This is a genomic window from Bifidobacterium callitrichos (genome assembly GCF_008698085.1).
Taxonomy (GTDB): domain Bacteria; phylum Actinomycetota; class Actinomycetes; order Actinomycetales; family Bifidobacteriaceae; genus Bifidobacterium; species Bifidobacterium callitrichos.
In genome coordinates this window covers 1-57,671 of sequence record NZ_RZJP01000001.1, presented here as the reverse complement: position 1 = coordinate 57,671, position 57,671 = coordinate 1, and the positions used below count along the sequence as shown (strand labels likewise).

Annotated in this window: 48 protein-coding genes and 3 pseudogenes (1 of these 51 running past the window's edge); 24 read left to right on the top strand and 27 right to left on the bottom strand. The window is 64.2% G+C overall.

The features are described from left to right. Nucleotides 1–246, bottom strand: the 5' portion of a protein-coding gene (locus EMB92_RS00245) for a carbohydrate ABC transporter permease (protein WP_223847565.1). 642 nt of this gene lie to the left of the window's left edge; the window shows 246 of its 888 coding nt (coding positions 1–246); its start codon is at nucleotides 244–246; its stop codon lies beyond the left edge, outside the window. Between the two features lie 54 nt (nucleotides 247–300). Further along, nucleotides 301–1,698: an extracellular solute-binding protein gene (locus tag EMB92_RS00240; RefSeq protein ID WP_150393390.1), complete on the bottom strand. Its 1,398-nt coding sequence runs from the start codon at nucleotides 1,696–1,698 to the stop codon at nucleotides 301–303. A gap of 304 nt (nucleotides 1,699–2,002) precedes the next feature. Between EMB92_RS00240 and EMB92_RS00235 the strand changes: the two genes are divergently transcribed. Continuing rightward, a complete protein-coding gene (locus EMB92_RS00235; RefSeq protein WP_150393389.1) occupies nucleotides 2,003–3,013 on the top strand; it encodes a LacI family DNA-binding transcriptional regulator in 1,011 nt (336 codons plus the stop codon). 25 nt (nucleotides 3,014–3,038) lie between these two features. Here EMB92_RS00235 and EMB92_RS00230 read toward each other — a convergent pair whose 3' ends face one another. After that, nucleotides 3,039–3,455 (bottom strand): alcohol dehydrogenase, encoded by a 417-nt coding sequence (locus EMB92_RS00230; protein WP_150393884.1) that lies wholly within the window; start codon nucleotides 3,453–3,455, stop codon nucleotides 3,039–3,041. 538 nt (nucleotides 3,456–3,993) lie between these two features. Between EMB92_RS00230 and EMB92_RS00225 the strand changes: the two genes are divergently transcribed. From EMB92_RS00225 to nrdF, 4 genes are all read left to right on the top strand, one after another. Beyond that, nucleotides 3,994–4,239 carry a glutaredoxin family protein gene (locus tag EMB92_RS00225; RefSeq protein ID WP_043164293.1) on the top strand — a complete coding sequence of 82 codons (246 nt, stop codon included), beginning with the start codon at nucleotides 3,994–3,996 and terminating at the stop codon, nucleotides 4,237–4,239. A 137-nt stretch (nucleotides 4,240–4,376) separates the two neighbouring features. Then, complete coding sequence (gene nrdI, locus EMB92_RS00220; protein ID WP_150393883.1) at nucleotides 4,377–4,892, top strand: class Ib ribonucleoside-diphosphate reductase assembly flavoprotein NrdI; 516 nt, start codon at nucleotides 4,377–4,379, stop codon at nucleotides 4,890–4,892. A 71-nt stretch (nucleotides 4,893–4,963) separates the two neighbouring features. Continuing rightward, nucleotides 4,964–7,108 (top strand): class 1b ribonucleoside-diphosphate reductase subunit alpha, encoded by a 2,145-nt coding sequence (nrdE, locus tag EMB92_RS00215; protein ID WP_150393388.1) that lies wholly within the window; start codon nucleotides 4,964–4,966, stop codon nucleotides 7,106–7,108. Between the two features lie 128 nt (nucleotides 7,109–7,236). Further along, a complete protein-coding gene (nrdF, locus tag EMB92_RS00210; RefSeq protein WP_150393387.1) occupies nucleotides 7,237–8,229 on the top strand; it encodes a class 1b ribonucleoside-diphosphate reductase subunit beta in 993 nt (330 codons plus the stop codon). Nucleotides 8,230–8,712: 483 nt separating this feature from the next. Here the strand turns inward: nrdF and typA are convergent, their stop codons facing one another. The 10 genes from typA to xerD all read right to left on the bottom strand — a co-directional run bounded on the left by typA (nucleotide 8,713) and on the right by xerD (nucleotide 20,327). Beyond that, nucleotides 8,713–10,656, bottom strand: a complete 1,944-nt coding sequence (typA, locus tag EMB92_RS00205) for a translational GTPase TypA (RefSeq protein WP_150393386.1) — start codon at nucleotides 10,654–10,656, stop codon at nucleotides 8,713–8,715. Between the two features lie 151 nt (nucleotides 10,657–10,807). After that, complete coding sequence (locus EMB92_RS00200; RefSeq protein ID WP_150393385.1) at nucleotides 10,808–12,070, bottom strand: cysteine desulfurase family protein; 1,263 nt, start codon at nucleotides 12,068–12,070, stop codon at nucleotides 10,808–10,810. A gap of 7 nt (nucleotides 12,071–12,077) precedes the next feature. Beyond that, nucleotides 12,078–12,983 (bottom strand): carboxylating nicotinate-nucleotide diphosphorylase, encoded by a 906-nt coding sequence (nadC, locus tag EMB92_RS00195; RefSeq protein ID WP_150393384.1) that lies wholly within the window; start codon nucleotides 12,981–12,983, stop codon nucleotides 12,078–12,080. A 1-nt stretch (nucleotide 12,984) separates the two neighbouring features. Then, a complete protein-coding gene (nadB, locus tag EMB92_RS00190; RefSeq protein WP_150393383.1) occupies nucleotides 12,985–14,643 on the bottom strand; it encodes an L-aspartate oxidase in 1,659 nt (552 codons plus the stop codon). Between the two features lie 14 nt (nucleotides 14,644–14,657). Next, complete coding sequence (gene nadA, locus EMB92_RS00185) at nucleotides 14,658–15,935, bottom strand: quinolinate synthase NadA (RefSeq protein ID WP_150393382.1); 1,278 nt, start codon at nucleotides 15,933–15,935, stop codon at nucleotides 14,658–14,660. 60 nt (nucleotides 15,936–15,995) lie between these two features. Beyond that, the gene (locus tag EMB92_RS00180) at nucleotides 15,996–16,829 is read right to left on the bottom strand and encodes an NUDIX hydrolase (RefSeq protein WP_190973502.1); all 834 of its coding nucleotides are present in this window, start codon (nucleotides 16,827–16,829) and stop codon (nucleotides 15,996–15,998) included. A gap of 160 nt (nucleotides 16,830–16,989) precedes the next feature. Beyond that, on the bottom strand, nucleotides 16,990–17,661 hold the full coding sequence (gene scpB, locus EMB92_RS00175; protein ID WP_223847483.1) for an SMC-Scp complex subunit ScpB: 672 nt from the start codon (nucleotides 17,659–17,661) through the stop codon (nucleotides 16,990–16,992). Continuing rightward, nucleotides 17,661–18,539: a segregation and condensation protein A gene (locus EMB92_RS00170; RefSeq protein ID WP_317908871.1), complete on the bottom strand. Its 879-nt coding sequence runs from the start codon at nucleotides 18,537–18,539 to the stop codon at nucleotides 17,661–17,663. The genes scpB and EMB92_RS00170 overlap by 1 nt, the downstream gene beginning before the upstream one ends. Then, the gene (locus EMB92_RS00165) at nucleotides 18,536–19,375 is read right to left on the bottom strand and encodes a ParA family protein (RefSeq protein ID WP_043164308.1); all 840 of its coding nucleotides are present in this window, start codon (nucleotides 19,373–19,375) and stop codon (nucleotides 18,536–18,538) included. The genes EMB92_RS00170 and EMB92_RS00165 overlap by 4 nt, the downstream gene beginning before the upstream one ends. A gap of 22 nt (nucleotides 19,376–19,397) precedes the next feature. Further along, nucleotides 19,398–20,327 (bottom strand): site-specific tyrosine recombinase XerD, encoded by a 930-nt coding sequence (xerD, locus tag EMB92_RS00160; protein WP_150393381.1) that lies wholly within the window; start codon nucleotides 20,325–20,327, stop codon nucleotides 19,398–19,400. A 28-nt stretch (nucleotides 20,328–20,355) separates the two neighbouring features. Between xerD and EMB92_RS00155 the strand changes: the two genes are divergently transcribed. From EMB92_RS00155 to EMB92_RS00140, 4 genes are all read left to right on the top strand, one after another. After that, nucleotides 20,356–21,189: an iron-siderophore ABC transporter substrate-binding protein gene (locus tag EMB92_RS00155; RefSeq protein ID WP_150393380.1), complete on the top strand. Its 834-nt coding sequence runs from the start codon at nucleotides 20,356–20,358 to the stop codon at nucleotides 21,187–21,189. A 122-nt stretch (nucleotides 21,190–21,311) separates the two neighbouring features. Continuing rightward, nucleotides 21,312–22,286 (top strand): FecCD family ABC transporter permease, encoded by a 975-nt coding sequence (locus EMB92_RS00150; protein ID WP_190973501.1) that lies wholly within the window; start codon nucleotides 21,312–21,314, stop codon nucleotides 22,284–22,286. Next, the gene (locus tag EMB92_RS00145; RefSeq protein ID WP_150393378.1) at nucleotides 22,283–23,170 is read left to right on the top strand and encodes an ABC transporter ATP-binding protein; all 888 of its coding nucleotides are present in this window, start codon (nucleotides 22,283–22,285) and stop codon (nucleotides 23,168–23,170) included. Before EMB92_RS00150 ends, EMB92_RS00145 begins: the two co-directional genes overlap by 4 nt. A gap of 24 nt (nucleotides 23,171–23,194) precedes the next feature. Next, the gene (locus EMB92_RS00140; RefSeq protein WP_150393377.1) at nucleotides 23,195–24,196 is read left to right on the top strand and encodes a siderophore-interacting protein; all 1,002 of its coding nucleotides are present in this window, start codon (nucleotides 23,195–23,197) and stop codon (nucleotides 24,194–24,196) included. Between the two features lie 160 nt (nucleotides 24,197–24,356). Here the strand turns inward: EMB92_RS00140 and rplT are convergent, their stop codons facing one another. The 4 genes from rplT to EMB92_RS00120 all read right to left on the bottom strand — a co-directional run bounded on the left by rplT (nucleotide 24,357) and on the right by EMB92_RS00120 (nucleotide 27,778). Further along, a complete protein-coding gene (gene rplT / locus EMB92_RS00135; protein WP_043164318.1) occupies nucleotides 24,357–24,740 on the bottom strand; it encodes a 50S ribosomal protein L20 in 384 nt (127 codons plus the stop codon). A 45-nt stretch (nucleotides 24,741–24,785) separates the two neighbouring features. Continuing rightward, nucleotides 24,786–24,980, bottom strand: coding sequence for a 50S ribosomal protein L35 (gene rpmI, locus EMB92_RS00130; protein ID WP_043164320.1), 195 nt, complete (start codon nucleotides 24,978–24,980; stop codon nucleotides 24,786–24,788). Further along, the gene (gene infC / locus EMB92_RS00125) at nucleotides 24,961–25,689 is read right to left on the bottom strand and encodes a translation initiation factor IF-3 (protein ID WP_052118992.1); all 729 of its coding nucleotides are present in this window, start codon (nucleotides 25,687–25,689) and stop codon (nucleotides 24,961–24,963) included. Before infC ends, rpmI begins: the two co-directional genes overlap by 20 nt. Before the next feature lie 328 nt (nucleotides 25,690–26,017). Beyond that, entirely contained in the window at nucleotides 26,018–27,778 is a 1,761-nt protein-coding gene (locus EMB92_RS00120) for a spermidine synthase (RefSeq protein WP_223847482.1), read from the bottom strand. A gap of 142 nt (nucleotides 27,779–27,920) precedes the next feature. Between EMB92_RS00120 and EMB92_RS00115 the strand changes: the two genes are divergently transcribed. The 3 genes from EMB92_RS00115 to ybaK all read left to right on the top strand — a co-directional run bounded on the left by EMB92_RS00115 (nucleotide 27,921) and on the right by ybaK (nucleotide 30,580). Next, nucleotides 27,921–28,667 carry a thiamine diphosphokinase gene (locus EMB92_RS00115; protein ID WP_150393879.1) on the top strand — a complete coding sequence of 249 codons (747 nt, stop codon included), beginning with the start codon at nucleotides 27,921–27,923 and terminating at the stop codon, nucleotides 28,665–28,667. Between the two features lie 204 nt (nucleotides 28,668–28,871). Continuing rightward, nucleotides 28,872–29,930: a type I glyceraldehyde-3-phosphate dehydrogenase gene (gene gap, locus EMB92_RS00110; RefSeq protein WP_150393376.1), complete on the top strand. Its 1,059-nt coding sequence runs from the start codon at nucleotides 28,872–28,874 to the stop codon at nucleotides 29,928–29,930. 140 nt (nucleotides 29,931–30,070) lie between these two features. Continuing rightward, complete coding sequence (gene ybaK, locus EMB92_RS00105; protein WP_150393375.1) at nucleotides 30,071–30,580, top strand: Cys-tRNA(Pro) deacylase; 510 nt, start codon at nucleotides 30,071–30,073, stop codon at nucleotides 30,578–30,580. A gap of 72 nt (nucleotides 30,581–30,652) precedes the next feature. On the opposite strand, the pseudogene EMB92_RS00100 reads toward ybaK, so the two are convergent. Then, a pseudogene (locus tag EMB92_RS00100) lies at nucleotides 30,653–31,687 on the bottom strand (4-hydroxy-3-methylbut-2-enyl diphosphate reductase); the annotation flags it as partial. Between the two features lie 183 nt (nucleotides 31,688–31,870). On the opposite strand from EMB92_RS00100, the gene EMB92_RS00095 reads away from it, so the two are divergent. Next, the gene (locus EMB92_RS00095; RefSeq protein ID WP_190973548.1) at nucleotides 31,871–32,827 is read left to right on the top strand and encodes an aldose 1-epimerase family protein; all 957 of its coding nucleotides are present in this window, start codon (nucleotides 31,871–31,873) and stop codon (nucleotides 32,825–32,827) included. A gap of 57 nt (nucleotides 32,828–32,884) precedes the next feature. Continuing rightward, the gene (locus EMB92_RS00090) at nucleotides 32,885–33,829 is read left to right on the top strand and encodes an aldose 1-epimerase family protein (protein WP_150393372.1); all 945 of its coding nucleotides are present in this window, start codon (nucleotides 32,885–32,887) and stop codon (nucleotides 33,827–33,829) included. Between the two features lie 738 nt (nucleotides 33,830–34,567). Here the strand turns inward: EMB92_RS00090 and EMB92_RS11865 are convergent. Both EMB92_RS11865 and dnaE read right to left on the bottom strand, forming a co-directional pair. Continuing rightward, nucleotides 34,568–34,642: a 50S ribosomal protein bL37 gene (locus EMB92_RS11865; RefSeq protein ID WP_099327425.1), complete on the bottom strand. Its 75-nt coding sequence runs from the start codon at nucleotides 34,640–34,642 to the stop codon at nucleotides 34,568–34,570. A 264-nt stretch (nucleotides 34,643–34,906) separates the two neighbouring features. Then, complete coding sequence (gene dnaE / locus EMB92_RS00085) at nucleotides 34,907–38,455, bottom strand: DNA polymerase III subunit alpha (protein ID WP_150393371.1); 3,549 nt, start codon at nucleotides 38,453–38,455, stop codon at nucleotides 34,907–34,909. Nucleotides 38,456–38,642: 187 nt separating this feature from the next. On the opposite strand from dnaE, the gene EMB92_RS00080 reads away from it, so the two are divergent. Then, nucleotides 38,643–39,263 (top strand): hypothetical protein, encoded by a 621-nt coding sequence (locus tag EMB92_RS00080; protein WP_150393370.1) that lies wholly within the window; start codon nucleotides 38,643–38,645, stop codon nucleotides 39,261–39,263. On the opposite strand, the gene EMB92_RS00075 is transcribed toward EMB92_RS00080, so the two are convergent. After that, nucleotides 39,207–40,253: a helix-turn-helix transcriptional regulator gene (locus tag EMB92_RS00075; RefSeq protein WP_150393369.1), complete on the bottom strand. Its 1,047-nt coding sequence runs from the start codon at nucleotides 40,251–40,253 to the stop codon at nucleotides 39,207–39,209. The two genes, EMB92_RS00080 and EMB92_RS00075, sit on opposite strands and share 57 nt — an antisense overlap. 199 nt (nucleotides 40,254–40,452) lie before the next feature. Here EMB92_RS00075 and EMB92_RS00070 point away from each other — a divergent pair, with 199 nt between their 5' ends. Next, nucleotides 40,453–41,232 (top strand): DnaA ATPase domain-containing protein, encoded by a 780-nt coding sequence (locus EMB92_RS00070; protein WP_150393368.1) that lies wholly within the window; start codon nucleotides 40,453–40,455, stop codon nucleotides 41,230–41,232. A gap of 73 nt (nucleotides 41,233–41,305) precedes the next feature. On the opposite strand, the gene EMB92_RS00065 is transcribed toward EMB92_RS00070, so the two are convergent. Further along, nucleotides 41,306–42,142: a GIY-YIG nuclease family protein gene (locus EMB92_RS00065; protein ID WP_150393367.1), complete on the bottom strand. Its 837-nt coding sequence runs from the start codon at nucleotides 42,140–42,142 to the stop codon at nucleotides 41,306–41,308. A 229-nt stretch (nucleotides 42,143–42,371) separates the two neighbouring features. Here EMB92_RS00065 and EMB92_RS11860 point away from each other — a divergent pair. The 3 genes and pseudogenes from EMB92_RS11860 to EMB92_RS00055 form a co-directional block, all read left to right on the top strand. Beyond that, nucleotides 42,372–42,437 (top strand): annotated as a pseudogene (locus EMB92_RS11860) (zinc-ribbon domain-containing protein); the annotation flags it as partial. Nucleotides 42,438–42,647: 210 nt separating this feature from the next. Further along, nucleotides 42,648–43,223 carry a hypothetical protein gene (locus tag EMB92_RS00060; RefSeq protein WP_223847580.1) on the top strand — a complete coding sequence of 192 codons (576 nt, stop codon included), beginning with the start codon at nucleotides 42,648–42,650 and terminating at the stop codon, nucleotides 43,221–43,223. A gap of 13 nt (nucleotides 43,224–43,236) precedes the next feature. Beyond that, nucleotides 43,237–43,479, top strand: coding sequence for a hypothetical protein (locus EMB92_RS00055; protein WP_150393365.1), 243 nt, complete (start codon nucleotides 43,237–43,239; stop codon nucleotides 43,477–43,479). 235 nt (nucleotides 43,480–43,714) lie between these two features. Here the strand turns inward: EMB92_RS00055 and EMB92_RS00050 are convergent, their stop codons facing one another. Both EMB92_RS00050 and EMB92_RS00045 read right to left on the bottom strand, forming a co-directional pair. Continuing rightward, a complete protein-coding gene (locus EMB92_RS00050; RefSeq protein WP_150393364.1) occupies nucleotides 43,715–44,026 on the bottom strand; it encodes a hypothetical protein in 312 nt (103 codons plus the stop codon). Further along, a complete protein-coding gene (locus EMB92_RS00045; RefSeq protein ID WP_150393878.1) occupies nucleotides 44,023–44,754 on the bottom strand; it encodes a sigma-70 family RNA polymerase sigma factor in 732 nt (243 codons plus the stop codon). Before EMB92_RS00045 ends, EMB92_RS00050 begins: the two co-directional genes overlap by 4 nt. A gap of 246 nt (nucleotides 44,755–45,000) precedes the next feature. On the opposite strand from EMB92_RS00045, the gene EMB92_RS00040 reads away from it, so the two are divergent. From EMB92_RS00040 to EMB92_RS00025, 4 genes are all read left to right on the top strand, one after another. Next, nucleotides 45,001–46,572: a UDP-N-acetylmuramoyl-L-alanyl-D-glutamate--2,6-diaminopimelate ligase gene (locus EMB92_RS00040; RefSeq protein ID WP_150393363.1), complete on the top strand. Its 1,572-nt coding sequence runs from the start codon at nucleotides 45,001–45,003 to the stop codon at nucleotides 46,570–46,572. A gap of 148 nt (nucleotides 46,573–46,720) precedes the next feature. Beyond that, nucleotides 46,721–48,304: a UDP-N-acetylmuramoyl-L-alanyl-D-glutamate--2,6-diaminopimelate ligase gene (locus EMB92_RS00035; protein ID WP_150393362.1), complete on the top strand. Its 1,584-nt coding sequence runs from the start codon at nucleotides 46,721–46,723 to the stop codon at nucleotides 48,302–48,304. A 68-nt stretch (nucleotides 48,305–48,372) separates the two neighbouring features. After that, nucleotides 48,373–49,617: a carboxylate--amine ligase gene (locus EMB92_RS00030; RefSeq protein WP_150393361.1), complete on the top strand. Its 1,245-nt coding sequence runs from the start codon at nucleotides 48,373–48,375 to the stop codon at nucleotides 49,615–49,617. Next, nucleotides 49,614–50,342, top strand: a complete 729-nt coding sequence (locus EMB92_RS00025; RefSeq protein WP_150393360.1) for an aspartate/glutamate racemase family protein — start codon at nucleotides 49,614–49,616, stop codon at nucleotides 50,340–50,342. Before EMB92_RS00030 ends, EMB92_RS00025 begins: the two co-directional genes overlap by 4 nt. 138 nt (nucleotides 50,343–50,480) lie before the next feature. On the opposite strand, the gene smc is transcribed toward EMB92_RS00025, so the two are convergent. Further along, nucleotides 50,481–54,137, bottom strand: coding sequence for a chromosome segregation protein SMC (gene smc, locus EMB92_RS00020; protein WP_150393359.1), 3,657 nt, complete (start codon nucleotides 54,135–54,137; stop codon nucleotides 50,481–50,483). Between the two features lie 7 nt (nucleotides 54,138–54,144). Then, nucleotides 54,145–55,650 (bottom strand): annotated as a pseudogene (locus EMB92_RS00015) (bifunctional folylpolyglutamate synthase/dihydrofolate synthase); the annotation flags it as partial. A 189-nt stretch (nucleotides 55,651–55,839) separates the two neighbouring features. On the opposite strand from EMB92_RS00015, the gene EMB92_RS00010 reads away from it, so the two are divergent. Beyond that, nucleotides 55,840–56,688 (top strand): aldo/keto reductase, encoded by an 849-nt coding sequence (locus EMB92_RS00010; RefSeq protein WP_150393877.1) that lies wholly within the window; start codon nucleotides 55,840–55,842, stop codon nucleotides 56,686–56,688. Nucleotides 56,689–56,881: 193 nt separating this feature from the next. On the opposite strand, the gene tenA is transcribed toward EMB92_RS00010, so the two are convergent. Then, nucleotides 56,882–57,634, bottom strand: a complete 753-nt coding sequence (gene tenA, locus EMB92_RS00005; protein WP_150393876.1) for a thiaminase II — start codon at nucleotides 57,632–57,634, stop codon at nucleotides 56,882–56,884. Nucleotides 57,635–57,671: the final 37 nt, after the last annotated feature.

The following is a 57,671-nucleotide window of genomic DNA, read 5'->3' as shown; positions in this document are numbered from 1 at the left end:
GAAGGAGAACACGGCGGTGTTCCAGATCGACTTCCAGAACAGGGAGTCGGTGAGCACCTGGGTGAAGTTGTCCAGACCGACCCAGTTGTAGGTGTCGGTCAGCGGATTCCATTCATGCAGGCTGCCGGCGAACGCCTTGAAGATCGGGTAGGCCATGAACACCGCGAAGTACGCGATGAGAAGCACCACGGACACGTTGCGCATGGACAGGATGTCGCCAAGCGCAAGGTGCCTGCGTGCCGGCATCGAGGTTGTGCGTCGTGACTTGGATGTGGTCGTTGACATTGCCATGTCTCCTTTTCAGTCCTGCTTGGCTTCGTCGTAGTGCTGGTACATGCGTTCCAGCGAGACGAAGTCGCTGTTCTTCATGTCGGTTTCGATCTGGGCCTGCGCGGCGGCTACCGCCTTGGCGATCGGCTGATGGTTCTGGAAGACGTTCTGGAAGGCGATCTTGGGGCTGCTTTCCAGCGTGGAGGGCGTCGGGCCGGGCCAGATCAGACGGTCGAGTCGGGGTTTGATCGCCGCCATGACCGGATTGGAGAGGATGTCGGGATCGTCCTGCAGTGATTTCTTGCCGGGGAAGGAGTTCTGCAGTTTGACCGCGGTGCGCACGTAGTCGTCGCCGGCGAGCATGAAGCGGATCACGTCCTGGGCGACCGCGCGCTGCTCGGCGCTCTGGTGCTTGTTGATGCCGGGCGTGGATTCGCCGTTGTACCTGTCGTAAGCGAACGGCACGTCCCTGGTGAAGGTCGGCGTCGGGAAGACGCCGTAGTCGATGTCCGGGTACTTGGTGTCGAGCGTGCCCTGCAGCGCGCCCCACGCGTAGATCATCGCGGTCTGGCCGTTGCCGAAGCTCTGTTCGGAGTTGTCTCCGAACTTGACGGAGCCGACCTTGTCCTTCTCGTACAGGTCAAGGAGGAACTGGAGGTTCTCGCGCGTGGCCTCGCTGTCGTAGTTGGCCTTCGTACCGGACTTGTCGAACATGAGCGTGCCGCGCTGGTAGTTGAGCCCCTGCCACAGGCCGTCGTAGCGGCCGTCGCCGTTCATGTTGAATCCGGCCTGCACCATCTTGCCGCCGTCGAATTTCGTGAGCTTCCTGGCGACTTCGGCGAACTCGTCCCATGTGGTGGGGATGTCGGCGTCGGTCAGTCCGGCCTCCTTCCACAGGGTCTTGTTGTAGTAGATGTTGCCGGTGTTGATCACGGAGTCGATGTAGTCGACCTGGCCGTCGACCACGTGGGTCTCGACGTTCGTGTAGTCGGCCTCGAGATCGTCGAGGTCGATGTCGTAGGCCTCCATATGCGGACGGAGCAGCGCATCCTGCGAGTTGTGCACGTTGAACAGGACCGGTGCGTTCCTGTTGCCCTTGAGCGAGAGCGGCGTCTTGACCCAGTAGTCGCTCCATGCGACCTGCGAGATCTTGAACGTGACGTTGGGGTGGATCTTCTCGTATTCATGAAGCATGGTGACGACCGGATCGGTGCTGCCGTCGCCCCAGGTCCAGTATCCGAGTTCGATGGGCTGGCCGTCGTTGACCAGATGGTTGGGATCGTATTTCAAGTGCTGTCCGAGCACCTCAAGCCCCTTGTCGGCCTTGGTGTCGATCACGCCCGACGTGCTGTTCGCACTGCAACCGTTTACACCTGCCAACAGGGCGACAGTGGCAGTCAGTGCAGCCAGCGGTTTTCTGACGTTCATTACTCCCTTACCTCCTCGTAAGCTGCGATGGGCATGGCTTTACGATAGCGAGATCAAACCGGTTCGGCAACTGCATTGCAACAAGATGTAAACCGTTACATTTGTAAACCGTTGCAAAATCATCTATGTGCACGCTAACAAGCTATTTTCCACCGGCGTGTCGTATATGCAATCATTTACATTCATGGTGAGTTCCATGCGATATTGACGTACAATGTCAGGCAGCGGCGGGACGGACACGACGTCCGCCCCATACCCCACGCCCGCAACCGACTGCACCATCGCATACGCCAAGGAGATCGCCATGAAGCCCAACATCGAGGACGTCGCCGAAAGGGCGGGGGTATCGACCGCGACGGTGTCGAGAGCGTTCTCCAAACCCGATCTCGTCTCGGAGAAGACCCGCGCCAAGGTCATGAAGGTGGCCGACGAACTTGGATTCTCCGTGTCACGCACGGCGGGAGTACTGCGCTCGGGCAGATCACGCCGCATCGCGCTGCTCGTCGGAGGGCCGAGGATCGAATGGTTCACGGCCGGACTGATCGAGGGACTCAACGCGGTATTCCGTGACGCCGGCTACGATCTGGTCGTCTACCCCATCGGCTCGGGCCAGGCGAGGCACGCATTCTTCGAGGACCTGCCCGTCTCCGGCAATGCGGACGCGGTCGTCATATCATCCTTCGCCGCCAGCCCCGAGGAGATCCAACGACTGCGCAGCGCCATGCGCATCCCCCTGATCGGCATCAACGTGACCGGCGAGGGGTTCGACGCCTCCACCGGCATCGACGACCGCCTCGGCATCCGCCTCATCGTACGGCATCTGGCGCAACTCGGACATCGCAACCTGCTGTACATGTACGAGGACTTCCACAACACCCTCGGATTCAGCTCGCTCAACCGCATCAGCGGATTCCGCGAGGCCTGCGAGCATCTCCCCGGCGTCACCGGACGCATCGTCTCCACCCGGCCGGGAGACAACATGCTCGACGCCATGGCCTCCGAGCTGCACGCATACGACGACCCGCCCACCGCCGTATGCTTCCACCAGGACTCGATGGCGATACCACTGCTGCTCAATCTGCGCCGCTACGGGCTGAGCGTACCCGACGATCTGTCGATCACGGGATTCGACGACAGCACCTTCTCGGCCGCGGCCGGCCTGACCACCATCAGACAGGACCCATACGCCATGGCCGTGGCAGCCGCGCACAAGACGCTCGATCTCATCGAAGGTCGAACACCTAAGACGCCATACGAGACATTCCCCGTACGGCTCGTCGTACGATCGACAACCGCGGCACCGGCCCGTCACTGACAGCCGGGCGGACGACCGGGAATCCTCAGGAAACCCTTCTCGGCGGGATCACGAACCAGCGGGCGGGAAGGACGAGCAGAAGCACCTGCAGCGCGATCACGCCGTAGAGCCAGATGTAGCCGGCATGCTGACTCATGAACGGCACTTCGGCGCCAAATCCGGCGACGGTGAGCACATCCCCGCCGGGGCCGCCGACGATGGCAAGACCCCATGCCACGGTGGACGAGACGGTCAGGTGCAAACCGATGCCGACAGCCCCCTGACGCGCGCGTGCGGCGTAGGTGGACAGGCCGACGATGAGGAACGCGAGCACGAGACCGTAGGGGATGTTCATCGACGCGCCCATGCGATGCGCGAACGTGCCGACGAACGCCGAACCGGCGCCGGCGGCCACCGTGACCAGCGATCGGCCGAGAGGGCCGAACCGGTGCGACCACGGCATCAGGGATACATCCCGACGAGTCGACGACGGGACCGTCTTCGACTTCGTGCCAAGGGCCTGACCTGCCTTCCGATCAGTATTCGAACCATGTCGGCGTTGCGGTTGCTGCTTCATACCGGATCACTGTACCCGCCGCCCCGACGAACCGGTGTCACGGGATGCCACGTGCGTTCTCTCCCCAGTCGGCTTCGCCGGCAGCCCCCTCGTCGGAGGAAACCAACCGAAGAGGGGGCCAACCGATCTTACGAATGTGACGAAGACGACATTTTTCGTTTTTCCGGCCGCCGTCCACCCGTACGCAACCTGCGACGCGCCTACTGATTGCTTGGCTCTTGCCAAACCCGCAAACACTACATCTAGTGGCGACACGCTCGACATGCCACAACCGATAGCGTTTTCAATCAAATGACATGGATGTAATCTATATCCCCAGCAAGCGCGCATGACGCTTTCACGCGAATAGCGCCAAGCCACAACCACCCCAGCTACGGGATTCCATCGGACCCCGCATCCAACGAGCATCAGACAAGGAACAGCCATGACCGTCACCGTGTTCACCAAGCCCCGCTGCCCGCAGTGCGACGCCACCAAGCGTCAGCTCACCAAGCTCGGCGTGCCCTTCGACACCGTTGACCTGTCCGAGAACCCGTCCACCCTGGAGCAGCTGCAGGCCGCCGGCTTCCGCCAGGCCCCGGTCGTCATCACCCCCGACAACTCGTGGACCGGCTACCGCCCCGATCTGATCAAGGAGCTCGCCAAGTCGCAGGCCACCGTCGCCGCGTGAGCGTGAGGACCGACCGTTCGATGTCCTTCACACCGAAGATCAGCACCAGCGCGGCCGGCACGCGCGGCGAGGCCGACGCATACGGCGTCGGCGGACAGCCGACCGCAGCCCGTGCGCCGAAGAGCGCGCCGATCGCCATGCACGCCGACCCGACGCCCGCAAGCGACGACACCACCCCCAGCGTCCCGGAGACCGCCGCGACGGGCGGCGCCGGCAAGTCCATCGGAGCATTGGTGTACTTCTCCTCCGCATCGGAGAACACATCCCGATTCGTCGCCGGACTGAAGCTGTCCGAACTGGGCGTCAACGTCTACCGCATTCCGCTCAAGCTCGGTCAGCCCGCACTGCAGGTACGCGAACCGTATCTGCTCATGGTGCCCACCTACGGCGGCGGAGACGCTCGCAAGGCCGTGCCGGTGCAGGTGAAGAAGTTCCTCAACAATGCGGCGAACCGCGCATGGATCCGCGGCGTCATCGCCTCGGGCAACACGAACTTCGGCTCCGCGTACGCCGCCGCCGGCGACATCATCGCCGCGAAATGCCGCGTGCCCTACCTGTATCGCTTCGAACTGATGGGCACCCGCGAGGACACGCGCAAGGTGCGCGAGGGTATCGCCCGCTTCTTCCGCGAACGGAACGCCACGGCGCGCTGATCTCCGCGCGCCTCCACGCCTTCACTAACCCACTCGACCAATCGACCACCGACCATAGGACAGCCATCTACATGACCACCACCTACGATCCCTCCACCGATTACCATGCGCTCAACGCGATGCTCAACCTCTACGACGAGCACGGCCTCATCCAGTTCGGCAAGGACAAGGAGGCGGAGCGCGCGTACGTCGCCTCCGAGATCGAACCGAACACGATGAGGTTCGACTCCACCGCCGAGCGCCTCGACTACCTCATCGGACACCAGTACTACGACGGCGACGTGTTCGCCCGCTACTCCCCCGAATTCCTCGACGCGTTCTACCAGCACGCCCAATCGAGCGGATTCGAGTTCGAGACGTTCCTCGGCGCGTTCAAGTTCTTCCGCTCCTACGCGTTGAAGTCGTTCGACGGCAAGACGTACCTCGAGGACTTCCCGCAGCGCTGCGCCGCCGTGGCGCTCGATCTCGCCGCCGGCGACGAGCATGCCGCCGAACGCTACCTCGACGAGATGCTCGCCGGCCGCTTCCAGCCGGCCACGCCGACGTTCCTCAACCTTGGCAAGGCGCAGCGCGGCGAGCCGGTCAGCTGCTTCCTCGTGCGCATCGAGGACAACATGGAGTCGATCTCGCGCGGCATCAACGCGGCCCTGCAGCTGTCCAAGCGCGGCGGCGGCGTGGCCCTGCTGCTGTCGAACCTCAGGGAGCTCGGCGCGCCGATCAAGCACATCGAGAACCAGTCCAGCGGCGTCGTGCCGGTCATGAAGCTTCTGGAGGACTCGTTCTCCTACGCGAACCAGCTCGGCGCGCGTCAGGGCGCCGGCGCCGTGTACCTGAACGCCCATCACCCCGACATCATGCGTTTCCTCGACACCAAGCGCGAGAACGCCGACGAGAAGATCCGCATCAAGTCGCTCGCCCTGGGCGTCGTCGTGCCGGACATCACATTCGAACTGGCCAAGCGCAAGGAGCAGATGGCTCTGTTCAGCCCGTACGACGTCGAACGCGTCTACGGCAAGCCGTTCGCCGACATCTCGGTGAGCGAGCACTATGACGAGATGCTCGCCGACGAGCGCATCAGCAAGACGTACATCGACGCGAGGAAGTTCTTCACGACGCTCGCCGAGCTCCAGTTCGAATCCGGATACCCGTACATCGTGTTCGAGGACACCGTCAACCGCGCCAACCCGATCGACGGCCGCGTGACCATGTCGAACCTGTGCTCGGAGATCCTGCAGGTGCAGGAGCCGAGCACGTACGCGGAGGACCTGTCCTACACGCATGTGGGCCGCGACGTGTCCTGCAACCTCGGTTCGCTCAACATCGCCAAGGCGATGGACGGCGGCCTCGCCGACACGGTCGAGACGGCAATCCACGCGCTGACCGCCGTGGCCGAACACACGAGCATCGACGCGGTGCCCTCCATCCGCCGCGCCAACGAGGAGGGCCACGCGATCGGCCTCGGCCAGATGAACCTGCACGGCTTCCTCGCACGCGAGGGCATCATGTACGGCTCCGACGAAGCGCTCGACTTCACCGACATGTACTTCATGACCGTCGCCTACCACGCCTACAAGGCCTCGCACGAGCTGGCCGTCCGCCATGGCAAGGCGTTCGTCGGCTTCGAACGCTCCGACTACGCCAAGCCCGCCGGTCAAGGCAACTACTTCGACAAGTACACGGATGGCCGCCGTTCGATCGAACCGCGCACCGAACGCGTGCGCGAGCTGTTCGCACGTTTCGGCGTCGCCATCCCGACCGTCGCCGACTGGCAGGCGCTGCGCGACGAGATCCTCGCCGACGGCATCTACAACCAGAACCTGCAGGCCGTGCCGCCGACCGGATCGATCTCGTACATCAACCACTCCACGTCGTCGATCCACCCGATCGCCTCGAAGATCGAGATCCGCAAGGAAGGCAAGATCGGCCGCATGTACTACCCGGCGCCGTACATGACGAACGACAACCTCGAGTACTTCAAGGACGCCTACGAGATCGGATGGCAGGCGATCGTCGACACGTACGCCGAGGCCACGCAGCACGTCGATCAGGGCCTGTCCCTGACGCTGTTCTTCCCCGACACGGCCACCACGCGCGACGTGAACAAGGCGCAGATCTACGCCTGGCGCAAGGCTATCAAGACCCTCTACTACATCCGCATCCGCCAGCAGGCCCTCGAAGGCACCGAAGTGGCCGGCTGCGTGTCGTGCATGCTGTAAGGACAATATGTCACCGATGATCTACCGCATGATCCTGCGTCTGACGGCGCCGGAGGAGTACGCGGACAAATACGGCGAACACGACGACGACAACGCAAACGAGTAAATACAGGAAACGAGGAACGAATATGGCACCGATCTCCGTACCGCGCAAGCCGCTCAAGCTCATCGACCGCGTCAGCGCGATCAACTGGAACCGTCTCGAGGACGACAAGGACCTCGAGGTGTGGGACCGTCTGACCGGCAACTTCTGGCTGCCGGAGAAGGTTCCGGTCTCGAACGACATCCCCAGCTGGCAATCGATGAGCGAGGAGGAGCACACGCTCACGATGCGCGTGTTCACCGGTCTCACGCTGCTCGACACGATCCAGGGCACGGTCGGCGCGGTCTCGCTGATCCCCGACGCGCTCACCCCGCACGAGGAGGCCGTGTACACGAACATCGCGTTCATGGAGTCCGTGCATGCGAAGAGCTACTCGTCGATCTTCTCGACGCTGTGCTCCACCGAGCAGATCGACGCCGCGTTCTCGTGGAGCGAGGAGAACGAGTACCTGCAGAAGAAGGCGCAGATCGTCCTCGACTACTACGAGGGCGACAGCCCCCTGAAGCGCAAGGTCGCCTCCACGCTGCTGGAGTCGTTCCTGTTCTATTCGGGCTTCTACCTGCCGATGTACTTCTCGAGCCATGCGAAGCTGACGAACACGGCCGACGTGATCCGACTCATCATCCGCGACGAGGCCGTGCACGGCTACTACATCGGCTACAAGTACCAGCGTGGTCTCGAACTCGTGAACGAGGCGAAGCGCGAGGAGATGCGCGAGTACACGTACGAGCTGCTCAACGAGCTGTACGACAACGAGGTGGAGTACACCGAGTCGCTGTATGCGGGCGTGGGCCTGGTCGAGGACGTGGAGAAGTTCCTGCGCTACAACGGCAACAAGGCGCTGATGAACCTCGGCTACCCGGCGCTGTTCCCGGCCGAGATCTGCGATGTGAATCCGGCGATCATCGCGTCCCTCTCCCCCAACGCTGACGAGAACCACGACTTCTTCTCCGGCTCCGGCTCCTCCTACGTGATGGGCAAGGCCGAGGAGACCGACGACGAGGACTGGGACTTCTGAATCGGTGACGCGCCCTCCGCATCGGACGTTCGGATGCGGGGGGCGAGTCACAACGTGGTTCCCGGCGTCTTTTCGATACGTTGTGACGATTTCCGCTGTCACAACTCACCCGAATCATCGTGAATCGCACGTTGTGACAAGAACGCCGGCCCAACGGCGTAAGACGACGGAGAGACGATGGGGAGCTGGTCGGCGGAAAGCCTGAAATTCCGCCATTCTGTCGATCCCCTTTGTCATGTGATCGCACGCGCCGCCAACGATCCGTGTCACAACACGCGAAGATCGCCGGGAATCGTACGTTGTGACAGCTTTTCTTGTCACAACGTACCCGAATCGGCGTGGATCTGCACGTTGTGACAGCACGTTGTGACAATCACCGAACAATCACCGAACCACCAGAAGCACCAGAGACACGAAAAGGCTTTCCAAGGATCCGCGATGGATCTTCGGAAAGCCTTTTTGATAGCTCCGCTTGATTGACGGTTACTTGGCCTGCGCGGCGGCCTCCTGGGCGGCGTTCTGGCGGCGCTGCTTGGCGCGCCACTTGTACCAGTCCTCACGGCCGAGGATGATCTTGCGCACGCGGACGGACTCCGGGGTGACCTCGACGCACTCGTCCTCGTTCGCGAAGTCGAGGGACTCCTCGAGGCTCATCTTGATCGGCGGGGTGAGGGTCTCGAGCACGTCGGCGGTGGAGGAGCGCATGTTGGTCATGTGCTTGGCCAGCGTGATGTTGACGTCCAGCTCATCGGGCTTGTTGTTGACGCCGACGACCTGGCCCTCGTAGACCGGGGACTGCGGCTCGACGAAGAAGTTGCCGCGGGCCTGCAGACGCTGCATGGCGTACGGGGTGGCAATGCCCTTGCGGTCGGAGACCATGGAGCCGTTCTGACGGGTCACGATCTGGCCGGCCCACGGCGCGTAGCCGGCGGAGATGGAGGCGGCGATGCCGGTGCCGCGCGTGGCGGACAGCAGCGCGGTGCGGAAGCCGATCAGGCCACGGGACGGCACGGTGAACTGCAGGCGCACCCAGCCGGAGCCGTGGTTGGACATGGAGTCCATGCGGCCCTTGCGGTCGGCCATGAGCTGGGTCACGGTGCCCATGTACTCCTCGGGCACGTCGATGGTGGTGTTCTCCATCGGCTCGTTGACCACGCCGTCGATCTTCTTGGTGACGACCTGCGGACGGCCAACGGTCAGCTCGTAGCCTTCACGGCGCATCTCCTCGGCGAGGACGGCCAGCGCCAGCTCGCCGCGGCCCTGCACCTCCCACGCGTCAGGACGGTCGGTAGGCAGCACCTTGATGGACACGTTGCCGATGAGCTCACGGTCGAGACGGTCCTTGATCATGCGGGCGGTGAGCTTGTGGTCCTTGCCCTCGGTGCCGGCCAGCGGGGAGTCGTTGACGCCGAAGGTCATGGAGATGGCCGGGTCGTCGACGTGGATGAGCGGCAGCGGCTTCGGGTTATCCGGGTCGACGATGGTCTCGCCGATCATGATGTCGTTGACGCCGGCGACGGCGACGATGTCGCCCGGGCCCGCGGATTCGACGGAGATGCGCTCGAGGCCCTGCGTGCGCAGCAGCTCGGTGACGCGGAAGTTCTCGATGGTGCCGTTGACACGGCTCAGACCGTAGTTCTTGCCCTTCTCGAGCGTGCCGTTGTAGATGCGGACGAGGCCGAGTCGGCCGAGGAAGTCGGAGGAGTCGATGTTGGCGACGTGCGCCTGCAGCGGGGCGCCCTCCTCGTACTCCGGGGCGGGGATGTACTTGATGATGTCCTCGAACAGCGGCTCGAGGTTGTCGTTGTCCGGCAGGGCGCCGTCGGCCGGCTGATTGACGGACGCGTATCCGGCCTTGGCGGCGCAGTAGACCACCGGCAGCTCGAGCAGGTGGTCGAGGTCGAGGTCGATGCCCTCCTCGACGACGTCCTGGGCGAGGCCCAGCAGCAGGTCGGTGGACTCGGAGACGACCTCGGAGATGCGGGCGTCCGGACGGTCGACCTTGTTGACGCACAGGATGACCGGCAGCTTGGCCTCGAGGGCCTTGCGCAGCACGAAGCGGGTCTGCGGCAGCGGGCCCTCGGAGGCGTCGACGAGCAGCACGACGCCGTCGACCATCGAGATGCCGCGCTCGACCTCGCCGCCGAAGTCGGCGTGGCCGGGGGTGTCGATGATGTTGAGGGTGATGCCCTCCGGGTGGCCGTACTTGGCGGCCAACGGACCGGTGTACTCAACGGCCGTGTTCTTGGCGAGGATGGTGATGCCCTTCTCGCGCTCGAGATCGTTGGAGTCCATCACTCGGTCCGGCACTTCCTCACGCTCGGAAAAGACGTGGGACTGCTGAAGCATCGCGTTCACCAGCGTGGTCTTGCCGTGGTCGACGTGAGCCACAATCGCCACATTACGGATATCACCGCGAACCGCCATCGAAACCTCTCTTAGTACTGTTTGTTGATTCGTCGCGTAACCTGCCGACGCCATGCGGCGTCGGGTCGCTTGCTTGGTATTGTTCCGGTATTTCACCTGCCAATTACACACAAACCGACATGATGATAACCAACCCGTTCGACCGTCGCCCTCACCGCTTGGTCAGGGCGGCGTAGGACTCCTCGATGGCGAGGCTGATGCGTTCGATGTCGACGCGCGTCAGCGGCTCGCGGAAGGTCATGCGCAACGCGGATTTGGCGATCTGCGGTTCGATGCCCATCGCCAGCAGCGTCGGAGGGATCTCGTGGCGTCCGATCGCGCATGCCGAACCGGACGAGCAGGCGATGCCGCGCGCGTCGAGGTCGACGAGCAGCGCCTCGCCGGTGACGCCGGGGAAGACGAAGGAGACGTGGCCGGGCAGGCGGCGTTCGGGGTCGCCGGTCAGTTCGGCGCGGGGCACGACCCTACGTACCGCGTCGATGAGCATGTCGCGGGATGCGACGAGTTCGCGGTAGTGTGCGGCCATGCGCGTGTTGGACCGGCGCAGGGCGATGGCGAGCGCGACGGCCCCGGCCACGTTCTGCGTACCGGAGCGCAGACCGCGTTCCTGCCCTCCGCCGGAGATGATCGGCTCGATGGGCGTGCGTCCGCGTACGAGGAGCGCCCCGAGTCCCTTAGGCGCGCCGAATTTGTGGCCGGAGACGGCGAGCGAGTCGACATCCCAGTCGCGCATGCGGATGGGGATGAGTCCGGCGGCCTGCACGGCGTCGACGTGGACGGGTACGTGGTGCGCGTGGGCGATCGAGACGATGCGTTCGATCGGTTCGACGGAGCCGACCTCGTTGTTGGCGAGCATCATCGCGACGAGCGTGGTCCGCTCCCCCGCCTCGCCGTCGAGCGCCTGCTCGAGGGCGTCGAGGTCGATGTGGGCCTCGTCGTCGACGGGGATGCGCACGACGTCGAAGCCGAACCAGCGTGCGAGCCAGTCGGCGGATCCGGAGACGGCCGGATGTTCGATCGACGAGATGACGATGCGCGGGCGGCGGACGGCGGGCGCGGTTCCCGCGGCGTCGCCGGATGCTGCGGCGTCGCCGGATACCGCGGATACCGCCCCAGTGGCGAAGCCGCCGAGTCCCATCCGCCGCATTCTCGCCATGGCGATGCCCTTGACGGCGAGGTTGTCTGATTCGGTGCCACCGGAGGTGAAGATCACGTCGTCGGGTTTTGCGCCGAGGTCGGAGGCGAAGGAGGCGCGCGCCGCGTCGAGGGCGCGCGCCGCGGTACGCCCGGGCTGGTGGACGCTGGCCGGGTTCGCGTAGGCGTCGGTCAGGAACGGGGTCATCGCGTCGATGACGTCGCGGCTGACCGGTTCGGTGGCGGCAGCATCGAGGTAGAGCGCTTCGGAGTCGGTCATGATGCTCCTAGTCCAGCCAGTCGAGTCCCAGATCGATGGATCGCACGGAGTGGGTGAGGGCGCCCACGGAGATGACATCGACGCCGGCGGCCGCCACGTCGGCGACCCGCTCGAGGCTCATGTTGCCGCTGGCTTCGACGATGGCGCGTCCGTCGATCAGTTCGACGCCGCGGCGGGTGTCGTCGAGCGTGAAGTTGTCGAGCATGATGGTGTCGGCGCCGCCCGCGATGACGGCGGGGATCTGGTCGAGCCGGTCGACCTCGACCTCGATGTGCGTGGTGTGTCCGACCTGCTGCCTGACGTGGCGGATCGCGCCGGTCAGGTCGATGCCGCGCGCGGCGAGGGCGGCCAGATGGTTGTCCTTCATCATGATGGCGTCGGACAGGCCGTAGCGGTGGTTGTGTCCGCCGCCGCAGCGGACCGCGTATTTCTCGAACGGGCGCAGTCCGGGCGTGGTCTTGCGTGTGTCGACGATGCGAGTGCGCTCGTAGCGGCGGGGTCGTACGACCGGTCCGTTCGCCGGCCGGAACCCGTCGGCGTAGATCGCGTCGACCCGTGCGACGAACGCGGCGGTCATCGTGGCGATGCCGCTCATGCGCTGGGTGAAGTTCAGTGCGACGCGTTCCGCGGTCAGGAGGTCCCTGACCGGACCGGAGACCGCGGCGAGCGTCTGCCCGGCGCGGAAGGGTTCGCCGTCCGCAATGGACGCCGTGACCTCGATCGCGGGGTTCTGTGCACGGAAGGCCGCGGCGAACACGTCGATGCCGCTCATCACGCCGTCCTCGCGGGCGGCGAGGGACGCCGAGCCGGTTTCGTCGGCGGGGATGGTGGTTTCGCAGGTCACGTCGCCGTAGGGTGCGTCCTCGGCGAGCGCCGACTCGACGGCGGTGCGGATGATGTGCTGGGTGAGCATGTCACTCCTTGACGTAGGCGACGGAGTGGGCCCACTCGTCGTGCGGTTCGGGGAAGTCGGTTCGCGCGTGGGCGCCGCGCGATTCGGTGCGGGCGAGCGCCGCCGTGGCGCCGATGCGTCCGACGGTGAGCATGTCGCGGTTCTCGAGCGCGGCGATGTCGCCGGACGCGGCGGCTTCGGCGGCATGCGCGTTCGCGGCGGCGAGACCCCGACCGAGGTCGTCGATCGCGTGGGCGAGTCCTTCGGCGTCGCGCAGGACGCCGACGCCATGCCACATGGTGTTCTGGATGCGGGTGCGGTCCCATACGTCTGCGTCGCCGTCCGCGCCGCCTGCGCCGGCCGTCTCCGGGTCGGCAAGGCGGACGGGGTCGGCGGCGTACGCCTCGCCGGTCGCGGAGTTGAGCAATGGTTCGGGCGACCATACCGTGTCGTCGGTGTCGGCGAGCGCGGCAAGGCCGGCGCGGCGGCCGTAGACGAGTCCTTCGAGCAGCGAGTTGGAGGCGAGTCGGTTGGAGCCCATGACGCCGGTGCGCGCGCATTCGCCGGCCGCGTAGAGGCCGGGGATGGATGCGCGGCCGTTGAGGTCCGTGCGTACGCCGCCCATGTAGTAGTGGGCCGCGGGGGCGACGGGGATCGGCTCGCGGCTCCAGTCGAAGCCGAGGGAGCGCGTGTAGGCGTCGATGGTCGGGAATCGGTGCGCGAGGAACGCGGCGAGGTCGGGGTGTTCGGCGTGCATCGGCGAGACATCGAGCATGACCGGACGTCCGTGCTGGCGCTGCATGACGCGGAAGTTCTCGCGGGCGACGACGTCGCGCGGCGCGAGTTCGGCGCGCGGGTCGACGTCCTGCATGTACCGGTGGCCGTGTTCGTCGAGCAGGATCGCGCCTTCGCCGCGTACGGCCTCGGAGACGAGGAAGTGCTCGCCAATGGCCATGGCGGTGGGATGGAACTGGTAGAACTCGAGGTCGGCGACCTGTGCTCCGGCGCGCCATGCTGCGGCGAGTCCGTCGGCGGTGGCGACGGCCGGGTTGGTGGTGTACGGGTACATGCGTCCGGCGCCTCCAGTGGCGAGGATGACGCGGGAGGCCTCGACGAACCGGCGTTCCCTGCCATGCGCGGCATCGTCATTCGCTTCGCCACCGACGAGCAGGTCGACGCCGGCGATGCGTCCGTCCTTCACGACGAGGTCGGTCAGGAAGGCGTGTTCGATGATGTGGATGAGCGGGTTGGCGCGCACCATGGCGGATACGTCGAGTTCGAGCACCCTGCCGGTGGCGTCTCCCCCGGCGTGGACGACGCGCGCCCTGGAGTGGGCCGCCTCGAGGCCGCGCAGCATGTGTCCCTCGGCGTCGCGGTCGAAGTGGACGCCGGCGGCCGCGAATTCACGCACGCGGTCAGCGCCCTCGCGCGTGAGGATGTCGACGGCCTTCGGGTCGCACAGACCATGTCCGGCGGCAATGGTGTCGGCGGCGTGCAGCTTCGGGTCGTCGTCGGCGAAGATGGCCGCGGCGATGCCTCCCTGCGCGTGGTAGGTGTTCGATTCGACCAGTTCGTCCTTGGCGACCAGCGTCACGTCGTGTCCGGCGCGCGCCACGGCCAGTGCCGCGGACAGGCCGGCCACGCCGGCTCCGATGACGATGATGTTCGTGTCCTCGCTCATTGCCTGTCTGCCTCTCAGTGGACGCGTAGCATGCGTTCCAGCGCGACCTTGGCCTCGCGTGCGGTGTCCTCGTCGACGGTGATGCGGTTGACGACGTTGCCGGCCTCGAGGTTCTCCAGCGCCCACGCGAGGTAGGCGGGGTGGATGCGGTACATCGTCGAGCACGGGCAGACGACCGGGTCGAGGCAGAACACGGTCTTGTCCGGGTACTGGGCGGCGAGGCGGTTGACGAGGTTGATCTCGGTGCCCACGGCCACGGCGGAGCCGGCGGGCGCGTTGGCGATCTCCTTGACGATGTATGCGGTGGATCCGACGCCGTCGGCCGCGTCGACGACCTGCATCGAGCATTCGGGGTGCACGATGACCTTGACGCCCGGGTAGGCCCTGCGGGCGCGTTCGATCTGGTCGACGGTGAAGCGCTGGTGCACGGAGCAGAAGCCCTTCCACAGGATCATCCTCGCGTTCGCGTAGTCGGACGGGTCGGCGGCGCCGCCCATCGCCTTGAACGGGTCCCACAGCGGCATCTGGCTCAGCGGGATGCCCATGGCGCGCGCGGTGTTGCGTCCCAGATGCTGGTCGGGGAAGAACAGGACGCGCCGGCCGCGGGCGAACGCCCATTCGAGCACGGCGTGCGCGTTGGACGACGTGCACACGATGCCGCCGTGGCGCCCGCAGAACGCCTTCAGGGCGGCGGAGGAGTTCATGTAGGTGACGGGGATGATCGGCTGCATGCCGTCGGCGTCCTTGTCGCGTCCGCAGATCTCGCCGAGCTGGTCCCACGCCTCCTCGACCTGGTCGATGTTGGCCATGTCGGCCATCGAGCAGCCGGCGGACAGGTTCGGCAGGGTCACGCTCTGTTCGGGCGTGGAGAGGATGTCGGCGGTTTCGGCCATGAAGTGGACGCCGCAGAAGACGATGTGGTCGGCGTCGGGGCGTTCGGTCGCGTTCTTGGCGAGCTGGAAGGAGTCGCCCACGAAGTCGGCGTGCCTGATGATCTCGTCGCGCTGGTAGAAGTGGCCGAGGATAAGCAGCTTGGATCCAAGGCGCCTCTTGGCGTCGACGATGCGCTGCTGGAGCTCGTCCTCGGAGGCGTTGCGGTATTCGTCGGGCAGCACCTGCTGGCGGGGCGCGTTCGCGGGCAGGCGGTCGAGCATCGAGGCGCCGGGCCCGTAGCTGGGCCTGGTGGTGTCGAAGTGCCACGGGTCGAGGGTCAGGCCCGCGTCGCAGGTGCTCTGTGCGCCGAGTCGGGCGATGATCTCATCGACGGACGGCGCGGTGAATGTTGCGGTCATGGTTGTTCCTTTCTGGATACGTCTTGTGAGGTCTGCGGATATCGGGATCGCCGGGGCCCTTCAGCGGGCCAGTGCCGACAGTGCGTCGGTCAAACCGACCCGAGACGTCGATTCGTGTGGACCGTGCGGCTCGCGTGGACCTTGTGGACCGATGCTCCACTGGGCGGGGTTCCACAGGTCGCGTCGCTCGCCGTCCGTGTCCGAGACGCCGTTCGCCGTCCCCGAGACGTACCGGTAGACGGCGGCCGGACGGTGTCGGCCGACGCGCTGCTTGGCTCCGGTGTCCTCGAGCTGTCCGGAGGCGAGGATCCGGCGTCTGAAGTTCGCCAGATCGATGGACTCGCCGGTGATGGCCTCGTACACGTCGTGCAGCTGGCCGAGCGTGAAGGTCTCGCCGACCAGTCGCACGGCCACGTCGGGGTATTCGATCTTGTTGCGAAGACGCCACAGCGCGTAGTCGATGATGCGACGGTGGTCGAAGGCGAGTTCGGGCAGCTCGTCCTCGGGGAACCATGCGACGTTGTCCCCCTCGACGAGATCGCGCGTCTCGGCCTGTCCGACGAGCGCCCAGTAGACGACGGACACCATCGGCAGTCCTCCGCGCGAGCGGTCGGGGCCGCCGAACGTGTACAGCTGCTCGAGATAGCGCGGATGCATCGAGGTGGTCGATTCGAGCGCCGCGTACGCGCAGTCCTCGAGCGAACGGTCGGCGAAGAGCCCGCCGCCGGGCAGCGCCCAGCAACCCAAGTAGGGTTGGCGCACGCGTCTGACCAGCGGAAGCCACAGACGCCCGCGGCCGGTCTCGCCTCCATCGGGCGCGAGCGCGAGGATGACGACGGAGACGCCCACCTGCGGTGGGGCGAGACGCCGCTCCGAAACGTTGCCGATGCCCATTCGTCCTCTTTCCCGACACGGATGCCTTCGCTCCGATCCGTTGACGGATATGAAGCATAACACCATTTATGGTCATAATGACCATAAATGGAAACGCCTGGAATTCCAAGAAAAAAGGGAATCGGTCTGAGACCGATTCCCTTTTCCGATTCCGGAAGATCTACAGCGCCGTTTCGACGCCCTCCTCGATCACCTCGCCGGCGTCAGGCAGGAACGGCGCGAGGGATGGCAGGTCGTCGAGGGACGACAGACCCATCTTCTCCAAGAACAGGTCGGTGGTGGCCAGCAGCGAGGCGCGCGACTCCTCGTCGATGCCGCGTTCGCATATCAGGCCGCGTACGAGCAGGGAGCGGATCACGCCGTCGCAGTTGACGCCTCGGATCGACGAGACCCGGGCGCGAGTGACGGGCTGACGGTATGCGATGACCGCCAGCGTCTCCATCGCCGCCTGACTCAGTCGCGCGGACTGGCCGTCGGTGACGAACGCGGCGACCACGGGCTCGAACTCGGCGCGGCTGGCGAACCGCCATCCGCGCGCGGTGTGACGCAGTTCGAACCCCCGTTCAGACATCGCATAGGAGGATTGCAGCCGCTCCAGCGCCTCGGCCACGAGCCGCGCGTCGACGCCGAGCACGCCCGCCAGATCGGCGGAGTGCTGCGGCTCGCCGGCGGTCATGAGGATCGCCTCGAGACACGCCTTGAGGCCGCCGGGGAACTGCTCCACACACAGCCCCCCACGAGCCGCCGACGCCAAGCCTGCCGAACCGGCGGCGTCCCTCTCCCTCACGTCCGCATCCGAATCCCGCCTATCCATCGCTTCCGTCACACCCATCAGGCGCCCTCTCCTTCCTCGATCATCCCATCCGCAACCAATACGGCTTTCACCGGAGCACCATCAGCCCACACCCATCGCACGTGCAGCGGCGAATACGGTCCGTCCTGCCGGAACTGGATCGCCCCCTGCTTGAAGAACGCCAGCAGCGCGAGGAAGCGCGCCACCGTCTCGATACGGCCCGAAGCGTCCGCCGTCAGTTCGTCGAAGGTGGAGGATCCGCCCTCCCCCAACGCCACCAGTCTCGTCATGACGAGCCGCGACTGTTCGCGCAGGTCGACCAACGGCACATGCAGCTGATGGACGCTCACCCGATCGACCGGGGCGGCGGCGATGGCCCGCGCGGCTATCCTCGCCAGCTCGTCCGGCCCGACGTTCCAGTCGAGTTCGGGCAGCATGCCCCGGATGCGATCGTCGACGACGCCCGGATGCGGATAACGGCCCGAGGCATGGGCCATCCGCTCGCGCAACGCGTGCGACGCCTCCTTGTAGGCGCGGTACTGCAGCAGTCGGGCGAACAGCAGATCGCGTTCGCGCAGCGCCTCCATGCTGGATTCGTCATGCTCGCCCGACACGTCCGCGGGCAGCAGCGAGGCGCTTTTGGCCTCGATGAGCACCGAGGCCACGTCGATGAACGCACTGGCTTCGTCCATGCCGTCCGACCCACCGCCCGAGCCACCGTCCGAATCGGACGGGCCGCCCCTGACGGCGTCGCCGAAGTCGAGGCCGCGCACGTATCGGATGAACTCACCGGTGATCGCCGACAGCGACACCTCGGTCAGTTCGAGGCGCCGGTTCGCGATCATGCCGAGCAGGACGTCGAACGGGCCGGAGTACACGTCGAGATCGACGCGGAAGCCAGCCTCGTCCGCGCTCAGGCGATCACCCCGTTGGCGACGAGCTCGCGGGCCACCTCGCGGTACTCCTGACTGGTCTTGTGGTTCGGCGCGTACATGGTGATCGGCGCGGCGGCCACGGTGGAGTCGGGCAGTTTGATCGAACGGGAGATGACGGTGTGGAACACCTTGTCCTGGAACGCCTCGTAGATGCGCTGCATGACCTCCTCGCAGTGCAGGGTACGCGTGAACATCGTCACCAGCACGCCGTACACCTTGAGGTTCGGGTTGATGCGGCTCTGCACCTTCTGGATGGACTGCATGAGCAGCGCCACGCCGCGCAGCGCGAAGAACTCGGCGGCCACTGGGATGATGACGCCGTCAGCCGCGGTCAGCGCGTTCACGGTCAGCAGACCCAGCGAGGGCTGGCAGTCGATGATGATGACGTCGTATTCGTCCCTCAAGGGGCGCAGCACGCTGTTGAGGATCTGCTCGCGGCCCACTTCGGTGACCAGCTGCACCTCGGCGGCGGACAGGTCGATGTTCGCCGGGATGATGTCGAGGTTCTCGAACGCGGTGCGGCGCACGACGTCATGCACGTCGACGCGCATGTCGAACAGCGCGGTGTAGATGGTGTTGTCGACGGTGTTGGCGTTGATGCCGAGACCGACGGTGGCGGCGCCCTGCGGATCGAAGTCGACGATCAGGCAGCGGCGGCCGTACTGACTCAACGCGCCGGCGATGTTGATGGAACTGGTGGTCTTGCCGACGCCGCCCTTCTGGTTGCACATGGCGATGACCCTCGCCGGCCCGTGCTGCTGCAGCGGGGAGGGGACGGGGAAAGTCTCATATTCACGTCCAAGCATATCCGTAGGCATACTGTTCACCTTATCATTTCCGTCACTGCGCACGTGGATGGGCCGTCAGGTACGCCTCGATGAGGTTCTCCGGGCTGACATGCGTATAGATCTGAGTGGTCGTCACCGAGGCGTGGCCGAGCAGCTCCTGCACGGTGCGCACGTCCGCGCCGCCCTGGATCAGGTGCGTGGCGAACGAGTGGCGCAGCGTGTGCGGATGCAGCGGCTTGTCGATGCGGGCGCGCTCCCCCGCGTTGCGGACGATCTCCCATACCGATTGTCGCGACAGCCGACGACCCCGTTTGTTGAGGAAGACCGCCCGACGCTCCGGCGCCGGCGCGTTCCTGATTCGCGCCTCGAGCGCGGGCCGCCCCTTGGCGAAATACCGCTCCATCGCCGCGCACGCATAGGTGCCGACCGGCACGATCCGCTGTTTGGAACCCTTGCCGGTGAGCCGCACGATATGCGCGTCCTGCAGGTCGAGGTCGTCGAAGTTCACCCCCACGGCCTCGGAGACGCGGGCTCCGGTCGCGTACATGAACTCGAGCAGCGCCCTGTCGCGCAGCATCACCGGGTCGTCCCCCTCGACCGGGACCGCGTCGAGCAGGCGAGCCACCTCGTCGACGGAGAGCACGTCCGGCAGCGTGCTCGCCCCCTTGGGGGCCTTGACCGGGGCGGCCACGTCGTCGGCGATCAGATTCCCCGCGAGCGCGAACCGGTGGAATTCGTGGACCGCGGCGAGTCGTCTGGCCTTGGACCGGGCCGATTCGCCCAAGTCGTCGAGGAAAGCAACGTAGTCCTCCACATCGTGACGCGTGACGTGCGCGATGTCGTCGATGCCCCGGCTTTCCAGCCAGCCCGCGTATTTCCTCAGATCGGACTCGTACGCCGTCACCGTGGCGTCGGCAAGTCCGCGCTCGACACCGACATGCGCGAGGAACCGTTCGATGAGTGCAGGGAATCCATTGACCATGCATTCCATGGTATGACATACGGAAACTGTGATTCATATCACATATGCCCCCGACCCCGTCCTTCCATATCACATCAAGACCTTCGGCAAGACCGAGGATGGCTATCTGCCGTGGGTCAAGGCCAAGCTCGACGACATGAACGTCGCCACGGCGGACCTGCCCGAGCAGCATGACGAATCCGATTCGATCGACATGGAGGCCATCGCCGCGGCCCGGCCGGATGTGATCCTGGGCATGCAGTCCGGCATCACCGAGGAGCAGTACAAGACGCTCAGCAAGATCGCGCCGACCATCCCCTGGCAGCAGGCCTCCTGGGGCGACCCGTGGCACAGCCTGGTCGAGACCACCGCCAAGGTGCTCGGCAAGCAGCAGGAGGGAGAGAAGCTCATCGCCAAGCTGGAGGACACCATCTCCGAGGCGGCCGCCAAGTACCCGCAGATCAAGGGCAAAAGCGCCTCCGTCATGTACTTCGACTCCTCCAAGCTCTCCAGCTTCAGCGTGTACACCACGCATGACGTGCGCCCCCAGTTCCTGAACGACCTCGGCTTCGAGACCCCCGAATCCATCAAGCAGGTCTCCGAAACCACGGACAGCTTCTACAAGGACATCTCCTCCGAGCAGGCCGACCAGTTCGCCGACATCGACGTGATCGTCACCTACGGCACCCCCGACCTTCTGGCCGCCATGCAGAAGGATCCGCTGCTGTCCAAGATCCCCGCGGTCAAGCGCGGCTCCGTGGTGGTGATCGACACCACGTCCGAGCTGGCCAACGCGCTCGACGCGATGCCGCTGTCCATCGAGGCCACCACCGGCGACTACGCCAAGCTGCTCGGCGAGGCCGCCTCCAAGGTGAACGGCTGAGCCGAAAGGAATCGACGCACCTATGCGGTCGTTTAACGATTCCCATGATGTTCCCCGGTCGAAGGGTCATACGCCCTCGGCCGGGGAACATGCATATCGTCCATATCGTCTCGCGGCGTTCCATGCTCGTCACCCTTACGCTCGGCGTACTCGCCGCGGCGTTGTTCGTGGCCGATCTGGCGTTCGGTCACGAGGTGTATCCCATAGGCGACATCCTGAAGGTGCTTGGCGGCGAGTTCGTGCCGGGTTTGAGCTTCACCATCGGCGAGCTCCGACTGCCCAGGGTGGTCGTCGGCCTGCTGGCCGGGTTCGCGTTCGGCGTCGCCGGCGTGAGCTTCCAGCAGATGCTGCGCAACACGATGGCCAGCCCCGACATCATCGGCATCACCGCGGGAGCGAATCTGACGGCGGTGTTCGCCATCATCGTGCTCGGCTGGTCCGGCCCCTCGCTGTCCGCGGCGGCGGTCATCGGCGGCATTCTGACGGCACTGCTGACGGTGCGTCTGGCGTGGAGGGGCACCTTCTCCACCGGACGGCTGATCCTCATGGGCATCGGCGTCGCCGCAGCGCTCAACGCCGCGACCTCGTGGATTCTGGTGCGCGGCGACCAGTGGAACATCCAGCAGGCGTCCCGCTGGCTGACCGGCTCCCTGGCGTCGTCCGACTGGTCCGACGTCCCAGCGCTGGCCGCCGTGACGGCCCTCGCCGCGGTGCCGTTGATCGCATTGGCCCGTCAGGTGGACGTGATGCGGTTCGGAGACCCGATGGCACGAGGTCTCGGCGTGCGCGTGGAATCCGTGCAGATGACGGTCATCGTGCTGTCGGTGCTGCTGCTGTCCACGGCCACCGCCTCGAGCGGCCCGATCTCGTTCGTCTCGTTCCTCTCCGGACCGCTCGCCATGTGGCTGGCCGGCCCTCACAGGCCCGCGATCGTGCAGTCCGGACTGGTCGGCTCATGCATCGTGCTCGCCGCCGACATCGTGGCCCAGCACATCCCACCGACGCAACTGCCGGTGGGCGTGGTCACCAGCATCATCGCAGGCCCGATCCTCATCCTTCTCATCATCAGACTGTCCAGAAAGCAGGTGCTCGCATGACGGGACACTCCCCCGAGACCCCGATCTCCCACACGCTGGCCGCCCGGCACGTGACGCTCGCCTACGAGCGGCGCGAGATCGTGCACGATCTGGATCTGGACATCCCGCCGGGAACCGTAGGGGCGATCATCGGCGCCAACGGCTGCGGCAAGTCCACGCTGCTCAAGGCGCTCGCCCGCCTGCTCACGCCCACCCACGGCGCAGTGACGCTCGATGGCAAGGCCATCAACACGATGCCCACCCGCAAGGTGTCCACCATCGTGGGGCTTCTTCCCCAATCCCCCATGGCTCCGGAAGGCATCACTATCGCCGATCTGGTCTCCCGTGGACGCCACCCGTATCAGGGAATGCTCGGTTCGTGGTCCGACGAGGATGACAGGGCCGTGGCGCATGCGCTGGAGGTGACCGGTCTGGCGGATCTCGCCGACCGACCGGTGGACGAGGTGTCCGGCGGCCAGCGCCAGCGCGCGTGGATAGCGCTGGCGCTGGCGCAGCAGACGGACATCCTGCTGCTGGACGAGCCGACCACCTATCTCGACATCGCCTACCAGCTCGAGGTGCTGGATCTGCTGAGCGAGCTCAACGCCACCGAGCACACCACCATCGTGATGGTGCTGCACGATCTCAATCAGGCGGCGCGCTACACGGATTGGATCCTGGCCGTCAAGGACGGGCGTCAGGCGTACTTCGGCACGCCGGACGAGGTGATCAGCGAACGCATGGTGGCCGAGGTGTTCGACACCGACGCGCGCATCATCCCCGATCCTGACACCGGACTGCCGCTGATGCTGCCCGGCACGCGGCACAGCCTGGCCCGTCTGCGCGGCGACTCGCATGGGGAACAGGCGCAGACGGCAACGAACCACGACGACCACCGACTCTAACGACCACCGACTCAAGGAGACGATATGACCACCACAAGTGCCAAACACACGGCATACCCGCCGTTCCGTCCGTTCCTCGCCCACGTGGCCGACGTCACGCCATTGTCGGCGCATTTCACCCGGATCACCTTCGAGGGCCCCGATCTTAGGCATGTGCGACGCACCGGATACGATCAGCGCATCAAGCTCGTGCTGCCGCTGGCGGACGATCCCCACTGGGAGCGTTCGCCGCTGCTCGCCGCCGACTGCGTCGAACGCGGCACCTGGTGGGATGTCTGGCGGGCGCTGCCCGCCGATCGGCGCAACGTGATCCGTACCTACACGCTGCGCACGGCGGCGGCCGACGGCAGGGTGTGCATCGAATTCGTCACCCATGAGGGGGCCGGCCCCGCAGGCGCCTTCGCCATGACGGCACGCCCCGGCGACGCCGTGGTGCTGATCGCGCCCGATGATCGCGCCGAGACATACGGCGGCGGCATCGACTTCCACCCCGGCGTGGCGGGCAACGTGCTGCTGGCGGGCGACGAGACGGCGGCGCCCGCCATCCTCGGCATCATCGGCTCGCTGGCCGAAACGCAGTGGGACGGTTCGATCACCGCGCTGCTGGAGGTGCCCGAAAGCGGTGACGTCATCGCCGCGCCCGAATACGAGCGGCTCGACATCGAATGGCTTCCCCGAAACGGATCGGCACGCGGCACGCGTCTCGTCCGCGCGGTCGAGGCGTACGCCGACGCGCATCCCCGCTCGTTCGTCACCCGATGGCGCAGGACCGGCGACTCCCCCGCCCCCGTGTACTCGGAGACCGACGTCGATCGCGAACTGCTGTGGGAGACGACCGGGGACGGACTGCCGCGCATCGGCAACACCTCGCGGCTGGCAACCGGTTCGAACGGCTTCTACGCGTGGGTCGCCGGCGAGGCCGCGGTGGTCAGGGACGTTCGTCGGGTGCTGCTGCGCGATCATGGTCTCGATCGCCGCCGCGCCGCGTTCATGGGCTACTGGCGTGCCGGTAAGATCGAGATCTGACGGGCGAACGACAACGAAAACAGCCTGATACTGCATGATCCCCGTTTTCCATTCGGAAAGCGGGGATCATGCAGTATCAGGCTATATCAGGCTCTCAGGCTTGCGACCCGAAAACCGTCTCAGTCCTATTCGAACCTATCGAATCAGGTCTCGACTCGAATCAGGCCTCGACCGGAGCGTTGATGTCCTCCGGCAGAGCGGCCTTGGCGGCCTCGACGATCGCCTTGAAGGCGTCGGCGTCGGAGACGGCCAGCTCGGCCAGAGCGCGACGATCCAGCTCGATGCCGGCGAGACGCAGACCTTGGATGAAGCGGTTGTAGGTGATGCCCTCAGCGCGGACGGCGGCGTTGATGCGCTGGATCCACAGCTTGCGGAAGTCGCCCTTGCGAGCCTTGCGGTCGCGGAAGTTGTAGTTAAAGGAGTGAAGCAGCTGCTCCTTGGCCTTGCGGTACAGACGGGAGCGCTGGCCGCGGTAGCCGGAAGCCCTCTCGAGAACGACGCGACGCTTCTTGTGGGCGTTCACTGCGCGCTTGACACGTGCCATAATCTATTTCCTCAGCTTTCTAAATGTCTTGTCTCGAAACGTCGCTCACTTGGCGAGCATGCGGTTGAGCTTCTTGGCCTGCGCGGTCGGGATGACGGCGTCGGCCTTCAGCTGGCGACGCTTGCGGGCGGACTTGTGCTCAAGGTTGTGGCGCATGGCGGAACCGACCTGCATCAGCTTGCCCGAACCGGTACGACGGACGCGCTTGGAAGCGGCGGAGTTAGTTTTCATCTTCGGCATTGCTGCCCTCCTTGTTGATGTGCTTCTGGTTGGAGGTCGAGGGGGAAAACGCGGTCTTCGCCTCGGCGACGGCCTGAGCCTGCGCGTCCTGCTTGGCGGCCAGACGTGCTGCCTGACGGGCCTGACGCTCGGCGCGGGATTCCGCACCGCGACGGCGCTGCTCGGACTGCGTGTGCACCTTCTTGCCCTTGGGCGCAAGCGTCATGATGATGTTGCGGCCCTCCTGCTTCGGCTTGGACTCGATGGTGCCGTATTCCTCCACGTCGGCGGCGAGTCGCTGCAGCAGCTCGACGCCACCGATCGGACGGGACTGTTCACGGCCACGCAGCATGATGGTGACCTTGACCTTGTCTCCGCCGTTGAGGAAGCGGACCACATGCCCCTTCTTCACTTCGAAGTCATGGTCGTCGATCTTGAGGCGGAAACGAATCTCCTTGATCTCGGCCGTGTTCTGGTTGCGGCGAGCCTCACGAGCCTTGATCTTCTCGTTGTACTTGAACTTGCCGTAATCGATGAGCTTGGCGACCGGAGGCTTCGCGTTGGGCGCCACCTCGACGAGATCGAGGTTCGCTTCCTTCGCCAGGTTGAGGGCGACCGAGGTCGCGATGACTCCCACCTGTTCGCCGTTCGGGCCGATCAGGCGCACCTGCGAGACGCGAATCTCGTCGTTAATGCGTGGTTCGTCGCTGATGATGACTCCAATCCTCAAATTTCCTCTACGGGACCGGGACTCACTTGGACGTCGTTCATCGCTTCGGTTTCATGGCAGGCCAATGTGCGCCTTATGGCGCTGTGTTGCAACTTCCGCGCGTACGCGCTGTGGTATATCCTCCCGCATGCGAGAATGCATGGGCATATCACTGCCGTTGGAAGGAAGGCCATTGCCTTGAACCCGAAACCGTGAAAGGCTTCCAGGTGGGGTTGCCCCGCTTTCTTGATTTCTCAAGCCGAATGGTTACTATACCACATCCATCGACTAGGGCGTGTCGTCACGTCTCGCGTACGGAGCTGCGCCGCTTCGCACGGATCGCCGCGGCTCACTGCACCGCGCGCAGCAGTCCTCCGATCCCCTCCTTCTCGAGGATCTCGCGGTATGGCCCGGCCTGTTCGGCGATGAGCTGGTCGATGGCGCGCATGCCGAGCAGCTCGACCGGCGCATGGTCGTCGGTAAGGATCAGCGATTCGTCGTCCGTGCCGCTCTGCGGATCCCTGACCGGCGTCATTCTGCCGCCCACCTCGTCCATGTATGCGGCGAGCTCGCCGTCGCCGGTCCGCTCCCGGGTGACGGCGAGCAGCGAATCGGCCGTCGTGTCGCGTCTCATGGTGGAGGTGAACGGTTCGGAGACGGTGGCGATGCGTCCGGTGGTGCGCCACGCGTCGTCGCACCCGTCGTAGCGGGCCGTCTCGTCGGTGGTGGGCGCCTTGGCGAACAGCTCGCGGTTGGTGGTGCCGGGCACGTCGGCGGTGTATGTGGTGCCGATGCGGCACGCCCCGTTGAACACGTTGGCGATGGTGGTCTGCAGCGCCTCGTTGATGGATCCTTCGCCGTCGGAGATCATGTTCATGTTGACGACCATGACTCCCCCGGGATTCAGGTGCCGGCGCACCATCGAGAAGAACTCGTCGGAGCTCATCTGGAACGGGATGGTGATGTCCTGATACGCGTCGACCATGATCACGTCGTAGGTGTCGTGGGATGCGGCCAGCCATGCGCGCCCGTCGTAGGTGGAGACCGGCACGTCGTCCGGCTCGTCGAAGTACCTCACCGCCAGATCGGTGATCTTCTGGTCGATCTCGACGCCGGTGACGCTCATCTTCGGATAGTAGCGCTTGAGCTGCCTCGCGTAGGTGCCGGTGCCCATGCCGAGGATCAGGGCGCTCCTCGCATGATCGGCGAGCGCCGGGGCCGCGAGCGCGGTGTCGTAGTACATGCCGGTCAGCCCCTGGTCCTTCATCGTGACGGACTGGACGCCGAAGAGCACGTTGGTCGACAGGATCGTACGGTCGGAGAGGTTCTTGACCTGCAGGTAGTTGTAGATGGACTCGCCCTCATAGGCGAGGGTGGTGTGGTTCTCCCAGAAGGCGAATCCGGTCATCGGCGAGAGCACGGAGCTGATGGCGAAGACCACGGCCGAGACGGCGCAGGCGACGACCTTCGCCTTCATCGAGATGAAGTAGATGAGCGGGATCGCCAGCAGCGCGCCGGAGAAGAGCAGGAACGTGACGAACGTGCCGGCTGCGGGGATCGTGACGAACGTGGGCAGGAACGTGCCGAGGATCGAGCCGATCGTGTTGCATGCGGACAGGCGTCCGACGACGGAGGCGTTGTCGTCGAGCGAGTCGGTGGCGAACTTGTTGAGGCCGGCGGTGACGGTGCCGAGCAGGAAGAGCGGCGGCACGAAGACGATCATGCAGGAGACGAACGCGGCGATGACGAGGAAGTTCGTCGAGACGGTGACGATGAGCAGGCCGGAGATCAGGAGGATCACGAACTTGCCGACGAGCGGGATCAGCGAGATCCATACGGCGGCCGCCATGATCCTCAGGTAGAGCTTGTCCGGGTCGGGGTCGCGGTCGGCCCATCTGCCGCCGAACACGGCGCCCAGGGCGAGGGCGATCATGATCGTGCCGATGATGATGGTCCATACGATCTGCGAACTGGAGAAGTAGGGGGCCAGGAGTCTGGAGGCGCCGAGCTCGGCGGCCATCACCGCCATGCCGGAGAAGAACTCGGTGACGTACAGGAAGGTCTTGGACTTGAGGATCGGCCGGTCGCTCGCCGCTGTTTTCACTGCCATGGCAGTCAACGGTATTACAGTGCTGGTACACGGCCGATTGGCACACGGCGTAGACTTGTCGCTCATGGATGACACGACCTTGGACGACGCGGCCGACACGGACACCACGAACGACTCGGACGAGAGGACGGACACCACGCGTATGGAGTCGCTTCCCCCGTGCGTGGTGTTCGCCGCCGGCGAATATTATGCGGTCGACGCCAATCGTGCGAATGCGGTCGAGGTGCCCCACGGGGCGTTCGTCGTCGCAGCGGACGGCGGACTGGACCACGCCCGCGCGCTCGGCGTCGCGCCGGATGTGGTAGTGGGCGATTTCGATTCGCTTCAAGGCGATCGGCCGGCCTGCGGCGAGCACACGATCGCGCTGCCGCCGCAGAAGGACGATCCGGATCTACTCAGCGCCCTGAAGATCGGCTGGACGCACGGATGCCGTACGTTCCATATCTACGGCGCACTGGGCGGGCGCATCGACCATACGCTGTCGGCGATCAGGCTGACGGCGCTTGTCGCGCGCCACGGCGGCATCGCCTTCCTGCACGGCGATGAGACGATCGTCACGGCGATCCGCGACGGGCGCCTCGACTGGCCGGCGTTCGACGCGACGCCGGGACGCATGGTGTCGGTGTTCTCGCACACGGACGTCTCGCGCGGCGTGGACGAGCCGGGCCTGAAGTACCGGCTGATGGACGGCGTGCTCGATGGGGATTCGGTGCTGGGACTGAGCAACGAGTTCCTGCCCTTCACGCCGGCGGCGGTCTCGGTGCGCGAGGGCACGCTGATCGTCACCTATCCGGCCGAGGCGCCGAGCCCGAGGGTGACGCTGCGTCACGCGCCCTCGGGCGATCTGGGCGCTCTGGACACCTCGGTCTCCTCCCTGCTGGCCGGCTAGCTGACCGGATAGGGTTCCGCGTGGCGGAATGCGGTTCTTCAACGTCCAGAATGTGAACGCTCACAAAAAATCCCGTATTTTCGCTGGAAACACCCGGTGAAACGTTGCCTGAAGTACAGGTGAGGCATTACAGTAAGGAATCGTTGGTAAACAATGGTTCCGTGTGCGTCCACGCGCCCGGGGCCTTCCCCAAGGGAGAATTACATGACAGTTAAGATTGGTATCAACGGCTTCGGTCGCATTGGTCGTCTCGCCTTCCGTCGCATCTTCGAGCTCCAGGCTCGCGGCGGCCAGGCTGGTGACATCGAAGTTGCCGCCATCAACGATCTGACCACCCCGGCCACCCTGGCCTACCTGCTGAAGTACGATTCCACCCATGGCACCTTCCGTCATGACGACGGCACCCCGGTCGACGTCAAGTCCACCGAGGACTCCATCGTCGTGGACGGCAAGGAGTACAAGGTCTACGCCGAGAAGGACGCCAACAACATTCCGTGGGTCAAGAATGACGGCGTCGAGTTCGTGCTCGAGTGCACCGGCTTCTACACCTCCGCCGAGAAGTCCCAGGCCCACCTGAACGCCGGCGCCAAGAAGGTCCTGATCTCCGCCCCGGCCAAGGACGATGTCACCCCGACCGTCGTGTTCGGCGTGAACCACGACATCCTCAAGGCCTCCGACAACATCGTGTCCGCCGGCTCCTGCACCACCAACTCCATGGCCGCCATGGTCAAGCTGCTGGACGAGAAGTTCGGCATCCGCGCCGGCTTCATGACCACCATCCACGCCTACACCGGCACCCAGATGCTGCTGGACGGCCCGCGTGGCACCAAGTCCGGCCGCAACCTGCGCGCCGCGGGCATCAACACGATCGCCCACTCCACCGGCGCCGCCAAGGCCATCGGCAAGGTCGTTCCGTCCGTCAACGGCAAGCTGCAGGGCCACGCCCAGCGCGTGCAGGTCCCGGACGGCTCCGTCACCGAGCTGACCACGGTCCTGAAGAAGGAAGTCACCGCCGACGAGATCAACGCCGCGTTCAAGGAAGCCTTCTCCGACACCGATTACTACGGCTACAACGACGAGGGCATCGTATCCTCCGACATCCTGGGCGACACCCACGGTGGCGTCTTCGATCCGACCCAGACCGACGTGAACAACATCGACGGCCTGACCCTCGCCCGCACGGTCTCCTTCTACGACAACGAGTACGGCTTCACCTCCAACATGATCCGTACCCTGCTGTACTTCGCCGAGATCTCCGAGTGAGTCGTCGCAGCATACGCTGCCATGACGTGACCGACTGATCGGTCGAAACCCCCGCCCCGTGCGGGGGTTTTCTCGTATACGGACGACTATACGGACGAACGGGCGCTGTCTGTCATTTGCGAAGGGTATTACTTGAGGGCATGACCAAGAAAAAGAAGCATGAGAAGGGCGCCGGATCCACTCCCGCGACCATCGAACTGGAACGCGCGGGCGTGGAGTTCACCCCGTACGAATACGAGCATTCCAATGATCACATGGACGACGGCTACGGCGTGGAGGCGGCCACGAAGCTCGGATTCGACGAGCATCAGGTCTTCAAGACCCTGATGGCGGACACCGGCGACGAACGCGTGGTCGGCGTCGTACCGGTATCCGGACATATGGATCTGAAGGCCCTGGCCGCGGCGGTCGGCGCGAAGAAGGCGGCGATGGCCGACCCGAAGGTCGCGATGCGCGAATCCGGCTACGTGGTCGGCGGCATCTCCCCGCTCGGACAGCGCACGCGGCACAGGACCGTCCTCGACGAAAGCGCTCTGAAGTACGACGTGATCCTCGTCTCCGGAGGCAAGCGCGGATTCTCCGTCGGCGTCAACCCGAACGATCTGATCAAGGTCCTCGACGCCGTCGCCGCCCCCATCGGCACCTGGTGATCCGCATTTCACACGCCCGCACCCGTCTCTCCCCCAGTCAGCTTCGCTGACAGCCCCCTCGTCAGAGGGGGCCTACGAAGGAAGTCGCCGGCGCAGCTCGGCGGGTAGCACGAAGTGCATGTCCTCACGCGTGGTCTCCACCGAGGTCGTCTCGGTGTAGCCCTTCGACTTGAGCGCCGTGATGACTCCGGCGACGTACTCCTCCGGCACCGATGCACCCGAGGATATGCCGACCGCCTCAACCCCTTCGAACCATGCGTCGTCAAGGTCTCCGGCGTCGTCGACGCGATGCGCGCGCCCCCGCTCCCCGAGTCCCTCCTGCGCGACCTCGACGAGACGCACCGAGTTCGAGGAGTTCGCCGATCCTACGATCACCACGCAGTCGGATTGCTCGGCGACGACCTTGACCGCCGCCTGACGGTTGGAGGTCGCATAGCAGATGTCCGAATTGGGCGGCATCTCGATCCACGGGAAGCGTGCCTTGAGCGCCGCGATCGTGTCGGCGGTCTCGTCGACGCTCAGCGTGGTCTGCGTGAGCAGCACGAGTTTCGTGTCCGGCGTGAAGTCGAGCGAGGCGACGTCGCCCTCGTGCTCGATCAGATGCACATGCTCGGGGCTCTCCCCCACCACGCCGACCGCCTCGTCGTGGCCTTTGTGTCCGATGTAGACGATCTCGTAGCCGCCGCGGGCGAACCGCGTCACCTCGCGATGGACCTTACCGACCAGCGGGCAGGTGGCGTCCACGACGTTGAGCCCGCGCGCCTTGGCCTCCGCCTTGACCTCGGGGGACACGCCGTGGGCGGAGAACACGACCGGCACGCCGGCTTCGGCCGCCGCATCCGGGATCTCGTCCAGCTCCTCGACGAACACCGCGCCCATCGAGGACAGGTCCTCGACCACATGCTTGTTGTGCACGATCTGACGACGCACGTACACGGGAGGCAGACCGCCACGGGCACCGGCATCGCCGGAGCCGCCCGCATCGACGCTCGACGGACGCGCCTTGAGGATCGTGCGCACGGTGAGGATCGCACGGTCCACGCCGGCGCAGAATCCCCTCGGATCGGCCAGTACGATGCGTTTGCCCATAATCGTGTTCCTCCTCGTGTCGTCAGTTGATCACGTCCGCTGATCATCCGCTGACAAGCCTAGCAACCGCCGAAGGGCACCCGGGTCGAAACGCGTGGCGAAACCGTGTGAGAAACATCTCCGCGGCCGGTCGTCCGTTCGAACAGCACGGCACGCATTAGGATGGTGAACGGTAACATCACCTCTCTCACTATGGAGTGAATCATGAGCACGACACCGCGCACCGGCAACCAGTATTCCATCCATCACGGCGACTATTCCGCCGTGATCTGCGAGCTCGGCTCGAAGCTGCGCCGCTTCGACTGGCAGGGCGAGGAGATCTTCTGCCCGTTCGGTCCGGACGATCTGACCCCCACCTGCAACGGCTACATCCTCGCCCCGTGGCCGAACCGCATCAAGGACGGCGAATACGACTTCAACGGCAAGCACTACTGCGCGCCGGTCAACGAATGCCACCCCGCTCCGCGCCACAACGCAAACCACGGCTACGCCTACCACTACATGTGGAAGCTCGAATCGCTCACCGACAACGCCGTCACCCAGTCGCTTCGCTTCCCGAACCTCGACGGCTACCCGTTCGACGTGACCGTCACGGCCACGTACGAGCTGGGCGAGCACGGCATGACCGTGACCGTCTCCGCGTTCAACGGCGGCGACGAGCCGGCCCCGTGGGCCCTGGGACTGCACCCGTGGCTGGCGAACGGCAAGCAGGGTGCGACCAGCGAGGAGCGCGACGCCGATTCCGCCGCCTGCCGACTGAAGATCGACGCCAACCAGCACGTGGTCGTCGACGACGGACTGATCCCGACGGGCGTCGAGCCGGTCGCAGGCGTCACCGATCTGCGTGAGGGACCGACGCTGGAGGGGCGTTCCTTCGACGATGCGTGGCTCGACGTCAACCGTGCCGCCGACGGCACCACGACCACCGTGTTCACCCGCCCCGACGGCATCGAGGTCAGGCTCATCGGCGACGAGACCATCAACGCATGGCAGTGCTACACCGCCACCGGCGCTCCGTTCGTCGAGCACCCGTACGGCGTGGCCGTCGAGCCGATGACCGCACCGGCCAACGCGTTCCGCTCCGGCGAGCACCTGACCGTGATCGAACCGGGCGAGACCGTCACCACCGTGGTGCGCTACGAGGTCAGCCGTCACTGAGGTATCATTGTGAGCGGTAACAATCCGTCTCACCATTCACGAAGGAGTGCTCATACCATGGTTCTCAAGCCACGTACCGGCAACCAGTATTCGATTCGCAAGGGCGAGTGGAGCGCCGTCGTCACCGAGCTCGGCGCCAGCCTGCGCGAGCTCAAGTGGCAGGGTGAGGACATCATTGTCCCGTTTGATCCGAACAAGGTCATCCCCTGCTGCAACGGCTGGGTGCTCGCCCCCTACCCGAACCGCGTGACCGACGGCCAGTACACGTTCGACGGCGAGGACTACCAGATGCCGATCGACGAGTTCGACCGCTCCGCCTCGCTGCACGGCTACGCCTACCGCTACATGTGGGAGCTCGAGGACCTCGGCGAGTCGCACGTCACGCTTTTCTGGCGCTCCCCCGATCTGGCCGGCTACCCGTTCGACATCACCGTCACCGCCACCTACACGCTGGAGGAGGATGGCCTGCACGAGACGTTCACCGTGCACAACAACGACTCCGTGAAGGCACCGTGGGCGTTCGGCATCCACCCGTGGCTGGCGAACGGCAAGCGCTCCGTCGGCGCGGACATCACCCCGGATAACGAGCCGTGCCGTCTGACGATCCCGTGCGACACGCACGTCACCGTCGACGAGCACCTGCTGCCCACCGGCGAGGAGCCGGTGTCCGGCATCTACGACCTGCGCGACAACCCGACGCTCGAGGGCCGTGGCTTCGACGATGCGTGGACCGACATCGTGGACCGTGCGGCCGACGGCAGCACGTCGGCGGTGTTCACCCGCCCCGACGGCATCAGGGTCACGCTGACCGGTGACAAGACCATCAACTCGTGGCAGGTGTGCACCGGCAACGAGATCGGCGCCAAGGTCCGCCAGCCCGGCGTCGCCGTCGAACCGATGACCGCCTACGCCGATGCGTTCCGCACCGGCAAGGATCTGGTCGTCCTCGAGCCCGGCGACGACTACACGACGCAGGTCACGTTCCGCGCCGATCGCGTCTGACGGGTCCGACGGATCTCGACGGGTCCGACGCGCGGGAACACGCGATCGCACATGCGGTCCCGCCTGACGGTTGGTCGGTGCTCCACACCAGGGGTACCGACCAACCGTTTTTCCGTTATGCCGAGACGAATGACCCCAATGAATCGGGACAAAGGGCGATACTCATGGGAGGGTCTCCTACGAGGAGCTGGGAAGCGAGCCGAACGACGGCTCTCCATCGCGGCCACTGCGCGGCCACTGCCACTCAACGTCGTTTTCTCGGATTATCGCGTTGAACGGCACACATCGCTGCCGTTCAACGCCGATTACGCGATTTTTCGCGTTGAGTGGCAGAGCTGACTGCCGTCGCGGCCGCACGTGTTCGACCACACTTGATCAACCGAATCGCAAACCCTTGGAAAATAGCCATTTTGACAGCATGTCAATCGCATACGTTCCAAGCGGAGCGGCACTCGGCTCGAACGCTCGTGCCATTCAACGCGATTTTTGTCGATTTGCACGTTGAACGGCACGCAATCCTGCCATTCAACGAACATACAACGATTGACGTTCGTTGAATGGCAATTGGCACACGAGAACACGACAATACCGACCGGTCCAAAGCACCACAACGGTTCCCCCATGGGGGCCACGGCCCCGGATTCCGCATCAGATTGCACCATCGGGCATAGGCAAAAGGAAAACCCGCCGAACCGTAACGGTTCAGGCGGGTTTTCACATGTCTTGCGACAGGATCGATCAGGTGTTCGGGCGCTTGCCGTGGTTGGCGGCCTTCTTACGACGATCCCTGCGCTTACGTCCGCGCATGCCCATGATTGGACTCCTTTTTACTAGAAAAATAAGCCTTCGGAATTATGCCACAACAGGACGACGTTCTCAACCGCGCGTCTCACTGGACGTTGCCGGCGGGACATGCGACGTTCACCCGGGGCATCCCGGCGGCATCCGACGGCACGTCCCGGACGACCATCCGCCCCGCCGCTCACCGCTCGCCGCAGCAGTGGTCGAGGCACTCCTTGATGCGGGTCTTGAGGCACTCAGGCGCCTCGTCGGGGCGCAGATAGGCGCGCAGCGCCGTCAAATCGACGGCAGACAGTTGGGACCGAACATGGCCTTGAGTTCAGCGATCAACCCCGTCCCCTTTCTGACGCGGAATCGGTCGCCGAAGGTAAGAACCTCTGCATTGCCTGCGGTGTCGATAAGCGCAAGCTTTACCTCGCTGAGTCCAGGGTGATTGACGATCACTTGTCTGAGTCTGGTCATATTGGCTCGGGTCGCCGATGAACTAGGCAGGAGGATGACGAGCGGTTTCCCACCCCGATCCTCCGTATAAGGTATATGCATCCCCGTCACTCTGATCGTGGTGGTTTCATCACGTCGATCCACACGTCCCTGAATCTGTACGATCTGATCGACGGCAAGCTGCGCAGCACATGTCTCGTACATCTTGCCGAAGAACAGGCATTGGATGGAGCTTTCCAGGTCCTCGATGGTGACGATCGCCCACGCGTTGCCCCGTTTGGACACCCGTCGGTCCACGTTGATGACGAGTCCGGCGATGGTGACCTTTCTTCCCTCGGGAACAGGGTCGGCGTTATCGACGAGCCGAGCGATGGATATATCCCTGAGAGAGTCAATCAATGCTTGCATGCCGTTCAGCGGATGGTCGGAGACGTAGAGGCCGAGCATCTCGCGTTCGAAGTTGAGCTTGGTCTTCTTGTCCCATTCCTCCACATCAGGCACGGGAACGCCTGCATCCCGCAATTCCACGTCTTCATCGGCCTCGTCGGCGAACAGGTCGAACTGTCCTTCCATCTGTTTGAGCTTTATGGGAAGGATCGAATCGATGGCGGCCTCGTGGATCTCGTAGAGCGCGCGTCGGTTGGGGTCGATGGAGTCGAACGCGCCGGCCTTGATCAGGGATTCGACCAGACGCTTGTTCAACGCGGTCAACGGCACGCGACGGATGAAGTCCATGAAGTTCACATACCGGCCATGACCGCCGGAACGCTCCGCGATGATATCCGCCACCGGCTTCTCACCCACGTTGCGGATCGCACCCAAGCCGAAACGCACCACGTCACCCACGGCCGAATACGCGAACTGCGACTCGTTGACATCCGGCGACAGCACCTGGATACCCATACGCCGCGCCTCACCCAAATAGAGCGCGGTCTTGTCCTTGTTGCCCTTCGCACCCTGCAGCAGGGCCGCCATGAACTCCACCGGATAATGCGTCTTCAGATACGCGGTCCAATACGAGATCAGCCCGTACGCGGCCGAATGCGCCTTGTTGAACGCATACCCGGAGAACGGGACCAGCACGTCCCACACGGCCTGCGACGCCTCCTCCGAATAGCCGTGCTCCTTCATGCCCGCGAAGAACGGGATCTTCTCCTTGGCCAGCACCTCCGGCTTCTTCTTGCCCATCGCACGCCGCAGCACATCGGCCTTGCCCAGCGAATAGCCCGCCAGGATACGCGCCGCCGACTGCACCTGCTCCTGGTAGATGATCAGACCATACGTCTCGTCCAGCACCTGACGAAGCGGCTCATCCAGCTCCGGGTGGATCGGCGTGATCCTCTGCAGCCCGTTCTTGCGCTTGGCGTAGTTGATATGCGACTCCATCGACATCGGACCCGGACGATACAGCGCGATCAATGCGGAGATGTCGTTGAAGTTATCCGGCTTCAGCATCTTGAGCAGACTGCGCATGCCATCGGAATCCAACTGGAACACGCCCAGCGTGTCACCACGCGACAGCAGCTCGTACGTCGCCCTGTCATCCAGCGGGATCCTCGTGTAGTCGATCGCCGGCTTGCCGTTCGCCTCGATGTTCCGAAGCGTGTCCTGGATGATCGTCAGGTTGGACAACCCCAGGAAGTCCATCTTCACCAGCCCCAGCGTCTCGCACGTGTGATACTCGAACGTGGTCGTCACCGTACCATCCGTACGCTCCAACAACGGGGACGTATCCGTGATCGGCTCACTACCCATGATCGTCGCACACGCATGCACACCCGTCTGACGAATCAGACCCTCGATCGTCTTCGCCTTGTCGACGACCATGTGCACGTCATGATCCGACTCGTAGAGCTCACGGAACTCGCGCGCCTCCGCATACCGCTTCGACGTCGGATCGAAGATCTCCTTGAGACTCGCGTCCTTGCCGTTCTTCGACGGGGGCAGCGCCTCGGTGACCTTCGTGCCCATCGCGAACTCGTAGCCCATGATGCGCGCCGAATCCTTCAACGCCTGCTTCGTCTTGATCACGCCGTAGATCACGCACTGCGCGACCTTGTCACGCCCGTACTTCTCGCCGCAGTAGTCGATCACATGCAGACGACCCTCCGGGTCGAAATCCACATCGATATCCGGCAGGCTCACGCGCTCCGGGTTCAGGAACCTCTCGAAGATCAGACCATGCTTCAACGGATCCAGCTCCGTGATGCCCATCGCGTACGCGACCATCGAACCCGCCGCCGAACCACGACCCGGACCCACCATGATCCCGTGATCCTTCGCCCACTGGATGTAATCCGCCACCACCAGGAAGTAGCCGCAGAACTGCATCTGACAGATCACACCACACTCGTAATCCGCCTGCCTGGACACATGCTCCGGCACGTTGCCGTCATACCGGCGCTCCAGACCCTCCTCGACCTTCCTGAGGAACAGGCTCGCCTCATCCCACCCCTCCGGGCAGTCGAACTGCGGCATGAACGCGCCGTCCTCGTGATCGTCGAAGATCACGTTGCAGCGTTCCGCCACCTCCAACGTGTTGTCACACGCCTCGGGAAACTCCCTGAACAGCTCACGCATCTCCTCGGCCGGCTTGATGTAATAGCCCGTACCATCGAACTTGAACCGGTTCGGATCATCCAGATGCGAGCCCGAGTTGATGCACAACATCGCATCCTGCGCCTCGGCGTCCTCCGCATGCACGTAATGCGAATCGTTCGTGGCCAGCAACGGCGCGTTCAGACGCTTCGCGATATCCAGCAAACCGGACGTGACCTGCCTCTCGATCCTCAGACCGTGATCCATCAGCTCGATATAGAAATTGTCCCGGCCGAAGATGTCCTGAAACTCGCCCGCCGCACGCAGCGCCTCATCGAACTGCCCCAGACGCAGACGAGTCTGAATGATGCCCGACGGGCAGCCCGACGACGCGATCACGCCCTTCGAGTACGTCGCGAGCACCTCCTTGTCCATACGCGGATAGCGCTGCACACGGCCCTCGAGGTTCGCCACCGACGACGCCTTGATGAGGTTCACGAGGCCCTCGTCGTTCTCCGCCCACATCGTCATGTGCGTGATCAGACCACCACCGGAGACGTCGTCGCTGCGCTGCTCCTCGGTGCCCCAGTGCACGCGGGACTTGTCCTGACGCGCGGTCTCCGGCGTCACGTACGCCTCGATGCCGATGATCGGCTTGACACCGTTAGCCACGCAGTTCGTATACATCTCGTACGCGCCATGCATGTTGCCGTGATCCGTGATGGCGACCGCCGGCATGCCCAGTTCCGCCGTGTACTTCGCCAGATCCGGGATCTTGGACGCCCCGTCGAGCAGCGAGTAATGCGTGTGATTATGCAGATGCACGAAATTGCCGCTTCTGTTCATATACGGGACGATATGATGCGGTTTTCCAGATAGGTAGAAAACTACCTGCCGAATTCCGACGCATATAGATTCGATACCAACATCCCGTATGCGTCATGGAGGGCGGATTAATGAGCATAGAGCTTGAATCATCACCGATATCGATGATGATTCACCATACATACTTGATGGTGAACATGTTGGGCGCATGGCCCATGATGAGTTCCATCTGGCGGCGGTCAGACTGTCGTCGTTCGTGGCGGATGTGATTGAAAGTAGCGCGAATATCGAATGGCGCAATGACCGTGTTGCAGAGCTCGTGTTTTCCGGTTCCATGGATGATGAACCGTCCAATGAGGGTTGCACAGAGAAATCGTTCGTCCCATCGAACTCCTGTTCGTTCGACGATGTAGAAAAAGTGATGGGTCTTCTGACGTTGTTGGAACGTATCCATGCCATAGGAACCAGCGGCTTGGAATCCATCGATTTCCGTTCCGACACGTACCGCTTCACTGACGGGAAGACGATCCGCATGGCCGGCGAGTATGTCATGGTCGATTTGCTTGATGCGCATTTCGATCTTCTGGAGAAAGTCTGCAACTCCAGAACAGGATTTCTGACCATTCGCTCGGAATACTGCACTTTGGCACTGGATACGGAATGGTTCCGGGGAATCAAATGCGGATTGAATATCATGCGCAATGCGGCGCATATCCATCATCTTTCCCGACGTGGGGTAACTGGGATGCTGACGGGGAGACTCGACGTCACCTCACTCATACCGCTCAAGCAGTATATGTCCGGCTCTGCGCAGTTCAGCACGGATTGATTCCGGCTCCAGCACCGTGATACGAACGCCACTGTTGGTATATTGCAGAGCCCACCAAATCGTCGACCACGGGGTCGCCTTGACGGTCACCTCATAGACGCCGTCACCGACCTGCGTGGCCTGCGCGTCGGGAAACCAGTCGAACACCGGTTCGAGACCGCCTTCGACACGCAATCGCACCGGTATCGCAGGCCCCGGCGATGGGTAGGGACGTTCGTCCATGAAAGCCGTGAGATCGATTGGGACCCCGTTCTCATCGGTGAAGCTGTCGAACGCGCGATCCAGCGTATGGTCGTTTCCATCGACCATCAGATCACGAATGCGTTCGACATGCAGACAGGACAGATTGTCGTAGGGCCGGAGATGGCAGATGAGGTAGTACTTCTCGTTCTTGTACCGTAGATCGTACGGGTCGGCGACATATTCCCTCGGACGGCCGTCCTCCCCGAGTCTGGGCACGAGCTCGCCGCTGACATCATACGTGCAGTAGCGGAAGCGGATGCCTCGTTCATGGGCGATGGCATCGTTCAACTGTTCGATGTTGTTGAGGAACTCCCGGTTGTAGTGCCGAGGAGTCATCAACGGTCCGCGTATGCCAAGCTGGTCGGACCGGCCGGCGAAGGCGTAGATCTTGGCGATCAGATCCTGAATGTATTCTCCGTCCGAACGGGACAGCGCCGCACCGTCGGCAAGTAGCCGCATCTGCGCGGTGTCGAATACCGGCTCGATGTACCAGCCGGGACGAGGATCGGGACTTTCCGCATCCTTGAGGTCGCTTCTTTCTATCCGATCGACCTTGCGACCGAATGGCTGCATCTCCCGCAGCGCGTACAGATGTCCTCTGATCGTCTTCACAGTGATGCCGAGCTGATCGGCCAACCATGCGGCGGTGACTCCGTGCTCGCGATCCGTGTTCTTGTCAAGCAGCTCCAGAATCCCGATGATGATCTCCGATCGGGAGCCGCCATTGCGCACCGAATCCCGTTCCATGACCACATCCTTTCGGCTTGTTCGGACGAATCACAGCAGAAGCGTGATGACCGGTAGAAAACTACCTGCTCATTATATGTCCTCTGATACTGACGACGTGGGACCCGCTCATCGAATTGACGGGAAGGCGCCTCTCGTCGCACTGGATCGCACCTGTTGCGACGATGCGGAACACGGGAAAGGCTAAGGAAATACGACAATGAGCAAGAACATCGATCCGGAAACGCATCTTGACAGAACCCTGACATTTGATACCTTCATTCCGGCCGACTGCAACCGATTCGCCCGGTCTGCTGCGATTGCCGTGGCCAATGGCTCAGGGCAGCTCTTCAATCCGCTGTACATCTACGGCGGATCCGGTCGGGGCAAGACCCATCTGTTGAACGCGATCGGCAATTATGCGATCGCCAGGGATCCGAGTCTGAGGATTCGCTACGTCACCGCCGAGGAATTCGCTGAGGAATTCTCCAAGGTGAAATCGAAGTGTCAAACAACGGAATTCAACCGTTACCACCGTGAGCTCGACATGCTGCTTGTTGACGACATCCAGATGCTGAGCGGAGAGGACGACGCCTCGGAGCAGTTCAGGCGCACATTCTGCACGCTGTACTGGGCGAACAAGAGCATCGTCGTCACCGCCGACGTAGCTCCGCATAAGCTCGACAAATTCGGATCCGAACTTCTCTCACGTCTGGAGAGCGGGCTCGCCGTCGATGTCAAAGCACCCGATCGTGACACCCTCAACAGCATTCTGCGGATGCATACTTCAAACGACAGCCTGAGGATCCCGGACGGGATTCTCAGGCTCATCGACTCCTCCTGTGAGACCCCAACGAGCATAGATCGATTCATGGAGCAAACACGAACCTCCCTGCTCACAATGGACGATGAACTGGGAAGGATGAGCGAATCCCTAGAGGAAATGATGGAGTCCATCAGGCGCATCAGTCAGAATTCATCGGAGCACAAAGACATGTGATGCGTCTTCAGCCATAACGCAACGGCTCCTCCATCGACGGAATCGTCAGATGGAGGAGTCGTGAATCACCCTCTCAGTTGGCGTTCAGGCCGAAGGCCCTGCTGCCGAGCTTCTGCTTGAACAACCCCTCGAGTGCGATGACGTCCGTCACGGGCGTGGTCTTATCGAGGACCCTCAGCACCGTATACTGCAAGTCGCGGTATCTGTCCGGATGGGCGGTCATCAACTCGCGCATCAGCTTGTTGCCGCCCTGTCCATTGGTGTTGGCGTATTCCGACCACCTGCCCCACAGACCGTTCTCACCATATGCGGATCCGACGTACTGCTGTCCGCTCACCTTGTCTACCACGAGGTAGACTGCCGAGACCTGACTCATCGCATCACGGTACGCGCTATACAGCTCAGGGCTGCCAACGATGTCGGACAAGTCGTCGAACGACAGAAGAAGACTGTCAAAGCCCGGGAACTGCGGCTTACGCTCTTCGATGGAGACGATGCGCTTGTCGTTCGTACCGTTCTGCGCCCAGCTGACATATGCGCCACCCCAGTCGACGGTAAGGCGATTCTCATACTCGGCGAACAGGTCGCAGGGCTCGAGATCGTAAAGGAAGTCGCCGGGTTTGAATTCCTGATTCGGATAGTCGTCGGGCAGCATGCCGGGCCGGTACAGTTTTGTTCCCACCATTCTGTACAGCGCAACGAAACGGGTCACACCACCCGGCTCACCCATGAACGTCATCCAGTAGGTCTTGCCACGTCCGATGAAGGATTCGGTCTGAGTGCCCGTACGCTCACGCAGATAACCGAGCCTTGCATATTTCCCGACCATTCCCTCCGTATGCCGAATCAACACGACATCGTTGGGGTCGATGCCTGCGCTCCTCATTAGATCAACGGTTCCCAGCATCATTGCACACCTTTCGATCGTTCGCCGGCTCCTATACCGACGCCTAATATGACGTCTCTCATTATAGAGCTACTTCATTATGACCGGTAGAAATCTACCTGCTGACGAAGTGCTCCCCGATACTGGAATCAGGCATGATCGCAATCATTCGTGGACTTCGTGTGATTGACGGGATGTCTATGCGAACGGATGCGGAGACGAACTCTCCGCCTACGGGGAATGAGGTGCGTTCATGATGTTCTGCCTCCACTGTGGTGCGAATCTGCTTGACGACGCGGTGTTCTGTGTGAAATGCGGTATGAAATCCGCCGTTGCCTCCGACGACCTCAGGGAACCGTCGCCGATGGCCATGCCGGATCGATGCACTGTCTCCATGCCTCACCCGGTCATGATGTCGTCTTTGGGACGGATGTCTTCCGCCCAGCTGATCAAACTGCTCACATCGCTTGACGAGCAGTTCGCACGGATCGAAGCGATAGAGGACGGCATACGATCCGCCTATGGACTCATGAGGAGAAACAAGACGGAATATGACATCGGTCTGGCCTGTCTACTGTTGGCCGGACTCATCGGTGCGGGCGCACTGCTCTATGGGATCGTCTGCGAGCCGTGGAACCACCGGGCTCCGATCTCCGCGCTGATCGCATGCGCAGTCGGCATCATCCCGCTGCTCGTCGGTCTGAACCAGCTCAGGGTGTTCAAGCACAACGTCGAAAACGTGCTTCCCGCGCTTTATCCGGCAATCGCAACCGACGAGCGGACCATCGCCGACATTCGCAAGACCATGCGGCCAACCCTGCTACTGTTGCCCGTCTCCTGCCGTAACGGGAAGGCTAACGCCTACATTCTGCAGATGCTCATGTGCGGACGCGCCGATGATTTCAACACCGCTGCCGGACTGTGGGAGGAGTACGACCATTGCCGGCGGCTGGAGCAGCTCGAACGGGACAGGATTCAGGAGACCCGGAAGCAGACTATTGTGCTCGCCATATCCGCCCTCGCCCAAGTCAGTCAGGCGTTCGAGGCGAAGCGGCAGACCAGAGCATTGCAGGATCTACGAAACGACCTGAGTATCCGACATTGAGGAGGACAGCGACATGAATATGAACGACCAGTATTCATCGGAGCGCGACCGGCTCCGTGTACAGATTCTGAAGGTCCTCGCTATTCTCGTGGCGATGCTGCTTATCATGGCCTCAGCCGCCGCACTGTACAAGCTCGATCAATCCCGGACATATGACGACAGCGGCATCAGGACCACGAGCTCCGAACATTCATCGACGTACGTCGATACCGACGACCACGCCTCCACTCGGCAAATCCCGGATAACGTACGGTGAGTGTGCGTCAGCATACGCTCCCCGGGGTGATCATCACGCCACCCCACGTTTTCGTATGTTGAGTGAGCGCAATCATACGAAAATAAGGGGGAAAGCGGCTATCGCCCCCATCCACGTACACTGAGTGCAGCTGAGCGTACGTGGTCAGGGATCAGGACGCATATAACCCCGCCCTGCGTACACGACCACCACGCTAACACCTTGTCAGGTGGAGAAACCAAGGAGTTCGACCCACTCACTGACCACAGCAGTGGTCGAGGCACTCCTTGATGCGGGTCTTGAGGCACTCAGGCGCCTCGTCGGGGCGCAGATAGGCGCGCAGCGCGGCGATCATCGCCTGCTCGCGCTCGGAGCAGCAGGTCGACGGGTCGAAACAGTCGCCGCCCGCGGCCTCATCGCGCACATCCGTACCGTAGACGTCGTATGCGTCCGCGTCGTCCGTATCGCTGATGCGCACCTCCGTATGACTGATATGACTGACCACGCCGTCGGCCGATGTGCGGGTGATGGAGATATGACGCACATGCTCCACATGCCGTCCGTTCATCGTATCTCCTTCCTTCGCTTCGAATGCGGGGCCTCATCGATTCCACGGCCCCTCATGGAGGCATCATCTCCATTATCGCCGTGACGGGCTATGGAGAGCGGTTTTTCACCGGACTTTGCTTTCGGTGAACCGGACGACGTCGAGCCGGCCGATACACTACCGGACTTTGCCTTCGACGCCTTCGGCGAACCCGCCGGCAGCTGCGTGCCGTAGCCGTGCTCGCGCGCATAGGAGGCAAGTTCACGCTTCAACTGGGTGCGCGCGCGGTTGAGCCTGCTCATCACCGTGCCGATCTTCACGCCCTGCTCGTCGGCGACCTGCTGGTACGACTTGCCGTCGATCGCCGCGTCGATGAACACCTGACGCCGTTCCGGCGACAGTTTGGACAGCGCCTGCATGATCTCCTCGGGGGCGAACGCGTCGAGATACTCGTCCTCGGCGGACTTGAGCCCGTCGGAGGTGTGTTCGGAGGCCTCGTAGATGTCCCAGTCGTCGTATTCGCCGTCCGCGTCGTTGGCGCGCTGCGGCCTGCGCTTGGCCTTCGCGTACTGGTTGAAGTAGGTGTTGCGCTCGATCGTGGTCATCCACGCCTCGAAGTTCGTGCCCTCCTGGAACGAGTCGAACGCCTTGAATCCCTTCTCGAACGTATCCTGCACGAGATCCTGCGCGTCCTCCGGGTTGTTGGTGAGCCTCATCGCCTGCCGATAGAGCGCGTTGAGCGCCGGCATGGCGAGCCGTTCGAACCGCTCGCGCCGTTCGGCAAGAGTCTCGTTCGTCGCAGTCCCGTTCGTCTGTGTGGTCACGTCCGCCCATTGTAATCGGCCAGTCGCTCGTATACTGGAAACGGTTTACGGATGTTTGAGAAACCGTCCAGAGGTCTCCCAGAATCGTCGCGCACAGTGGGGGCGACATCGTCGGGTGTCTTCCGGACAGCACCTGCACCACTCGCCTATCACGCCGAAAGGACCCTCCCCATGGCTCTGACCCTCGCTTCCGCCGCCGAACTGCTCAACCGGCATCATCTGCTGCGGGAGGTGATCCACGTCGACTCGTGGACGCTCGACGCCGACGACATCGACGGCGCGGACAAGCCGTTCTCCTCCATCACCTACGACACCCGTCAGGTGCGCGAGGGATCGCTGCTGGTATGCAAGGGACGCTTCAGGCCGGAGTTCCTCGACGGCTGCGATGAGAAGGGACTCGCCGCGTACGTGGCCGAGACCGACCTGTCCGCACACACCGGCACCCCGGGGCTGATCGTCGACGACGCGCGCAAGGCCCTGGCCCTGCTCGCCACCGAGTTCTACGGGCGCCCGCAGGACGAGCTCACGCTCATCGGCATCACCGGCACCAAGGGCAAGACCACCACCGCGTACTTCACGCAGGCGATCCTCAACGCGTATTCGGGCGGCCGCTGCGCGCTCTTCTCCTCGGTCGACAACTGCCTCGACGGCCACACCTACGTCGAATCGGATCTGACCACCCCCGAATCGCTCGACGCGGTGCGCATGATGCGCGAGGCAGTCAACGGCGGCATGCGCTACCTCGTCATGGAGGTCAGCTCCCAGGCGTACAAGGTGCATCGCGTCTACGGGTTCACGTTCGACGTGGGCGCCTTCCTCAACATCTCCCCCGACCACATCTCCCCGATCGAACACCCCACGCTCGAGGACTATCTGTACTGCAAGCGGCAGATCACGGCCAACTCCCGCACGCTGATTCTCAACGCCCGCGCGGACCACGCCGATCTGATCCGTCAGGACGCGGCCGCCGCCGGAGTGCCGGTGCGTGATTTCGCCCTGCTGGACGAGTCCGTCGTCGACCCCGCCGCCGATCCCGGCGTCGACGCGACCGCATGGCCCGCCGACGCCTCGCACGACTCCTATCTCATGCGTCTCGACGGACACGATCTGGGCCGCTACCGGCTCCATCTGGTCGGCGACTTCAACTACGAGAACGCCCTCGCCGCGGTGAGCATCGCCCACGCCGCCGGAGTGCCCGCGGATGCGATCGAGACGCTGCACGCGATGGAGCCCACGCGCGTCTCGGGGCGCATGGAGCTCACCCGCGACAAGAGCTCCGACACCGATGTGATCGTCGACTACGCGCACAACTACACCTCCGTCAAGGCGCTGCTCGATTTCGTGTACGAGCGTTGGGCAGGCCACGGCGAGCACCCGTACATCACGCTCGTCGCCGGATCGGCCGGCAACAAGGCGTACGACCGTCGCCGTGAGATCGTCGAGGCGGCGCAGGATCGCATCGCCCGGTTCGTGTTCACGGCCGAGGACACCGATACCGAGCCGTACGAGGACATCTGCCGTGACATGCGCTCCTTCGTGACGAACGATCGGGTCGAGGCCACCACGATCATCGACCGCGTGACCGCCATCACCGACGCGCTGGACGAGGCGCGCGCCCACCCGCAGCGGCACGACGTGGTCCTCGTCATCGGCAAGGGGCACGAACGCTGGATCAAGGATCTCAACAAGCACGTGCCGTACGAGGGCGACGATCAGGTGGTCGCGCGTCTGCTCGGCGTCTGAGTCGCCCGATCCGCCTGACCTGTCTAGGGCACCCAAGTCCGGGATACGGGCAACCGTTGATGAACATCGGATGAACACATCCGTGGAGTAGTATCGTGCGGTGACGCACGCGAGACCCGCGCGCCGCACGACACTAGGAGTACACGCCATGCCCACCACGACTTCGCCGCTGAGCCTCGCCTCCGCGGCCAAGCTGTTGGAAGATCACCACCTGTTGCGCGAGATCATCACGCCCGAACGCTGGACGCTCGACGCCGCGCATCTGCCGGACGCCGACAGGCCGATCCCCGCGATCACCTACGACACCCGTCAGGTACGCGAGGGATCGCTGCTGTTCGTCAAGGGCCGGTTCAAGCCGGAGTTCCTCGACGGCATCGATGAGCGCGGGCTCGCCGTCTACGTGGCGGAGGAGGATCATTCAGACCGCACGAAGGCCGTCGGTCTGATCGTCGAGAACGTGCACAAGGCGATGAGCCTGCTCTCCGCGGAATTCTACGGGCGGCCGCAGGATGAGCTCACGCTGGTCGGCATCACCGGCACCAAGGGCAAGACCACCACCGACTACCTCACACACGCGATCCTCAACGCCTATTCCGGCGGGCACGCCGCGATGATGAGCTCGATCGCCGTATGCCTCGACGGTCGCACGTTCGCCCCGTCCCAGCTCACCACCCCCGAACCGCTCGACGCGTTCCGCATGATGCGCGAGGCGGTCGACAACGGCATGCGCTACCTCGTCATGGAGGTCAGCTCCCAGGCGTACAAGATCCAGCGCGTCTACGGTCTCACGTTCGACGTGGGCGCCTTCCTCAACATCTCCCCCGATCACATCTCCCCGATCGAACACCCCACGTTCGAGGACTACTTCCACTGCAAGCGCCAGATCATCGCCAATTCGCGCGCCATGGTGATCGGCGCCGACTCGGCGCACGTCGACCTGCTCCTCGAGGATGCGGCCGCGCACGACGTGCCGGTGACGACATTCGCGCTGCACGACCCGGCCAACGGGCATCACACGCCCGCCGACGTCGTCGTCGCCGCCGACCCGAGCCGCAAGACCGGATTCGTCGTCGCATGCGACGGCAGGGCCCTCCCGTACGAGCTGGACATGCTCGGCGAGTTCAACTTCCTCAACGCCGCCGCCGCGATCACCATCGCGATGAAGGCCGGCGTGCCGTTCGGCGACGAGGCCATGGCCGCCGTCGAGACCGTGCACGTGCCGGGCCGCATGGAGCGCTTCATCGGCTCCGACGGCATGCACGTGTACGTCGACTTCGCGCACAACTACCTGTCCACCAAGGCGCTCGTCGACGAGATGATCCGCGTGTACGGCGAGCGCAACCCGCGCATCACGCTGGTGTCCGGCACCACCGGAGGCAAGGCCATCGACCGGCGCGAGGGCATCGTCAAGGGCGCGCTGGGCCGCGCCGAATCGTTCATCTTCACCCTCGACGATCCGAACTTCGAGGATCCCCACAAGATCTGCGAGGAGATGGCCTCGTTCGTCCCCGACGACGGCAGGCAGCGCGTGAACATCATCGTCGACCGCGAGCAGGCCATCGTCACCGCGATCCGCGAGGCACGCGAATCCACCGACCGCGACGGCCGATTCAACATCGTGCTAGTCATCGGCAAGGGGCACGAGACCCGCAACATCATCAACGGCAAGGCCGTCGACTGGCCCGGGGACGCGACCATCGTGCGCCGCGAGCTCGGTCTTGCGGCCGCGTGATACCCTCCGATGCGGTTTTCCATCGTCACATGTTTTCCATCGTCACACATGGAGTAAGGTGAGCAACCATGACCCGATTTCAACCGATTCTGCTCGGTAGCGACATCAACGTGTACGGCATGGCCCGTGCATTTCATGAGGAGTACGGCATCGTCTCGGACGCCTACGCCTACTTCCAGTTGAGCCCCACGAAGTTCAGCAGGATCGTCAACGTCCACATCGTGCCCGACTTCGACAACTTCGTCACCTTCCGCGACTTCATGCTGAGCCTCGGCAAGAGGATGAAGGCGGAGGACCCCGATCGCGCGCTGCTGCTCATCCCCTGCGGCGACGTGTACGCGAATCTCCTGAGCCAGTGCGGCGACGACCTGCGCAGGTACTTCGTCTACAACACCCTCGACATCAGGCTGTCGCGCAAGCTGGCCTACAAGGCCACCTTCTACCAGCTGTGCGAGCAGTACGGGCTGCCGCACCCCAGGACGAAGACCGTCACCGCCGAGGACGTCAGGCTCGGCGCATACAAGAACCTGCCCTTCGACTACCCGGTGGCCATGAAGCCGGCGAACTCGGTGGAATGGCTCGGCATCGACTTCGAAGGCCGCCGCAAGGCGTACATCTTCGATAATCCCGACGATCTGGACGTGATGATCCGCCGCGCCTACGACGCCGGATACAAGTCCGAGATGGTCATCCAGGACTTCATCCCCGGAGACGACTCCCGCATGCGCGTGCTCAACGCCTACGTGGACCATCACCACCGCGTGCGCATGATGTTCCTCGGCCACCCGCTGCTCGAGGATCCCTCCCCCGTGGCGGCCGGCAACTACGCGGCGATCATCCCCGACTTCAACCAGCAGGTGTTCGACCGCATCAAGTCGTTCCTCGAGACCATCGGCTACGAGGGCGTCGCGAACTTCGACATGAAGTACGACGAGCGCGACGGCGAGTACAAGCTGTTCGAGATCAACCTGCGTCAGGGACGCTCCAGCTACTTCGTCACCCTCAACGGGTTCAACCTCGCCAAGTACTTCGTCGACGACCTCGTCGAGGACACGCCGTTCGACGGGAACACGGTGTTCGGCCGCGGCTCGAAGCTGTGGCTGGAGATCCCCCGTTCGATCTTCACCGACTACGTGGCTCCCGGCGAGGACAAGGACCGCGGGCTCGCGATGATGAAGTCCGGCGACTGGGGCACGACTCTCGAGTATTCGAAGGACATGAACCCGCTGCGCTGGCTGATGATCCGGCACATGTTCTCGATCTACAAGAAGAGCTATGCGAAGTACTTCAAGCAGAAGGGCGATTTGAAGTGAGAAGACCGTTCTTCGCCGTCCTCGGCGGCATGGGATCGCTGGCCACGGAAAGCTACGTGCGCCTCGTCAACGCGGGCATCCACGCGACCTGCGATCAGGATTACCTCGACTACATCGTGTTCAACGATGCAAGCGTCCCCGATCGCACCGCGTTCATCACCGGACAGTCGGACGACGACCCGTTCCCGGTGATCGCCGACGACATCGACAAGGCCACGGCCATCGGCGCGAGCTTCATCGTGCTCACCTGCAACACGGCGCACTACTTCTACGACCAGTTCCAGGCCCTCACCCCCGTGCCGATCCTGCACATGCCGCGCGGTGCGGTGGTGCGCCTCTCCTCGCGCTACCCCGCCGACCGCTTCCCCCGGGTCGGGTTCCTCGGCACGGTGGGATCGCGCGCCTCCGGCGTGTACCGTCAGGCCGCCGAGGAGGCCGGGTACGAGTTCATCGAGCCGGACGACGAGCTGCAGGATCGCATCACGTCGCTGATCTACGACGACGTGAAGGGCGATCGCGGGCTTGACCGTGGTCGATACGAGGCGGTGCTCTCCGCCATGCTCGACCCGGCCGGCTCGTGCCGTGCCGACGCGCTCGTGCTCGGATGCACCGAGCTGAGCGTGCTCAACGAGGCGTTCCCGATGCCACAATTGCCACTCGTCGACGCGCAGGCGGTGCTGGTGGACGATACCATCGCGCGCGCTCGAAAACTGCGGATGTCCTGATTCGGCATTTTGCCGTTTCGTTGTCCGCTGTCCGTGTGGGGCGGTGGCGGGGCATTGCACGACACACTCAAGGCCGTTCGGCCAAGCCTACGGTCGTGCAATGCCCCGCCACCGCCCCACACTCGTTTTCGGTGACTGTCACCTTGCTGTGATGCGCTGGCTGATGACGGCGGTGACGCCGTCGGCGCGCATCGTGACGCCGTAGAGGGCGTCGGCGATGGACATCGTGCGCTGCTGGTGCGTGATGACGATGAGCTGGGCGTGCTCGCGCAGTCTGTTCAGCGCGTTGAGCAGACGTGTCAGATTCACGTCATCCAGCGCGGCCTCGACCTCGTCCATCACGTAGAACGGGCTGGGGCGCGCGGTGAAGATCGCGAACAGCAGCGCCAGCGCGGTCAGGGACCGTTCACCTCCGGACAGCAGGCTCAGTCGCTTCACCCGCTTGCCGGCGGGGCTCGCCTCGACGATCACGCCGGTCGTCAGCATGTCGTCGGGGTTCTCGAGACGCAGTCTGCCCGTGCCGCCGGGGAACAGGGTGGCGAACATCGACTCGAACGCCTTGGCGGTGTCGTCGAAGGCGGTGCGGAACACGCCGACCATCGTCCTGTCGAGTTCATCGATAAGTCCCATCAGATCGTCGCGGGACCTCGCCACGTCATCACGCTGCTCGTTGAGGTACCGGTTGCGTTCCTCGAGCGCGGCGTACTCCTCGACCGCCAGCGGGTTCACCTTGCCCAGAGCCGTCAGATCACGCTTCGCCTTCTCGAGGCGACGCTCCTGCTCGGCACGCACGTAGGGCGTGGTTCGGTAACGGACGTCTGCCGCATCGTCCGCGTCCGCATCATCAGCATCGTCGTCGGGCGTTTCCAGCGGAATCGGCGCGCCGGTCTCGTCGAGCACCGGCACCGGCCTGTCGGGGCCGTATTCGGCGATGAGATCCTCGACGCCCATAGCGAGCTCGTCACGGATCCTCGCCTCCAGCTGGTCATGCTTGGAGGCGAGCCGCTCACGCACCACGTCGAGCTCGTGCTCGCGCGCGGCCAGCTCGCCCACCGTCGGCTCGATGGCGTTGCGTTGTTCGCGAAGGGCCCTGAGCTCCTCGTTGTGGCCGGAGGCGGCGGCCTGCAGTCTATCGCGGCGATCCACGACATCGGCGATGGCCGCGGCCACCAGCGTCTCCGTCCCTCGGGCGTCACGGGCCACGTTCCGAGCCCGTTCGGCCTGCTGCCGGCGTGCCGCGTTCACCGTCTCGATGCGGGCGCGGCGTTCGGCCGCCTCCTTCGCATTGGCGTGCAGCAATCCCGCCTGACGGGCCAGCGATTCGGCCTTGCGGCTCGATTCGGTCCACGCGATACGAGCTGCCGTCTCCTGATCGCGCGCCAATGAGAGCGCCGACTCCAACGCGCGCTCACGCTCGGTAAGGCCGTCGACATCGGCATCGCCGTCATCAGCGTGACCGGCGGCCTCGAGCATCCCGTTCAGATCGTCGAGACGCTCACGATGCGATGCGCGTTCGACGTCGATGCGTTCGATGCGATCCTTCAGGTCGGCGATGCGTCGTTCCAGAGCGGCGACGCGATCGTTCGCCTCCTTGAGCGATGCCTCGGCCTGACGGGCCCTGAGACGGCATTCCGTCCGCCGCTGCACCGCCTCATCGACCATGCGCGTGGCCTCATCGTGTACCGCCTGAGCGCTCTTCACCTCCGCATCGAGCTTCGCCAGTTCGACGTTGAGCTCCCTGACCTGCTTCAATGCGCGATTCCGCTTGGCGTTCAGCGTCAGATCGCTCTGTGACAGCGAGGAGCCTCCGGACGCGGCCACGCCATCGGCGAACACCTCACCCTCGCGGGTGACGGCGTGCATGCCGGGCCGTGAGGAGGCCGTATCTGACACCATCCGCTGTGCGGTCTCGGCATCGTCGGCGATCACATAGTCGCCGATCAGCGCACGCACCGCGTCGACGACGCGTGCGGCGAGCGCGGGATCGGACGCGTCCGGATCGGCCTCGATCAGGGAGGAGAGGCTTGTCACAGCGGTCTTATCGGATGCGGACGCCGGCACGGACGCCGGCGCAGACGAAGCAGGCGCGGCGTCGCCGGACGCGTTGACGACCACGGCCCTGCCGAGACGGTCGACGCGTGCCCGTTCGAGCGCGTGCAGCATGTGCGTTCCATCGGGTACGACCAGCGCACTGGCGTACCGTCCGAGCGCATGCGCCACGGCCTCCTCCCAGCCGTCGGCCACATGGATGAAATCGGTGAGCCTGCCCAGCACGCCGGCCTGAATATCGGATTCGAGCGCGCCTGCGGCGTTGCGGTTCTCCAACGTGTCCTTCAGCGCGTCGGCCTTGGCCTCCAGTGAGATCACCCGTGCGCCGAGCTCCCGGCGCCTGTCGAGCAGTTCGCCCAATGCGTCGCGGCTGTCGGCGAGGCGCGTGTGCGCCGCGTCCAGCGCCTCGGAGCCGTCGTCGCCGTCCGGATCCGACTCGCCCTTGAGACGGGCACGCAGCCCCACCGCCTCGCCATGCTCCTCCACCAGCGCGGCCAATTGGGTTTCGAGGTCCCTGACCCGGTCGGCGCCCAGCTGTACGGCGCCCTCCTCGCGGGCGATCATCTCGCGCAGGCCGGCGATGCGCTCTCCCCGCTCCTGCTGCGTACGACGCAGTTCGATCAGGGTCTGCCGGACGGCGGCGAGCCGCTGCTCGTCGGCCGCACGAGCTTCGGTGGCCTTGTCGAGTGCGATCCGCGCGGTGTCGGCCACGGCGGACTGCGCGGCCGCCTGCTCGTCGAGTTCGACGGCGCGATGCTTCAGGATCGTCGGATCCTCCCCCGGATTGTCGATCACCTGACGGAGCAGGGAGTCGCCGCGCTCGTCGGCGAGCGCCGACAGCGAGCGCAGTCGCTCCTGGATCTGCGTCAGGGAGCGCCATGTGCGGTTCAGCCGGTCGAGGGCCGGACTGGACGAGCTGATGGAGGCCTCGGCCTGTTCGATGCTCACCTTGATTTGGGCGAGGCTGCGGCGTGACGCGGTGAGTTCGCCGCGCACGCGGGTGAGCTCGGCGCGCACGTCGTCGCGTTTCGCCGTCGAGGTGACGGCGTCGTCGGCGTACAGGCGGGATTTGGCGTCGCGCAGCGTGATCTGGATGGCGTCGGCGCGGCGGGAGACTCGCGCCTGCCGTCCGAGCGGGCCCATCTGGCGTCGGATCTCGCCCAGGAGGTCGTCGAGACGACTGAGGTTGGTCTCGGTGTTGGCGAGCTTGCGCAGCGCGCGTTCCTTGCGTTTGCGATGCTTGAGGATGCCGGCGGCCTCCTCGATGAAGGCGCGGTGTCCTGCCGGGTCGGCCTTGAGGATCGAATCGAGGCGCCCCTGGCCGACGATGACGTGCATCTGCTGGCCGAGACCGGTGTCGCTCAGGAGCTCCTGGATGTCGAGCAGGCGGCATGGCGAGCCGTTGATCGCGTATTCGGAGCCGCCGTTGCGGAAGATCGTGCGCGAGATCGTGACCTCGTCGTAGTCGATGTCCAGCGTGTGGTCGGTGTTGTCGATGGTGAGGCTGACCTGTGCGCGCCCCAATGCGGGGCGGGAGGACGTGCCGGCGAAGATCACGTCCTCCATCGAGACGCCGCGTAGGTTCTTCGCGCCCTGTTCGCCCATGACCCAGGTCAGGGCGTCGACGATGTTCGACTTGCCCGAACCGTTGGGGCCGACCACGGCGGTGATGCCGGGCTCGAAGCGCAGGGTGGTTGCGGATGCGAAGGATTTGAAGCCTTTGAGGGTGAGTTCCTTGAGATACACCTAGTTACTCGTCCTTGTTCGTCGCTTCCTCGTCGGACTGCTCGGCGTCGAGGTCCGTGTCGTCGGTGATGTCCGTGTCGTCGGGGTCGACGACGGGCTGGTGGATGCTCATCGCCTTTTTCATGACGGGGCTCATGTGCTCCTTGAGCATGGTGCGCGCGTCGCCCGCGGTGACGAAGCTGCCGCAGATGAGCACGCCGTGGCCGTAGCCGACGCCGAGATCGTCGGATTCGTCGACGAGGTTCACGGCGGTCTGGATCGCGTCGGGCAGTTCCGGCTCCTTGATGACGCGGTCGCGGCCGAACACCTCCACGGCGATCTTCTCCAGCTCGTCGGCCGGCATGACGCGGTCGCGCCACGAGTTCTCGGTGACGACCACCTGGCTCAGGATCGGCTCGAGCACGCCCAGATACTCCTCGACCTGCTTGTCCTCCATCATGGCGATGACGCCGACGAGCTGTTCGAAGTGGTAGTTTTCCTCAATGGCGGCGCGCAGCGATTCGGCGGCGTTCACGTTGTGCCCGCCGTCGACGATGATGGTCGGCGAGGTGCGGATCTGCTCGATGCGACCGGGGATTTTCACGCCGGAGAGCGCCTCGGCGACGATGTCGCCGTCGAGCGCGCCGGAGACGGGGATCACCGCCTCACAGGCGGCGAGCGCGGCGAGCGCGTTGTGCGCCTGATGCTCGCCGAACTTGGCGATCGGAACCTCCTCGTACGTGCCGAGCGGGGTGTTGAGGGTGACGACCTGACCGCCGACGGCCGGAGTGCGGGAGACGACCTCCATCTCGTAGCCGTCGCGCACCAGCTTGGCGTGGTTGCGTTCGGCGGCGGCCTGAAGGATCGGCATGACGGCTTCGGCATGGGGCTGCGGGCCGATGACGGCGGTGCAGTCGGGCTTGATGATGCCGGCCTTCTCGGCGGCGATCTGCTCGACGGTGTTGCCGAGCCACTGCATGTGGTCCATGTCGACCGGTCCGATGATCGCCGCATCGGCGTCGAGCACGTTGGTGGCGTCCCATGCGCCGCCCATGCCGACCTCGACGACGGCCACGTCGACCGGGGCGTCGGCGAACTTCCAGATGGCCATCGAGGTGAGCACCTCGAAGAAGCTCATGCGCGGCTTGCCCTGCTCGCTCATCTGCTTGTCGACCATGGCGACGAGGTCCTTGATCTGATCCCATGCGTCGATGAAGTCGTCGTCGGACAGCTCCTGCCCGTCGATGGCGATGCGTTCGTTGATCTTCTCCAGATGCGGCGAGGTGCACAGGCCGGTGCGCATGCCGTAGGCGCGGCAGATGGCCTCGGCCATGCGCGCGGTCGAGCCCTTGCCGTTGGTGCCGGTCACGTGGATCACGCGGAACGAGTCCTCCGGGTGGCCCAGCAGGTCCAGCATCAGATTCATGCGGTCCAGATCGAGGTTGGTGGTGTTGTGCTCCGGCGGCCGGCTCATGATGTCCAGCTCGACGTCCTCGATCGACTCCCCGTTCCTGTTCGGATGTTCGAATGACATTCCTCTACGCTCCCTGTGTGCTTCACTGTGCTCAAACCCCACAATGATAGCCGATCGGCAGTCCGACCGACATCCCCAACGGAGAACCCGAACGTCCGTCAATCCGGCGTACAGTGGTCATGGGCGATGTTCACGGTGAACGGCCCATGACACCTACACATGACACCAACGAAGGGACACATCATGACACTGCTTGAACCGCCGGCCATTCCCGTGCGCAGGGCGCACGACGGGCTGGAGCTGCCGGCCATCGGCTTCGGCACGTACAAGGTCAACGGGTTCGCCGGCGTCGAGGCGATCACGTCGGCGCTGGAGGTCGGCTACCGGCTCATCGACTCCGCGTTCAACTACGAGAACGAGGGCGTGGTCGGCAGGGCGATCCGCGAATCCGAAGTGCCGCGCGAGGACATCATCGTCACCTCGAAGCTGCCGGGACGTCATCACCAGTACGATCAGGCGCGCGAGACGATCGAGGAGTCGGTGGCTCGCATGGGCCTCGACTACATCGACCTGTATCTCATCCACTGGCCGAACCCGTCGCAGGGCCAGTTCGTCGAGGCGTGGCAGGCGCTGGTCGATGCGCAGAAGCAGGGCATCGTCAGGCACATCGGCGTGAGCAACTTCCTGCCCGGCCACATCGACCTGCTCATCCGCGCCACCGGCGTGACGCCGGCCGTCAACCAGGTCGAGCTGCACCCGTTCTTCCAGCAGAGCGAGCAGCGCGCCTACGACGAGGCGCACGGCATCATCACCGAGGCGTGGAGCCCGCTGGGACGCGCCAACCAGATGCTCAAGGACCCGACCATCACGCGCATCGCCGACAAGCACGGCGTCTCCCCCGTGGCGGCGATCCTGCGCTGGCACCTGCAGCTGGGCGACGTGGCGATCCCCAAGTCGCTGCACCGCGAGCGCCAGCGCGCGAACCTCGATCTGACCGGTTTCGCGCTCGACGAGCAGGATATGCGCGACATCGCGGCGATGGACAACCCGGAAGGCTACACGTTCGGTCAGAACCCGCACTGGCACGAGGAGGCCTGAGAGGGGGGCGTTTCTCTCCCCCAGTCAGCTTCCAGCTGACGGCCCGTCCCGCAATTACGGACGTGCTGCGCGCGCAGCTGACTGGCTCGCCTGTCGGCTCGCACGTTGCCTACAAACAGCTCCGCCGTTTGCTTCACGGCAACGTCCCGTCAGAGGGGGCCGGGATTCTCCAGTCAGAGGGACGAGAGGTGTTTCAGGAGCGAGCGGCGTCCCACTCGCTCCTCCACGAGTACTGCATGTCGTAGGCGCTCGCCCAGAACATGTACTCGTTCTCGACTCCGGTGACGAAGATGTCGGTGAGCTCCTCAAGGCGGGTCTCGTCGAGGCCGGCCACGCGCCGCTCGATCTGTTCGATCAGCCATGCGGATCCGGACCAGAACTCGTCGGTTTTGTACATGTCGACCCAGCTTGCGTACGGGTTGGTCTCGAGCGTGCCGGCGAATTCGCGGGCGAGACGCTGGCCGTAGTCGGCGTACACCCATGCGCACGGCAGCACGGCGACGAGTATGTCGAGGAGGTCGCCGCCGTAGGCGATCGACAGGATGTTCGACGTGTAGGCGCGGGCGAACGCGGACTGGCGCACCGAGTTCATCTCCTCCTCGGTGATCCCGTAGGCCGCCATGTACTTCCTGTGCATCGAAGATTCGACGGCGAAGATGGCGTTCTGCACGTTGGCCATGAACCGCATCACCTCGGGGTCGCGCGTCTTGGTGAGTCCCAGCGCGTGGACCTTCGCGTAGTCGGCCAGATAGCGGTAGTCCTGCAGCAGGTAGAAGGCGAACTTCTCACGCGGCAGCGTGCCCTCGCCGAGCTCGCGCAGGAACGGCTGAAGGTAGCCCTCCTCCCAGACGAGGTCGGCGGCCTTACGCAGACGGGTCGCGAACGGCGGCAGATGGTCGAGGGTGATCGCGCCGAACGACTCGGCGTCGAATGGATCGAATGGCATGGCCATGGGATGCTCCCTTTCGATGGTGCGTGGGTGG

Bases quoted from the DNA above. Each gene is read 5' to 3' on its own strand.
- EMB92_RS00150 (WP_190973501.1), top strand. From the start codon at position 21,312: ATGCTCGTCACCCTTACGCTCGGCGTACTCGCCGCGGCGTTGTTCGTG.
- EMB92_RS00140 (WP_150393377.1), top strand. From the start codon at position 23,195: ATGACCACCACAAGTGCCAAACACACGGCATACCCGCCGTTCCGTCCG.
- nrdI (WP_150393883.1), top strand. From the start codon at position 4,377: ATGCACGCCGACCCGACGCCCGCAAGCGACGACACCACCCCCAGCGTC.
- EMB92_RS00065 (WP_150393367.1), bottom strand. From the start codon at position 42,142: ATGATGCTGGGAACCGTTGATCTAATGAGGAGCGCAGGCATCGACCCC.
- EMB92_RS00200 (WP_150393385.1), bottom strand. From the start codon at position 12,070: ATGACCGACTCCGAAGCGCTCTACCTCGATGCTGCCGCCACCGAACCG.
- EMB92_RS00230 (WP_150393884.1), bottom strand. From the start codon at position 3,455: ATGCCGTGGTCGCACCGGTTCGGCCCTCTCGGCCGATCGCTGGTCACG.
- nrdE (WP_150393388.1), top strand. From the start codon at position 4,964: ATGACCACCACCTACGATCCCTCCACCGATTACCATGCGCTCAACGCG.
- EMB92_RS00165 (WP_043164308.1), bottom strand. From the start codon at position 19,375: ATGCCTACGGATATGCTTGGACGTGAATATGAGACTTTCCCCGTCCCC.
- nadB (WP_150393383.1), bottom strand. From the start codon at position 14,643: ATGAGCGAGGACACGAACATCATCGTCATCGGAGCCGGCGTGGCCGGC.
- nadA (WP_150393382.1), bottom strand. From the start codon at position 15,935: ATGACCGCAACATTCACCGCGCCGTCCGTCGATGAGATCATCGCCCGA.
- EMB92_RS00030 (WP_150393361.1), top strand. From the start codon at position 48,373: ATGACCCGATTTCAACCGATTCTGCTCGGTAGCGACATCAACGTGTAC.
- nrdF (WP_150393387.1), top strand. From the start codon at position 7,237: ATGGCACCGATCTCCGTACCGCGCAAGCCGCTCAAGCTCATCGACCGC.
- EMB92_RS00040 (WP_150393363.1), top strand. From the start codon at position 45,001: ATGGCTCTGACCCTCGCTTCCGCCGCCGAACTGCTCAACCGGCATCAT.
- gap (WP_150393376.1), top strand. From the start codon at position 28,872: ATGACAGTTAAGATTGGTATCAACGGCTTCGGTCGCATTGGTCGTCTC.
- EMB92_RS00055 (WP_150393365.1), top strand. From the start codon at position 43,237: ATGAATATGAACGACCAGTATTCATCGGAGCGCGACCGGCTCCGTGTA.
- EMB92_RS00120 (WP_223847482.1), bottom strand. From the start codon at position 27,778: ATGGCAGTGAAAACAGCGGCGAGCGACCGGCCGATCCTCAAGTCCAAG.
- EMB92_RS00035 (WP_150393362.1), top strand. From the start codon at position 46,721: ATGCCCACCACGACTTCGCCGCTGAGCCTCGCCTCCGCGGCCAAGCTG.
- scpB (WP_223847483.1), bottom strand. From the start codon at position 17,661: ATGGGTGTGACGGAAGCGATGGATAGGCGGGATTCGGATGCGGACGTG.
- EMB92_RS00060 (WP_223847580.1), top strand. From the start codon at position 42,648: ATGAGGAGAAACAAGACGGAATATGACATCGGTCTGGCCTGTCTACTG.
- EMB92_RS00075 (WP_150393369.1), bottom strand. From the start codon at position 40,253: ATGGAACGGGATTCGGTGCGCAATGGCGGCTCCCGATCGGAGATCATC.
- rplT (WP_043164318.1), bottom strand. From the start codon at position 24,740: ATGGCACGTGTCAAGCGCGCAGTGAACGCCCACAAGAAGCGTCGCGTC.
- tenA (WP_150393876.1), bottom strand. From the start codon at position 57,634: ATGCCATTCGATCCATTCGACGCCGAGTCGTTCGGCGCGATCACCCTC.
- EMB92_RS00090 (WP_150393372.1), top strand. From the start codon at position 32,885: ATGGTTCTCAAGCCACGTACCGGCAACCAGTATTCGATTCGCAAGGGC.
- EMB92_RS00080 (WP_150393370.1), top strand. From the start codon at position 38,643: ATGGCCCATGATGAGTTCCATCTGGCGGCGGTCAGACTGTCGTCGTTC.
- nadC (WP_150393384.1), bottom strand. From the start codon at position 12,983: ATGCTCACCCAGCACATCATCCGCACCGCCGTCGAGTCGGCGCTCGCC.
- EMB92_RS00180 (WP_190973502.1), bottom strand. From the start codon at position 16,829: ATGGGCATCGGCAACGTTTCGGAGCGGCGTCTCGCCCCACCGCAGGTG.
- EMB92_RS00225 (WP_043164293.1), top strand. From the start codon at position 3,994: ATGACCGTCACCGTGTTCACCAAGCCCCGCTGCCCGCAGTGCGACGCC.
- EMB92_RS00050 (WP_150393364.1), bottom strand. From the start codon at position 44,026: ATGAACGGACGGCATGTGGAGCATGTGCGTCATATCTCCATCACCCGC.
- dnaE (WP_150393371.1), bottom strand. From the start codon at position 38,455: ATGAACAGAAGCGGCAATTTCGTGCATCTGCATAATCACACGCATTAC.
- ybaK (WP_150393375.1), top strand. From the start codon at position 30,071: ATGACCAAGAAAAAGAAGCATGAGAAGGGCGCCGGATCCACTCCCGCG.
- xerD (WP_150393381.1), bottom strand. From the start codon at position 20,327: ATGGTCAATGGATTCCCTGCACTCATCGAACGGTTCCTCGCGCATGTC.
- EMB92_RS00145 (WP_150393378.1), top strand. From the start codon at position 22,283: ATGACGGGACACTCCCCCGAGACCCCGATCTCCCACACGCTGGCCGCC.
- EMB92_RS00045 (WP_150393878.1), bottom strand. From the start codon at position 44,754: ATGCCGGCGCTCAACGCGCTCTATCGGCAGGCGATGAGGCTCACCAAC.
- EMB92_RS00115 (WP_150393879.1), top strand. From the start codon at position 27,921: ATGGAGTCGCTTCCCCCGTGCGTGGTGTTCGCCGCCGGCGAATATTAT.
- typA (WP_150393386.1), bottom strand. From the start codon at position 10,656: ATGGCGGTTCGCGGTGATATCCGTAATGTGGCGATTGTGGCTCACGTC.
- EMB92_RS00070 (WP_150393368.1), top strand. From the start codon at position 40,453: ATGAGCAAGAACATCGATCCGGAAACGCATCTTGACAGAACCCTGACA.
- EMB92_RS00235 (WP_150393389.1), top strand. From the start codon at position 2,003: ATGAAGCCCAACATCGAGGACGTCGCCGAAAGGGCGGGGGTATCGACC.
- EMB92_RS00240 (WP_150393390.1), bottom strand. From the start codon at position 1,698: ATGAACGTCAGAAAACCGCTGGCTGCACTGACTGCCACTGTCGCCCTG.
- rpmI (WP_043164320.1), bottom strand. From the start codon at position 24,980: ATGCCGAAGATGAAAACTAACTCCGCCGCTTCCAAGCGCGTCCGTCGT.